Source organism: Serratia bockelmannii (assembly GCF_008011855.1).
In the GTDB taxonomy this organism is placed as follows: domain Bacteria; phylum Pseudomonadota; class Gammaproteobacteria; order Enterobacterales; family Enterobacteriaceae; genus Serratia; species Serratia bockelmannii.
In genome coordinates, this window is record NZ_VOUX01000007.1 from 57,672 (window position 1) to 113,745 (window position 56,074).

Genomic DNA, 56,074 nt, shown 5'->3' on the forward strand with positions numbered 1-56,074 from the left:
TACACTTCGGCGGAGATGATACCCACCAGAATACCAACGAACTGGTTCTCAATCTTGCCGAACGCGGCAGGCACCTGATCGAGCGGGATCTTCTGAATCATCGACACGGCGGCCGGTGAACAGAGGGTCGTCAGCACCAGGAAACCGACGAAACCGGTCAGTGCGGCAGAGCCGTCCTTATCTTTGGACATGCCGTAGGCGACACCAACGGCGAACAACACCGCCATATGATCGATAATCGCAGAGCCAGACTTAATCAATAAGGCAGCGAAAGCGTTGTCGCCGCCCCAACCAACAGGGTCAATCCAGTACCCGACGCCCATCAAGATGGCGGCGGCGGGCAGCGTGGCGACCGGCACCATCAGCGCCCGTCCCACCTTTTGCAAATAACTAAGAATGTTCACCTTTTCCCCCTATGTTGTCCGCGGACGGACCCTATTAGTAGTTTATTTGGAGCTCTCACTACCTTTTTAGAAACAATGCTTGGCACGTATCACTCATGCCGAGTGTAAAAAATTTATTTTGTATCGCAAATTAAAACCTCCTTTTTTGTGATAAATATCACCAAAAAGTAGTCTTTCCCTCCCAGATTGCTGGCCATCACACAAAACTTATTTTATCATTCAAAAAATCAACCGGACGGACGATTCACGCGAGAATCATAAAGCTGGGTTACGCTTAGGACTCCCGCAGGCCCGTACAGTATAGCTTTAGTTTACTTATCCCAAGAGGTGTTAGATGAGACTTATCCCACTGAAAGATACCGCACAAGTCGGCAAATGGGCCGCGCGTCATATCGTTCAACGCATCAACGCATTCAAGCCAACCGCAGAGCGCCCGTTTGTCCTCGGCCTGCCTACCGGCGGCACGCCGCTGGAAGCCTACAAACATCTGATTGCGATGCACAAAGCAGGTGAAGTAAGCTTTAAGCATGTTGTGACTTTCAACATGGACGAGTACGTTGGCCTGCCGCAGGAACACCCGGAAAGCTACCACACCTTCATGTACCGCAACTTCTTTGACCACGTTGATATTCCTCGTGAAAATATCAACCTGCTGAACGGCAACGCCGCGGATGTCGACGCCGAGTGCCGCCAGTACGAAGAGAAGATCAAATCTTACGGCAAAATTAACCTGTTCATGGGCGGCGTGGGTATCGACGGCCATATCGCGTTCAACGAGCCGGCTTCGTCCCTGGCTTCGCGCACCCGCATCAAAACGCTGACCGAAGACACCCGCATCGCCAACTCGCGCTTCTTCGGCGGCGACGTCAGCCTGGTGCCGAAATATGCGTTGACCGTCGGCGTGGGCACGCTGCTGGATGCCGAAGAAGTGATGATCCTGGTGACCGGCCATGCCAAGGCGCAGGCGCTGGAAGCCGCAGTGGAAGGCAACATCAACCACATGTGGACCATCAGCTGCCTGCAGCTGCACGCCAAAGCGGTGGTGGTGTGCGACGAACCGGCCACCATGGAACTGAAAGTCAAAACCGTCAAATATTTCCGCGAGTTAGAAGCGGAAAGCGTGAAAAGTCTTTAATCTTTGCAGGGGGCTACGATGTTCGCTTTAACCCACGGCCGAATCTATACCGGCCACGACGTACTTGATGACCATGCAGTCATTATCGCTGATGGGCTGATCGAGAGAGTCTGCCCGGTGGCTGAATTGCCCGCCGGCATCGAAACGCGCGACCTGGGTGGCGCCATCCTGGCCCCCGGGCTTATTGACGTGCAGCTGAACGGCTGCGGCGGCGTCCAGTTCAACGATTCGCTGGAAGCAATCTCGGAAGAAACGCTGGAGATCATGCAGCGCGCCAACGAGAAATCCGGCTGCACCAGCTATCTGCCGACGCTGATCACCAGCAGCGACGAATTCATGAAGCACAGCGTCGACGTGATGCGCGCTTATCTGAAAAAGCACCAAAACCAGGCGTTGGGCCTGCACCTGGAGGGGCCGTACCTCAGCCCGGTAAAAAAAGGCACTCACAACCCGGCGTTCATTCGCAAGCCAACGCAGGACATGATCGATTACCTGTGCGCCAACGCCGACGTGATCACCAAGGTGACGCTGGCACCGGAAATGGTTGAGCCGCACGTTATTAAACAGCTGACCGAGGCCGGCATCGTGGTCTCCGCCGGCCACTCGAATGCCACCTACGATCAGGCGCGCACCGGCTTCGCCGCCGGCATCAGCTTCGCCACCCACCTGTACAACGCCATGCCGTATATCACCGGCCGCGAACCGGGGCTGATGGGGGCGATCTTCGATACGCCAGAGGTCTATACCGGCATCATCGCCGACGGCCATCACGTAGCCTGGGCGAGTATCCGTAACGCCAAACGCCTGAAAGGTGATAAATTGGTCTTGGTCACCGACGCGACCGCACCGGCGGGTGCAGATATTGACCAATTTATTTTCGCCGGTAAAACAATATACTATCGGGATGGACTGTGCGTGGATGAGAACGGCACCCTGAGCGGTTCCGCGCTGACCATGATCGAAGCGGTGCGAAACAGCGTCGAGCATATCGGCATAGCGCTGGACGAAGCGCTGCGCATGGCGACGCTGTATCCGGCGCGCGCCATCGGCGTCGATCACCGTCTGGGCACCCTCGAAGCCGGCAAGGTGGCTAACCTGACCGCCTTCACCCGTGATTTCAAGATCACCAAAACGCTCGTTAACGGTAACGAGGTTTAATTCAATGAACAGCGAGTAAAATTATTGATGAGCACTGGCGGACAAGCACAAATAGGGAACGTTGACTTAGTCAAACAACTTAACGGCGCGGCAGTTTACCGCCTGATCGACCAGCAGGGCCCGATCTCGCGCATTCAGATTGCCGAGCTCAGCCAGCTCGCCCCCGCCAGCGTCACCAAAATTACTCGCCAGCTGCTGGAGCGCGGGCTGATCAAAGAAGTCGATCAGCAGGCCTCCACCGGCGGCCGCCGCGCGATCTCCATCGTGTCGGAAACCCGTCATTTCCATACCGTCGCGGTGCGTCTCGGCCGCCACGACGCCACCATCACCCTGTATGACATGAGCGGCAAGTCGCTCAGCGAAGAACACTATCCACTGCCGGAACGCACCCAGGAAACGCTGGAGAATGCGCTGTTCGCCGCCATCGCCCAATTCATCGAAGCGAACCAGCGCCGCCTGCGCGAGCTGATCGCCATCGCGGTGATCCTGCCCGGCCTGGTGGATCCGGCGCTGGGCGTGGTGCGCTACATGCCACACATCAGCGTCAGCAATTGGGCGCTGGTGGACAACCTGCAGCAGCGCTTCAACGTCACCAGCTTCGTCGGCCACGACATCCGCAGCCTGGCCCTGGCGGAGCACTACTTCGGCGCCACCCGCGACTGCGAAGACTCGATTCTGGTGCGCCTGCACCGCGGCACCGGCGCCGGCATCATCGTCAACGGGCAGATTTTTCTCGGCAACAACGGCAACGTCGGCGAGATCGGCCATATCCAGATCGATCCGCTGGGGGAACGCTGCCACTGCGGCAACTTCGGCTGCCTGGAAACCGTGGCCGCCAACGCCGCGATCGAACAGCGCGTGCGCCAGCTGCTGAGCCAGGGCTACCCGAGCAAACTGACGCTGGAAGACTGCGGTATCAACGCCATCTGCAAGGCCGCCAACCGCGGCGATCTGCTGGCCAGCGAAGTGATCGAACACGTCGGCCGCTATCTGGGCAAAGCGGTGGCCATCGCCATCAACCTGTTCAATCCGCAGAAGGTGGTGATCGCCGGTGAGATCACCGAAGCGGACAAGGTGCTGCTGCCGGCGATCCAGAGCTGCATCAATACCCAGGTACTGAAGGACTTCCGCAAAAATCTGCCGGTGGTGACCTCCGAACTCAATCATCGCTCGGCGATCGGCGCTTTCGCCCTGGCCAAACGCGCGATGCTCAACGGCGTGCTCTTGCAGCGATTGCTGGAAAGCTGATCCGCCGCTTCTGGCAGGTGTGTTATCGTCACCTCTTGCCTGCCGTAATCATGAGAAACAGCGACAAATGAAAATCAAAAACGTTATATGCGATATCGACGGCGTGCTGCTGCATGACAATACGCCGGTGCCCGGCGCCGATCTGTTCCTGGCGCGCATCCAGGAACAAGGCATGCCGCTGGTGGTGCTGACCAACTACCCGTCACAGACCGCGCAGGATCTGGCGAACCGCTTCGCCGCCGCCGGGCTGGAAGTGCCGGAGAGCGCGTTCTATACCTCGGCGATGGCCACCGCCGATTTCCTGCGCCGCCAGGAAGGCAAAAAGGCCTACGTGGTCGGTGAAGGCGCCCTTATCCATGAGCTGTACAAAGCCGGTTTCACCATCACCGACATCAACCCGGATTTCGTGATCGTCGGTGAAACCCGCTCTTACAACTGGGACATGATGCACAAAGCCGCCTATTTCGTGAGCAATGGGGCGCGCTTTATCGCCACCAACCCGGATAGCCACGGCCACGGCTTCTCGCCGGCCTGCGGCGCACTGTGTGCCCCCATCGAGAAGATCACCGGCCGCAAGCCGTTTTACGTCGGCAAGCCCAGCCCGTGGATCATTCGCGCCGCACTGAACAAAATGCAGGCGCACTCGGAAGAAACGGTGATCGTCGGCGACAACCTGCGTACCGACATCTTGGCGGGCTTCCAGGCCGGCCTGGAAACCGTTCTGGTGCTGTCCGGTGTCTCCACGCTGAGCGACATCGAAACCATGCCGTTCCGCCCGAGCTATGTCTACCCTTCCGTCGCCGATATCACTATCTTCTGATGCGGCCATGGCGGCCGTCCGGCCGCCATTATTTCCTTCTCCCTCAGCGTCAGTTTGAATTTAATTCGTTCATGGCAGCAAAAGGTTTCAGCCTGCCTGCATTAAAAATCCTCATTATAACTTTACGCCCCGCCAATAGCTGATATTGCCGGCGAGCGGAAAACCCTTACCCCTTATCAATGAGGCTACCATGAGCACAAATAACATTATTAATGCCGTCGCCGCCGATGACGCGGCCATTATGCCGTCTATCGCCAATAAAAAGATCCTGATGGGTTTCTGGCACAACTGGGCCGCCGGCGTCAGTGACGGCTATCAGCAAGGCCAGTTCACCAATATGAACCTGACCGACATTCCCGCCGAGTACAACGTGGTGGCCGTCGCCTTTATGAAAGGCCAGGGCATCCCGACCTTCAAACCTTACAACCTGTCCGACGCCGAGTTTCGCCGCCAGGTAGGCGTGCTGAACAGCCAGGGCCGCGCGGTGCTGATCTCCCTCGGCGGCGCAGACGCGCATATCGAGCTGAAAACCGGCGACGAGGACAAGCTGAAAGACGAGATTATTCGCCTGGTGGAAGTCTATGGCTTCGACGGCCTGGATATCGATCTGGAACAGGCGGCGATCGGCGCCGCCAATAATAAAACCGTCTTGCCTGCGGCGCTGAAAAAAGTAAAAGACCATTACGCCGCCCAGGGGAAAAACTTTATTATCAGCATGGCGCCGGAATTCCCGTATTTGCGCACCAACGGCACCTACCTGGATTATATTAACGCCCTCGAAGGCTATTACGACTTTATCGCGCCGCAATATTATAACCAGGGCGGCGACGGTATTTGGGTGGATGAACTCAATGCCTGGATCACGCAGAATAACGACGCCATGAAAGAGGACTTCCTCTACTACCTGACGGAAAGCCTGGTTACCGGCACCCGCGGCTATGCGAAGATCCCGGCGGCGAAATTCGTCATCGGCCTGCCGAGCAACAACGATGCCGCCGCCACCGGCTACGTGGTCAACAAACAGGCGGTGTATAACGCTTTCTCGCGTCTCGACGCCAAAAACCTGTCGATCAAGGGCCTGATGACCTGGTCAATCAACTGGGATAACGGCAAGAGCAAAGCCGGCGTCGCCTACAATTGGGAGTTCAAAACCCGCTATGCGCCGCTGATTCAGGGCGGCGTCACCCCGCCGCCGGGAAAGCCTAATGCGCCGACGGCGCTGACGGTCTCCGAGCTGGGCGCCACCTCGCTGAAACTGAGCTGGGCCGCCGCCACCGGCGCCTCACCGATCGCCAGCTACACCGTCTACCGCAACGGCAACCCGATCGGCCAAACCGCCGGTCTGTCGCTGGCCGACAGCGGTCTGACGCCGGCAACCCAGTACAGCTACTTCGTTACCGCGACCGACACCCTGGGCAATACCTCCCTGCCGAGCAGTGCGCTGGCGGTCAAAACCGCCAACGACGGCACGCCGCCCGATCCGGGCGCGCCCGAATGGCAGAACAACCACAGCTACAAAGCCGGCGACGTCGTGAGTTATAAAGGCAAGAAATACACCTGTATTCAGGCGCACACCTCCAATGCCGGCTGGACGCCGGATGCCGCGTTCACCCTCTGGCAGCTCATCGCCTAATCGCTAATCGATTGCCGGTCAAACTGGCCGGCAATCCCGCCATCACGCTAAAAATTGCATAATCGACAATTTTTTACGCCGATAACTGAAAATCCGTTAAAAACCTCAGCCACGCAAACAACTATTTCTCAGCGCATGGCTAAAACGCTTGCATCCTCCGCAGCTTTTGGCGCATTTTCATAACCACAGCGCAGCAAAACCGCGTTATCGCTGATAAATCGGCAATGCTGCCCATAACAGTAAAAACAACATCACAGTCATAAAAGCCCGTTAGGAGAGTTGTATGTGTTCTATTTTCGGTGTGCTCGATCTGAAGTCCGATCCCGTTGAACTGCGTAAGAAAGCGCTGGAGCTGTCACGTCTGATGCGCCACCGCGGCCCGGATTGGTCCGGCGTTTACGCCAGCGACAAAGCCATTTTGGCCCACGAACGCCTGTCGATCGTCGACGTCAACAACGGCGCTCAACCGCTGTACAACGCTGCGCACACCCACGTTTTGGCGGTCAACGGCGAAATTTACAACCACCAGGCGCTTCGCCAACAGCTGAGCGACCGCTATGCGTTCCAGACCGGCTCCGACTGTGAAGTAATCCTGGCGCTGTATCAGGAGAAAGGACCGGACTTCCTCGACGATCTGCAAGGCATGTTCGCTTTTGCCCTGTATGACACTGAAAAAGACGCCTACCTGATCGGCCGCGATCACCTGGGCATCATCCCGCTGTACATGGGCCATGACGAACACGGCAACCTGTACGTTGCCTCGGAAATGAAAGCGCTGGTGCCGGTGTGCCGCACCATCAAGGAATTCCCGGCCGGCAGCTACCTGTGGAGCCAGGACGGTGAGATCCGCGAATATTATCGCCGCGACTGGTTCGATTACGACAGCGTCAAGGACAACGTGACCGACGCCGCCGCCCTGCGCACCGCGCTGGAAGAGTCGGTGAAAAGCCACCTGATGTCCGACGTGCCTTACGGCGTGCTGCTGTCGGGCGGGCTGGATTCCTCGGTCATCTCGGCGATCACCAAGAAGTACGCTGCGCGCCGCGTGGAGGATCAGGAACGCAGCGAGGCCTGGTGGCCGCAGCTGCACTCCTTCGCCGTCGGGCTGGAAGGCTCGCCGGATCTGCGCGCCGCGCAAGAGGTGGCTAACCACCTGGGCACCGTGCACCATGAGATCCACTTCACCGTGCAGGAAGGGCTGGACGCCATCCGCGACGTGATTTATCACATCGAAACCTACGACGTCACCACCATTCGCGCCTCGACGCCGATGTACCTGATGTCGCGCAAAATCAAGGCGATGGGCATCAAGATGGTGCTTTCCGGCGAAGGCGCGGACGAAGTGTTCGGCGGCTACCTGTACTTCCATAAGGCGCCGGACGCCCGCGAATTCCACGAAGAGACCGTGCGCAAACTGCTGGCGCTGCACATGTTCGACTGCGCGCGCGCCAACAAGGCGATGTCCGCCTGGGGCGTCGAAGCCCGCGTGCCGTTCCTGGACAAGAAATTCCTCGACGTGGCGATGCGCGTCAACCCGAAAGATAAAATGTGCGGCAACGGCAAAATGGAAAAACACATCGTTCGCGAATGTTTCGAGTCCTATTTGCCCGCCAGCGTGGCCTGGCGCCAGAAAGAGCAGTTCTCCGACGGCGTCGGCTATAGCTGGATCGACACGTTAAAAGAGGTGGCTGCGCAGCAAATTAGCGATCAACAGCTCGAAACCGCGCGTTTCCGCTTCCCGTACAACACGCCAACGTCGAAAGAAGGCTACCTGTACCGCGAAATCTTCGAAGAGCTGTTCCCGCTGCCGAGCGCCGCCGAATGCGTACCGGGCGGCCCGTCCGTCGCCTGCTCGTCCGCCAAGGCCATCGAGTGGGATGAATCGTTCAAGAAGATGGACGATCCTTCCGGCCGCGCCGTTGGCGTGCACCAGGCCGCCTATAAATAATTGCGCGGCATTTCCTTCAGGGCGGGCCTTTTGGCCCGCCTTTTTGTTGCCTTTTCCCCCCGCCAACTGCCTGAATTGCCGATTTTATCGCCATAATGTTCACAACCCAGACAAACGGCGCTTCCGGGCGCTTTTTCGGGAAAAAACTTGTTGACGCAAATCGGTCATATACGCATAATGCGCCCCGCAACGCCGATGAAGGCAAAGCAAAAAAAGAGGGCTACGTAGCTCAGCTGGTTAGAGCACATCACTCATAATGATGGGGTCACAGGTTCGAATCCCGTCGTAGCCACCATCTCTTTTTTGTATTTGCGGGAGTGGCGAAATTGGTAGACGCACCAGATTTAGGTTCTGGCGCCGCAAGGTGTGCGAGTTCAAGTCTCGCCTCCCGCACCATTTCTCTTCATCGTCGGCGCAGTATGTTGATGGGGTATCGCCAAGCGGTAAGGCACCGGTTTTTGATACCGGCATTCCCTGGTTCGAATCCAGGTACCCCAGCCATATTCTTTCGGGAATGGGGTTTCAACATAAGATTTGTTTGCAGGTGGGGTATCGCCAAGCGGTAAGGCACCGGTTTTTGATACCGGCATTCCCTGGTTCGAATCCAGGTACCCCAGCCATAACAAACTGCTTGCAAATCAAAGAAGTAAAAAGTAAGATCGGCTACGTAGCTCAGCTGGTTAGAGCACATCACTCATAATGATGGGGTCACAGGTTCAAATCCCGTCGTAGCCACCATAATTGGGGTGTCGCCAAGCGGTAAGGCTCTGGTTTCTGATACCAGCATACCCAGGTTCGAATCCTGGCACCCCAGCCATATTTAGAAAAGCCCGCTTAGGCGGGCTTTTTGCTGTCTGGCGTTCGGCCAATCCTAACGGGCCCAGCCACCGCTGAGCCCTGTCGGTTACAATCCCAAGGCGTACTTCAACGCATGCTCTTTCAGCTTGCCCGCCCGCTGCGCGGCCATCAGCGCCAGATTGCGCGCCACGGTCAGCGGCGCCAGGTTATTGCTGAAGGCGGTATAGAACAGATCCATGCCGCTCTGCATCAACAGATTGTCGGTACGGCGGCGGCGTTGATAGCGCAGCAGCACCGCCTCGCCGCTCCAGTCTTCTCCCTGCTCTCGCGCCTCGCTCAGCACGTTCAGCAAGGCATCCACATCGCGATACCCCAGATTGACGCCCTGCCCGGCCAGCGGGTTGATGGTATGCGCCGCATCGCCCACCAGCGCCAGCCCCGGCAGCACGTAGCGCTGCGCATGACGCCGCGTCAGCGGGAACGATCCGGCAGCGTGCACCTTGACCGGGCCCAGTCGTGCCGGGAAAGCGGTAGCGATTTCGCGCTCCAGCTGCGCCGGCGGCATCGCCTGCAGTTGGCGAATGCGCTGCGGGCTGTCATACCACACCAGCGACGCCCAGCTGTCGTACAGCGGCAGGAAGGCGCGCGGCCCGGACGGGAAGAAGCGCTGCCAGGTCACATCCTGCTGCGGCGCGCCGGTATCGACGGTGATCAACATGCACGCCTGACGATATTGCCAGCCGTTGGTGCCGATCGCCGCCAGCTTGCGCACCTGCGAGTTGGCCCCGTCGGCACCGACAACCAGCCGCGCTTGCAGCGTCTCGCCGCTGTCCAGCGTCAGTTGCCAGGCATTGTCCGCCCGCTGCAGCGATTGCAGCCTGGCGGGGCACAGCAGCGTCAGGTTGGCGCACTGCGCGAACTGTTGCCACAGCCCCAGCTGCAGAATGCGGTTTTCCACCATAAAGCCCAGCTCGGGCAGCCCCAGGGACACCGCGTCGAACGCCACGCGCGACGACGCCCACTCCCAGGTCTCCAGCCGGCGATACGGCGCCGTACGCATCGCCGTCACGGCCTGCCAGGTGCCGAGCTGTTTCAGCAGCCCCACCGAGGTGCAGCCGATCGCGGAAATGCGCAGGTCCGGCGGGCTTTGCGCCTCGAACGCCTGCGGCGCCTGATGTTCCAGCAACGCCACCGACCAGCCCGCCTGCGCCAGCCCCAGGGCCGCCGCCGCGCCGACCATGCCGCCACCCACCACCACCGCGTCATACCGATTTTGAGATGTCTTCATATTGGCTATGTTTTCTATGTGAATGCTCGCCATCCCACCCGACATGGCGTTTTGCGCAGTGTACCGGATTTTCGCTTCGGCTTCAGGTTGCGTGCCATTTTCCCCCGCGCTGGTCACAACGGCGGCAAATGATTACAATACGCGCCCTGCATGTCGCGTAACGCAACTTTCGCTCCGCACTGAGTAATGGCAAGTCAATGACGAAAAAACTACATATCAAAACCTGGGGCTGCCAGATGAATGAGTACGATTCATCAAAAATGGCCGACCTGTTGAACAGCACGCACGGCTTCGAGTGGACCGACAACGCCGAGGAAGCGGACGTGCTGTTGCTGAACACCTGCTCGATCCGTGAAAAAGCGCAGGAGAAAGTTTTCGCCATGCTGGGGCGCTGGCGCTTGCTGAAAGAGAAGAATCCGTCTGTCATCATCGGCGTCGGCGGTTGCGTGGCCTCGCAAGAAGGCGAACTGATCCGCAGCCGCGCGCCTTGCGTCGACGTGGTATTCGGCCCGCAGACCCTGCACCGCCTGCCGGAAATGATCAATCACGTTCAGGGCACCCGCAGCCCGGTGGTCGATATCAGCTTCCCGGAGATCGAAAAATTCGACCGCCTGCCGGAGCCGCGCGCCGAAGGCCCGACCGCCTTCGTGTCGATCATGGAAGGCTGCAACAAATACTGCACTTTCTGCGTGGTGCCTTACACCCGCGGCGAGGAAGTGAGCCGCCCGAGCGACGACGTGCTGTTCGAAATCGCCCAGCTGGCGGCGCAGGGCGTGCGCGAGGTCAACCTGCTCGGCCAAAACGTCAACGCTTACCGCGGCGCGACGCATGACGGCGATATCTGCTCATTCGCCGAACTGCTGCGCCTGGTGGCGGCCATCGACGGCATCGATCGCATTCGCTTCACCACCAGCCACCCGATCGAGTTCACCGACGACATTATCGCGGTGTACGAAGACACGCCGGAGCTGGTCAGCTTCCTGCATCTGCCGGTGCAGAGCGGTTCGGACCGCATCCTGACCATGATGAAACGCGCGCATACCGCGCTGGAGTATAAGGCGATTATCCGCAAGCTGCGCAAGGCGCGGCCGGCCATCCAGCTGAGCTCCGATTTCATCGTCGGTTTCCCGGGCGAAAGCCAGGCCGACTTCGAACAGACCATGAACCTGATCGCCGACGTCAACTTCGACGTCAGCTTCAGCTTCATCTATTCGTCGCGCCCCGGTACGCCGGCGGCGGACATGGTCGACGACGTCAGCGAAGAAGAGAAAAAGCAGCGGCTGTACATTCTGCAGGATCGCATCAACCAGCAGGCGCTGCAGTTCAGCCGTCGCATGCTCGGCACCGTCCAGCGCATTCTGGTGGAGGGCACCTCGCGTAAAAGCGTGATGGAGCTGGCCGGGCGCACGGAGTGCAACCGTGTGGTAAACTTCGAAGGCACGCCCGACATGATCGGCCAATTTGTCGACGTGGAAATTACCGAGGTGCTGACCAACACCCTGCGTGGCGCAGTGGTGCGCACCGAACAGCAGATGGATCTGCGCGTACATGAATCCCCGCAGTCGGTGATCGCCCGTACCCGCAAAGAAAACGCGCTGGGCGTCGGCATTTACCAGCCCTGACGCCGCGGCGGCCGCCTTATCGCCGCCCGTTCGCGCTACTCCTTACCGTTTCTCCGCCGGGCGTCCGCGCCCGGTGATGTTCTTTTTTTATTTTTTTATTGTTGAAGAGGCGACATAACATGCAACTCCCACACTGCCCGAAGTGCAACTCCGAATACACCTACCAGGACAATGCCCTGTTCATCTGCCCTGAGTGCGCCCACGAGTGGAGCGACAGCGCCCCGGCGGAAGATCAGGACGCGCTGATCGTCAAAGACGCCAACGGCAACCTGCTGGCGGACGGCGACGCGGTCACCGTGATCAAGGATCTGAAGGTCAAAGGCAGCTCCTCGATGCTGAAGATTGGCACCAAGGTGAAAAACATTCGCCTGGTGGAAGGCGATCACAACATCGACTGCAAAATCGACGGTTTCGGCCCGATGAAGCTGAAATCCGAGTTCGTGAAAAAGAACTGATTCCCAGCGGCCTTGTTCTGTGATGACGCGGCGGGCTTTGCGCCCCGCCGCGTTTTTTCCTTATCTTCCCTTGAATTCCGCCGACGGCGCACAGATAGATCAGCGGTAAACTTGCGCCGTTGCGGCGCACCATGAATAATTCAAGAAAGAGAGTATTCAGGCTCGCCCTGAACGCGCGCGTCCCGGACGCGCTATGTGACATCAACCAGGCCCGATGTGACCTAGAGGAATAGTTTGAACGTCGCAACACAAGAAATTTTGTTAGAGCCCGCAGACAATAAGCGTTTGCTCAGCCTGTGCGGCCCGTTTGATGACAACATCAAGCAACTCGAGCGCCGATTGGGCATCGAAATCAATCGCCGCGACAACCGTTTCAAGCTGGTTGGCAAAAACCTGTGCGTGGTTGCCGCCGCCGATATCCTGCGCCATCTGTACGTGGATACCGCGCCGATTCGCGGCGTGATCCCGGATATCGATCCGGAGCAAATCCATCTGGCGATCAAAGAGAGTCGGGTGCTGGAACAGGTGGCGGACAGCGTGCCGGATTACGGCAAGGCGGTCACCATCAAAACCAAGCGCGGTATGGTGAAACCGCGCACGCCTAACCAGGCGCAGTACATCGCCAATATTCTCGATCACGACATCACCTTCGGCATCGGCCCGGCGGGCACCGGCAAAACCTACCTGGCGGTCGCCGCTGCGGTGGATGCGCTGGAACGCCAGGAAATTCGCCGCATACTGCTGACCCGCCCTGCGGTCGAAGCCGGCGAAAAGCTGGGCTTCCTGCCCGGCGATCTGAGCCAGAAGGTCGATCCTTATCTGCGCCCGTTGTACGACGCCCTGTTCGAAATGCTGGGCTTCGAGCGCGTGGAGAAGCTCATCGAACGCAATGTGATCGAAGTCGCGCCGCTGGCCTATATGCGCGGCCGCACGCTGAACGACGCCTTTATCATCCTGGATGAGAGCCAGAACACCACCATCGAGCAGATGAAGATGTTCCTGACACGCATCGGCTTCAACTCGAAGGCGGTCATCACCGGCGACGTCACCCAGATCGACCTGCCGCGCAACCAGAAATCCGGCCTGCGCCATGCGGTGGAAGTGCTGTCGGACGTGGAGGAGCTGAGCTTCAACTTCTTCCACAGCGAAGACGTGGTGCGCCACCCGGTGGTGGCCCGCGTGGTCATCGCCTATGAGGCCTGGGAAGCCGCCGAACAGAAACGCAAAGACGCGATTGCCGAGCAACGTAAGCGCGAGGCGCTCGCCGCCTCCGAGCAGGAGACACCATGAGTCAGGTGATTTTGGATCTGCAGATTGCCTGTGAAAGCAGCGACGGCCTGCCGGATGAGGCCACCTTCCAGCGCTGGCTGGAAGGCGTGCTGCCGCAATTTCAGGAAGAGGCCGAGGTGACCGTGCGTCTGGTGGACGAAGCGGAAAGCCACGAGCTGAACCTGACCTACCGCGGCAAAGACAAGCCGACCAACGTGCTCTCTTTCCCGTTCGAAGCCCCGCCGGGCATCGAGCTGCCGCTGCTCGGCGATCTGATCATCTGCCGCCAGGTGGTTGAGCAGGAAGCGATTGAGCAAGGCAAAACGCTGGAGGCCCACTGGGCGCATATGGTTGTCCACGGCAGTCTTCATCTGCTAGGGTATGACCACATCGAAGACGATGAAGCCGAAGAAATGGAGTCTTTGGAAACCGAAATCATGCACGGACTGGGTTATCCTGATCCGTACCTGGCGGAAAAAGACCCCGTCTGACGTCAGCCGTTTACCCCACAGCCCCCATGCGGGGCTGTCGCTGACGCCCCTTAACTCTGACATGAGTGACAGTAACTAAAACGCCATGAGCGACGACCATTCACAAAGCAATGACAGCCCCAGTCCCAAGAAGGGGTTCTTTACTCTTATCCTTAACCAGCTGTTCCACGGCGAGCCCAAAAACCGTGGCGATCTGGTCGAGCTGATCCGTGATTCCGAACAAAACGACCTGATCGATCCCGATACCCGCGACATGCTGGAAGGCGTGATGGATATCGCCGAACAGCGCGTGCGCGACATCATGATCCCCCGCTCCCAGATGGTGACGCTTAAGCGCAACCAGACGCTGGAAGAGTGCCTGGACGTGATTATCGACTCCGCCCACTCGCGCTTCCCGGTGATCAGCGAAGATAAAGATCACATCGAAGGCATCCTGATGGCCAAGGATCTGCTGCCGTTCATGCGCGCAGACTCCGAGCCGTTCAGCATCGACAAAGTGCTGCGTACCGCGGTGGTGGTGCCGGAAAGCAAGCGCGTCGACCGGATGCTGAAAGAGTTTCGCTCCCAGCGCTATCACATGGCGATTGTCATTGACGAATTCGGCGGCGTATCCGGCCTGGTCACCATCGAAGATATCCTGGAGCTGATCGTCGGCGAGATTGAAGACGAATACGACGACGAAGACGATCTGGATATCCGCCAGCTCAGCCGCCACATGTACACCGTGCGCGCGCTGGCGCCGATCGAAGACTTCAACGACGCCTTCGGCACCCATTTCAGCGACGACGAGGTCGATACCATCGGCGGTCTGGTGATGCAGGCCTTCGGCCACCTGCCGGCGCGCGGGGAAACCATTGAAATCGAAGGTTACCTATTTAAAGTTGCCATGGCAGACAGTCGACGTATCATCCAGGTTCATGTAAAAATTCCGGACGACTCTCCACCACCGAAACTGGAAGATTAAATCCAACATGGCTAAAGCCTCATTACTTGAACGCCAGTGGGTTCGCGCCCTGCTGGCGCTGTTGTCAGGTGCCGGCGGGACGCTGGCGTTCTCGCCCTACGATTTCTGGCCCGCGGCCATCGTCTCCCTGTTCGGCCTGCTGGCCGTTACCCTCAATCGCACCACCAAACAGTCTGCCCTGCTCGGCTTTGTCTGGGGCTTCGGGTTGTTCGGCAGCGGCATCAACTGGGTGTATGTCAGCATCGCCGATTTCGGCGGCATGCCCTTCGCCGTCAACATCTTCCTGGTGGCGCTGCTCGCCGCTTACCTGTCGCTGTATACCGGGCTGTTCGCCGGGCTGCTGACGCGCCTGTGGCCGGCCACCCGCTGGTGGCGGCTGGCCATCGCCGCGCCGGTGCTGTGGCAGGTGACCGAATTCCTGCGCGGCTGGGTGCTGACCGGCTTCCCGTGGCTGCAGTTCGGCTATAGCCAGATCAACGGCCCGCTGAAGGGCATCGCGCCGCTGCTGGGCGTCGACGCCATCACCTTTGTGCTGATGGCCATCGCCGGCCTGCTGGTGTACGCCGTCAATCAGCGCCGTCTCTCGGCAGCCGTGATTGCCGCCGCGCTGCTGCTGTTGCCGTGGCCGCTGCGCCAGCTGCAGTGGTTTACCCCGCAGCCGGAGAAAGCGGTGAACGTCGCCATGGTGCAAGGCAACATCGCTCAATCGATGAAATGGGATCCGAAAGCGCTGGTCAGCACGCTGCAAACCTATCTGGACGAAACCCGTCCCTACATGGGCAAGGCGCCGATCGTCATCTGGCCGGAATCCGCCATTCCGGATTATGAAGCCAATCAGAACGGCTTCCTGACGATGATGGACGACCTGATGCGGGCGAAGAACAGCAGCCTGATCACCGGCATCGTCGACGTGCGTGCCACGCCGCAGGGCCAGCAAATCTACAACAGTGCCATCGTGCTCGGTGAACCGACGCCGTACAGTTACCCGGCCAACGATCGCTACAACAAGCACCACCTGGTACCGTTCGGCGAGTTCGTGCCGCTCGAGACGCTGCTGCGGCCCCTGGCGCCGTTCTTCGACCTGCCGATGTCCTCCTTCAGCCGCGGCGACTACGTACAACCGCAGCTCAGCGTACGCGGCTACAACCTGACGGCGGCCATCTGCTACGAAATCGTGTTGGGCCAGCAAGTGCGCGATAACTTCCGCCCGGACACCAACTTCCTGCTGACCATCTCCAACGATGCCTGGTTCGGCCACTCCATCGGCCCGTGGCAGCACTTCCAGATGGCACGCATGCGGGCGCTGGAGCTCGGCCGACCGCTGCTGCGCAGCACCAATAACGGCGTCACCGCCGCGGTGGACGCGAATGGCGAGGTGATCGCCGAGATCCCGCAGTTCACCCGTCAGGTACTCGAAGTGAAAGTCACGCCGACCACCGGCCTCACGCCTTATGCGCACTTCGGCGCCACGCCGCTGTGGGTGATGACCCTGTTGCTGGGCGGCTGGGCGCTGATGTTGGGCCTGCGCCGCAAATAGCCCTCTTCGTCGGGGCGCACCCGCTGCGCCCCGCTTTCCCGTCAAATCTTCCCTCAGTCAGAAAACGCCGTTAAATCAACGCGGCTGGCACACTCCTTGCTTTTATCTATGGCGACATCGCGCGCCGGTTTACTTTTGCTGACGTTTTGTCGCACCTGCGCACATTTTGGGTGCATTGAACGCACCGCACGGGTGCGCAGACGTTTTGTTGCATTGATTTGGTGCGCGCGGCGTCTCAAAAAATGAAACATTTTAGTTTCAAGGTGTTCACAATCGGTTATTTTTTAACAGCGTTCAGTTCATAAGACTATCTTTATAACTTGAGCAATAAACAGTCGATTTAACCTGACGCTCTTTAGTCAGAGCCACAACAACAGTAAAGGAGTTGGACCATGCAAATGCGTAAATTGGCGTTATCGTTACTGCTGCTCGGTGCGGCAGGTAGCGTGGCGCACGCGGAAGACCTGACCGGTACGCTGAAGAAAATCAAAGACAATGGCGTGATCGTTGTCGGCCACCGCGAATCGTCAGTGCCGTTCTCCTACTACGACAACCAACAAAAAGTTGTGGGCTACTCTCAGGACTACTCCAACCAAATCGTTGAAGCCGTTAAGAAAAAGCTGAATGCACCGAATCTGCAGGTGAAAATGCTGCCGATTACCTCGCAGAACCGCATCCCGCTGCTGCAAAACGGCACCTATGATTTCGAGTGCGGCTCCACCACCAATAACCTCGAGCGCCAGAAACAGGCCTCCTTCTCCGACACCATTTTCGTGGTCGGCACCCGCTTGCTGGTGAAAAAAGGCTCCGACATCAAAGACTTTAAAGACCTGGCCGGCAAACCGGTGGTGGTCACCTCCGGCACCACCTCTGAAGTGCTGCTGAACAAGCTGAACGACAGCGGCAAGATGAACATGCGCATCATCAGCGCCAAAGACCACGGCGACTCCTTCCGCACTCTGGAAAGCGGCCGCGCGGTGGCCTTTATGATGGACGACGCCCTGCTGGCGGGCGAGCGCGCCAAGGCCAAGAAGCCGGATCAGTGGGAAATCATCGGCACACCGCAGTCGAAAGAAGCCTACGGCTGCATGCTGCGTAAAGACGATCCTGCGTTCAAGAAACTGGTCGATGACACTATCGCCCAGGCGCAAACCTCCGGCGAAGCGGCCAAGTGGTTTGATAAATGGTTCAAGCAGCCGATTCCACCGAAAAACCTCAACATGAACTTCGAACTGTCGGACGACATGAAGCAGCTGTTCAAAGAACCTAACGACAAGGCATTGAACTAAATAGAATGACAGCCGGGGCGGCCGCCAGGCCAAACCGGCCCAGTTGATGACTGGGACAGACAGGTATGAGGGGGGCCGTTCCCCTCCCTCATTTTCCCCAAGGCGCATCACCGACATCCGCACACAATAAGCCAGCCAGACTGGCCGCGCGGCGATCGGCGCTCATCAAGTCATCAATCTTCGGCGCTCTGCGCCCGTTTACCGGAGTTTGTTATGTCAATAGATTGGAACTGGGGTATCTTCCTGCAGCAGGCCCCGTTTGGGAACACCACTTACCTCGGCTGGATCTGGTCCGGCTTTCAGGTCACGGTGGCCCTCTCCGTCTGTGCATGGATTATCGCTTTCTTCGTCGGTTCGCTGTTCGGTATCTTGCGTACCGTACCCAACCGCTTTCTTTCCGCCCTCGGCACCTGTTACGTCGAACTGTTCCGCAACGTGCCGCTGATCGTGCAATTCTTTACCTGGTATCTGGTGATCCCCGAGCTGCTGCCGGCCAATATCGGCACCTGGTTTAAAAGCGAGCTGGATCCCAACGTGCAGTTCTTCGTCTCTTCCATGCTTTGCCTGGGATTGTTTACCGCCGCCCGCGTTTGCGAACAGGTGCGCGCCGCCATCCAGTCCCTGCCGCGCGGCCAGAAAGCGGCCGGGCTGGCGATGGGCCTGACGCTGCCGCAAACCTACCGCTACGTGTTGCTGCCGAACGCCTACCGGGTGATCGTGCCGCCCATGACCTCGGAGATGCTCAACCTGGTCAAAAACTCCGCCATCGCCTCTACCATCGGGCTGGTGGACATGGCCGCGCAGGCCGGCAAGCTGTTGGATTACTCCGCACACGCCTATGAATCCTTTACCGCCATCACGCTGGCTTATATCGGCATCAACGCCGTTATCATGCTGTTTATGCGTCTGGTCGAAAAGAAAGTGCAGTTGCCTGGCAACCTGGGGAGTAAATAATGTACGAATTTGACTGGGCGTCGATCGTCCCAAGCTTCCCGTTTCTGCTGCAGGGCATGGTAATCACGCTGAAGATCACCGTGACCGCCATCGTGGTCGGCATTCTGTGGGGTACCGTGCTGGCGGTGATGCGCCTGTCGCCGTTCAAACCGATCAGCTGGTTCGCCACCCTGTACGTCAACCTGTTCCGCTCGGTGCCGCTGGTGATGGTGCTGCTGTGGTTCTACCTGGTGGTTCCAAGCTTATTACAACAGGTTCTAGGCTTATCGCCGAAAACCGATATTCGCCTGATCTCGGCTATGGTAGCCTTTTCCCTGTTTGAAGCGGCCTATTACTCGGAAATCATCCGCGCCGGCATCATCAGCATCTCGCGCGGCCAATCCTCCGCCGCGCTGGCGCTGGGCATGACCCATTGGCAATCCATGCGGCTGGTGATCCTGCCGCAGGCGTTCCGCGCCATGGTGCCGCTGCTGCTGACCCAGGGCATCGTCCTGTTCCAGGATACCTCGCTGGTTTACGTACTGAGCCTGGCCGACTTCTTCCGCACCGCGTCGACCATCGGCGAACGCGACGGCACCCAGGTTGAAATGATCCTGTTCGCCGGCTTTGTCTATTTTGTTATCAGCCTCGCCGCCTCGGCGCTGGTAAGCTATTTGAAGAAAAGGACTGTTTGATGATATCCCTGAAAAATGTTTCTAAGTGGTACGGTCACTTTCAGGTGTTGACCGATTGCACCACCGAAGTGAAAAAAGGCGAAGTGGTCGTCGTCTGCGGTCCTTCAGGTTCCGGCAAGTCCACCCTGATCAAAACCGTCAACGGCCTCGAGCCGATCCAGCAGGGCAATATCCTGGTGAACGGCACGCCGGTCAACGACAAGAAAACCAACCTGGCGCAGCTGCGTGCCAAGGTAGGCATGGTGTTCCAACACTTTGAGCTGTTCCCGCACCTGTCTATCATCGACAACCTGACGCTGGCGCAGGTGAAAGTGCTCAAGCGCGACAAATCCGCCTCACGCGAGAAGGGTCTGAAGCTGCTGGAGCGCGTCGGCCTCTCCGCCCATGCCAACAAGTTCCCCGGTCAGCTGTCCGGCGGCCAGCAGCAGCGCGTCGCCATCGCCCGTGCGCTGTGCATGGATCCTATCGCCATGCTGTTCGATGAGCCGACCTCTGCGCTCGATCCGGAAATGATCAACGAAGTGCTGGACGTGATGGTCGAACTGGCGAACGAAGGCATGACCATGATGGTGGTAACCCACGAAATGGGCTTCGCCCGCAAGGTGGCGAATCGAGTGATCTTTATGGACGAAGGCAAAATCGTCGAAGACCGCAACAAAGACGATTTCTTCAACAACCCCGAGTCCGATCGCGCCAAGGATTTTCTGGCCAAGATCCTGCACTAAACGCTCTGCCTATGCGCCCCGCCAGGGGCGCATCTTTTCCCCCGGCACTAAAAGCGCTTGTTTCTCCCCGGTTTTGATCCGATGCTCGCTGGATAACAAACAGAGGAGAAAGAACATGCCCCGCCCTATTATCATCGATTGCGATCCTGGCCTCGACGACGCCATCGCGCTGGCTATGGCGCTGCGTTCGTCAGAACTGGACATCAAAGCCATCACCACCTCCGCCGGCAACCAGACGCCGGAAAAAACCCTGCATAACGCGTTGGGCCTGTTGACCCTGATGCAGCGCGAGGACATCCCGGTCGCCGCCGGCGCCAGCGGCCCGCTGATGCGCGAACTGGTGATCGCCGACTATGTCCACGGCAAAACCGGCATGGGCAACACCCACCTGCCGACGCCGACAATCAAACCCGATCCCCGCGGCGCCGTCGAGCTGATCGCCGACTTGCTGCGCGCCAGCCCGCAGCCGATAACCCTGGTGGTGACCGGCCCGATGACCAATATCGCCCTGCTGCTGGCCCAGCATGCCGAGCTGAAAAGCCATATCGAGCGCATCGTATTCATGGGCGGCGGTATGAACGCCGGCAATACTACGCCTGTCGCGGAGTTCAACATCTTCGTCGATCCCGAAGCCGCCGAAATGGTGCTGAAATCCGGGGTGCCGCTGACCATGGCCGGGCTGAACGTCACCCATCAAGCGCTGGTGTTGCCGCAGGATATCGAGCGCATTCGCCAGATAGACAATCCGGTCGCGCAGGCGGTCGCGGAGATGCTCGATTTTTACCTGCCGCTGTACCTCAGCCATCCGCGCGGCCTGCCCGGCGCTGCGATGCACGATCCCTGCACCATCGCCTGGCTGCTGGCGCCGCAGCTGTTCACCGGCGTAGAACGCTGGGTCGGTGTGGAGACCAAAGGGGAATACACCGTCGGCATGACGGTGGTGGACTATTTCCAGCAAACCGGCAACGCGGCCAACGTGGAAGTGCTGACCAGCATCAACCGCGAGGGTTTTATCGATCTGCTGGCCGAGCGCCTGGCGCGTTATTGATCTCATCGGGGCGCGCTCGCTCCCCTCCTTCAACTTTTTTGATTTAACTCAGCGAATTTTTGCGCTATCACTGTTGATGGCTTGCCTCTACCATGCGTTTACACCGACTGACATCGTCACCGATTAAACTTCGCCTGGAGATAAGCCAATGAGCCGCGTACTGGTCCTGAAATCAAGTATTCTGGGTGAATATTCCCAGTCTGGAAAATTAGTCGATTTTTTTGTTGAACAATGGCGTGAAGCTCACCCAGAAGACACGTTCACCGTGCGCGACTTGGCTAACCCAACGCTGCCGGAGCTGGATGGCGAAGTGATGGCTGGCTTTACCGCCGGCGACAACCCGCTGACGCCGCATCAGCAGAGCACCCTGGCGCTTTCCGATGAGCTGATTGCCGAGCTGAAGTCGCACGACACGCTGATCATCAGCGCCCCGATGTACAACTTCAACATCCCGACGCAGCTGAAAATCTACTTCGATCTGATCGCCCGCGCCGGTCAGACGTTCCGCTACACCTCCGCCGGTGCCGAAGGGCTGGTGACAGGCAAGAAAGCGATCGTCATCTCCAGCCGCGGCGGCATCCACGCCGACACGCCGACGGATCTGATCACGCCGTACGTGAAGCTGTTCCTGGGCTTTATCGGCATCACCGACGTTGAATTCGTGCTGGCGGAGGGCTTCGCCTACGGCCCGGAAGCGGCGGAGAAAGCCGCCCAGGACAGCCGCATCGCGGTCGCGCAGAAAATCCCGGCCGGCGTCGCCGTACCGGCCAGCGCACCGGCGCAGGCGCAAGCCGCCCCGGCAGCCGTCAGCGGCGGTTTCCTGAGCAACTTGCTAAAGAAACTGTTCCGTTAAACGCCGGCCTTAGTGTTCCCCGCCCTGGCGGGGAACGTTATCAAGGCTCAAACGGCCGACGCTGGAACTGGTCGTGACCGCATTTCGGGCAAAGTGGCAGCACCTCCGGCGTGTAGAACGCCAGATGGTAGTGACACTGCTCGCACACCAGATTGCCCAACCCCACCACTTCACCGCTGTGGTAAACGCCGTGGTGGCTGACATCCTTGAACACCTCGCGCCACTCCAGCTGGGTTTTATCGGTGATATCCGCCAGTTCCTGCCACAGGCTCTCTTTGATCACCCGCATAAACACGCTGTCGGTAAACTCGTCCCGGCTTTCCTGATAGCTGCGAGCGAACTCTTCCAGATCGCGCCGCACCGCCTGCGTCACCTGCCGCACCTCGTCGCGGGTCAGATCTTCGGCCTCGTTCAACCGCCGCTCCGCGCTGGCCACCAGTTCGTCGATATCGCGTTCACCGTTTTTCAGGCGTTCGGTCAGTGATGCCACCAATTCGCGGTAATACTGAGCAACCTTGTTCATAGACTCTCCTCGATAAACGCTGCGCCGGGCTTGGCTGTAGGGATACCCCTAAGCTACTTGTTCTTATTTTAGCCGTAAATGACTGATGTCACTTGGCAAGACGCGGGATCCGCAGGTTGTGAGCCGCGTCATGGCGGCGTTTTTTTTAAATGCGCCGAGTCAGGCGCTTGGAGTTGTTGCCGAGAGGTCTTATCAGCTATGCTATGCGGATCTACGAATACTAAATGTTCATTGCGTTGCCTCTGACCGGGGCAACGGTTTACACCTACAGGACCACCGGCCGCCATGCAAGAGCAATACCGTCCAGAAGACATAGAATCGAACGTACAGCTTCACTGGCAAGAGAAGCAGACTTTCAAAGTTACCGAAGACGACAGCAAGGAAAAGTACTACTGCCTATCCATGCTGCCTTACCCGTCCGGCCGACTGCACATGGGCCACGTTCGTAACTACACTATCGGCGACGTGATCTCGCGCTATCAGCGCATGCTGGGTAAAAACGTACTGCAGCCGATCGGCTGGGATGCGTTCGGCCTGCCGGCGGAAGGTGCGGCGGTGAAAAACAACACCGCACCGGCCCCGTGGACCTACGACAACATCGAATACATGAAGAACCAGCTGAAACTGCTGGGCTTCGGCTACGACTGGGATCGCGAAATCGCTACCTGCCAGCCGGAATACTACCGCTGGGAACAGTGGTTCTTCACCAAGCTGTATGAAAAAGGCCTGGTCTACAAGAAGACCTCGGCGGTGAACTGGTGTCCGCACGATCTGACCGTGCTGGCCAACGAACAGGTTATCGACGGCTGCTGCTGGCGCTGCGACACCAAGGTCGAGCGTAAAGAGATCCCGCAGTGGTTCATCAAAATCACCGCTTACGCCGATCAGTTGCTGAACGATCTGGACACGCTGGAAAGCTGGCCGGAGCAGGTGAAAACCATGCAGCGCAACTGGATTGGCCGCTCCGAAGGCGTGGAAATCACCTTCGACGTGGCGGACAGCGAAGAGAAGCTGACGGTTTACACCACCCGTCCCGACACCTTCATGGGCGCCACCTACGTGGCGGTCGCCGCGGGCCACCCGCTGGCGCAACAGGGCGCGCGCAACAATCCGGCGCTGACCGACTTCATCGACGAATGCCGCAACACCAAAGTGGCCGAAGCCGAAATGGCGACGATGGAGAAGAAAGGCATGCCAACCGGCCTGTTCGTTGTCCACCCGCTGAGCGGCGAGAAGCTGCCGGTGTGGGTCGCCAACTTCGTGCTGATGGAATACGGCACCGGCGCCGTGATGGCGGTACCGGCGCACGACCAGCGCGACTGGGAATTCGCCACCAAATACGATTTGCCGATCAAACCGGTGATCCTGAACCTCGACGGCAGCCAACCTGACGTGAGCGCCGAAGCGATGACCGACAAAGGCGCGCTGTTCAACTCCGGCGAGTTTGACGGTCTGGACAACGAAGCCGGCTTTAACGCCATCGCCGACAAACTGGTCGCCAAGGGCGTGGGCCAGCGCAAGGTCAACTACCGTCTGCGCGACTGGGGCGTCTCCCGTCAGCGTTACTGGGGCGCGCCAATCCCGATGGTGACGCTGGAAGACGGCACCGTGATGCCGACGCCGGAAGATCAGCTGCCGGTGATCTTGCCGGAAGACGTGGTCATGGACGGCATCACCAGCCCGATCAAGGCCGACCCTGAGTGGGCGAAGACCACCGTTGACGGCCAGCCGGCGCTGCGTGAAACCGACACCTTCGACACCTTTATGGAGTCTTCCTGGTACTACGCGCGCTATACCTGCCCGCAGTACGACCAGGGCATGCTGGATCCGGCCGCCGCCAACTACTGGCTGCCGGTCGATCAATATATCGGCGGTATCGAACACGCCATCATGCACCTGATGTACTTCCGCTTCTTCCACAAGCTGATGCGCGATGCGGGCCTGGTGGATTCCGACGAGCCGGCCAAGCGCCTGCTGTGTCAGGGCATGGTGCTGGCCGACGCCTTCTACTACACTGGCAACAGCGGCGAGCGCGTCTGGGTATCTCCGGTTGACGCCACGGTCGAGCGCGACGACAAGGGCCGCATCATCAAGGCCACCGATCCGCAAGGCCGTGAACTGGTCTATGCTGGCATGAGCAAAATGTCGAAGTCGAAGAACAACGGCATCGACCCGCAGGAAATGGTGGAAAAATACGGCGCGGACACCGTGCGTCTGTTCATGATGTTCGCTTCACCGGCAGAAATGACGCTGGAGTGGCAGGAATCCGGCGTAGAAGGGGCTAACCGCTTCCTGAAACGCGTATGGAAACTGGCCTACGATCACGTGGCAAAAGGCGCGGTACAGCCGCTGGACGTGGCGGCGCTGAACGAAGATCAGAAAGCGCTGCGCCGCGATCTGCACAAAACCATCGCCAAGGTGACCGACGATATCGGCCGCCGTCAGACCTTCAACACCGCGATCGCCGCCGTGATGGAGCTGATGAACAAGCTGGCCCGCGCGCCGCAGGAGAGCGAGCAGGATCGCGCGCTGCTGCAGGAAGCGCTGCTGGCCGTGGTTCGCATGCTGTATCCGTTCACCCCGCACGTGTGCTTCACCCTGTGGCAGTCGCTGGGCGGCGAAGGCGACGTGGACACCGCGCCATGGCCGGTTGCCGACGAACAGGCGATGGTCGAGGACTCCAAGCTGGTGGTGGTGCAGGTGAACGGCAAGGTTCGCGCTAAAATCACCGTATCTGCCGATGCGACCGAAGAGCAAGTGCGCGCGCGCGCTGCCGAAGAGCATCTGGTGGCTAAATATCTGGACGGCGTCACGATTCGCAAAGTGATCTACGTTCCGGGCAAACTGCTTAACCTGGTTGTGGGTTAACACAAGGAGGAGTTGTGCGACAACGTATTCTGACGCTGTTGCTGGGGTTGGCGGTGCTGGTCACCGCCGGCTGCGGTTTTCACCTGCGTGGCACCACGCAGGTGCCTAATGAAATGAAAACGCTGATCCTGGACAGCGCCGACCCTTATGGTCCGTTGACGCGCGCGGTGCGTGAGCAGCTGCGTCTGAACGCCGTGACCATCGTCAGCGATCCGAAGCGTAAAGACGTGCCTTCCCTGCGCATCCTCGGCGCGACGGAAAGCCAGGATACCGCCTCGATCTTCCAGGACGGTAAAACCGCCGAGTACCAGCTGGTGCTGACCGTGCAGGCGCAGGTGCTGCTCCCGGGCCACGACCTGTATCCGCTGTCGGTGAAAGTGTTCCGTTCGTTCTTCGACAACCCGCTGACCGCGCTGGCCAAAGACTCCGAGCAGGAGATCATTCGCCAGGAAATGCGTGAGCAGGCGGCGCAACAGCTGGTGCGCAAACTGCTGACCGTGCACGCGGCGGAAGAAGAAAACCGGCAGAAAGCCGCTGCCGTCGGCGAACGAGCGGCAAGCCAAACCGCACAATGATCCGCATTTATCCGGAACAACTTGCCGCGCAGCTCCGAGAGGGGCTGCGCGCTTGTTATTTATTGAGCGGCAATGAACCGCTACTGCTGCAGGAAAGCCAGGATCTGCTCCGGCAGGCTGCGCAACAGCAGCAGTTCAGCGAGCACTACAGCATTTCCCTCGACGCCCATACCGACTGGGACGCCATCTTCGGCATCTGCCAGGCGATGAGCCTGTTCGCCAGCCGCCAGACGCTGCTGCTGATCTTCCCGGAAAACGGCCCGACGGTGCCGATCGGCGAACAGCTGACCAAGCTTGCCACGCTGCTGCACGAGGATATTCTGCTGATCCTGCGCGGCCCGCGCCTCACCAAAGCGCAGGAAAACAGCGCCTGGTTCAAGGCGCTCAGCCCGCACGGCGCCCTCGTCAGTTGCCAGACGCCGGAACAGGCACAGCTGCCGCGCTGGGTCGCCACGCGCGCCAAGGCGATGAAGCTGGAATTGGACGACGTCGCCAATCAGCTGTTGTGCTACTGCTACGAAGGCAACCTGCTGGCGCTGTCGCAGGCGCTGGAGCGGCTGTCGCTGCTGCACCCGGACGGCAAACTCACGCTGCCGCGCGTCGAACAGGCGGTGAACGACGCCGCCCACTTCACGCCGTTCCACTGGCTGGATGCCCTGCTGGCCGGCAAAAGCAAGCGCGCCTGGCATATCTTGCAGCAGCTGCAGCAAGAGGACGTGGAGCCGGTGATCCTGCTGCGCACCTTACAGCGCGAACTGCTGCTGTTGCTGACGCTGCAGCGCCGCATGGCGTCCGCGCCGCTGCGCACGCTGTTCGATCAGCACAAGGTTTGGCAGAACCGCCGCCCGCTGGTGACCCAGGCGCTGCAACGCCTGTCCGGTCCCCAGCTGCAGCAAGCGGTACAGCTGCTGACGCAAATCGAGCTGACCCTCAAGCAGGACTATGGCCAGTCGGTCTGGCCGGAACTGGAAACCCTGTCGATGCTGCTGTGCGGCAAACCCCTGGCCACGAGTTTTACCGATGCCCACTAATCCGGAACACCCCACCGTTTTGCACGCGCTGTTCGGCGGCACCTTTGATCCGATCCACTATGGCCACCTGCGGCCGGTGGAGGCGTTGGCCGCCGAAGTGGGCCTGAATCGCGTCACGCTGCTGCCTAACCACGTGCCGCCGCACCGCCCGCAGCCGGAGGCCAATGCGCAGCAACGCCTGAAGATGGTCGAGCTGGCGATCGCCGGCAACCCGCTGTTTGCGGTCGACGATCGCGAACTGCACCGCACCACCCCCTCCTACACCATCGAGACGTTGGAAACGATTCGTAAAGAGCGTGGCGCCGCCCAGCCACTGGCGTTTATTATTGGCCAGGACTCGCTGCTGACATTGCATAAATGGCATCGCTGGCAGGCGCTGTTGGACGTCTGCCACCTGCTGGTGCTGGCGCGCCCGGGCTATAACGATCGCATGGACACACCGGAACTGCAGCAGTGGCTGGAACGTCATCGCACCGCCGATCCGGCGCTGCTCAGCCGCCGCCCGCACGGCCATATCTATCTGGCCGATACGCCAGAGCTGGAAATTTCCGCCACCGAGATCCGCCAGCGCCGCCATCAGGGCCTCAACTGCGACGACCTGCTGCCGCGCCCGGTGCAGCGCTATATCGAGTTGCAGGGTTTATATCGCTAGCGAAAGGTGCGTGATATACTGCGCCGCTATTTTTCAGGTATCCGCTGAAAACCCCGGAAACCTTAGCTGGCCGGGCAGTCACCAGTTAGCTGGCTTTCAGCGGCAGCCTGCCGAAACCATTATCCGGTTACGCCGCAGCGTGCGCATGTTGCCCGCTGCAGTCGACTGAACAGAACACACCCGAGGGGGAACCTTTGCAAGGTAAAGCGCTCCAAGATTTCGTCATCGATAAAATCGATGACCTGAAAGGCCAAGACATTATCGCTCTGGACGTACAGGGCAAATCCAGCATCACCGATTGCATGATCATCTGCACCGGCACGTCGACTCGCCACGTGATGTCGATCGCCAACCACGTGGTACAGGAATCCCGCGCCGTGGGCATGGAGCTGTTTGGCATGAAAGGCCAGGAAGCCTCCGACTGGATCGTGGTCGATCTGGGCGAAGTGATCGTGCACGTGATGCAGGAAGAGAGCCGTCGCCTGTACGAGCTGGAAAAACTCTGGAGCTAAGCGGTGAAACTGCAATTGGTGGCGGTCGGCACCAAAATGCCAGACTGGGTGCAAACCGGCTTTATGGATTACCTGCACCGCTTTCCCAAAGATATGCCGTTTGAGCTGACCGAGATCCCGGCGGGCAAACGCGGCAAAAACGCCGACATCAAACGCATTCTGGACAAGGAAGGCGAACAGATGCTGGCGGCGGTGGGCAAAGGCAACCGCATCGTTACGCTGGATATCCCAGGCACGCCGTGGGAAACGCCGCAGCTGGCGCAGCAGCTTGAGCGCTGGAAGCAGGATGGCCGCAACGTCAGCTTGCTGATCGGCGGCCCGGAAGGGCTGGCGCCCGCCTGCAAAGCCGCTGCCGAGCAGAGCTGGTCGCTTTCTCCGTTGACGCTGCCGCATCCTTTGGTGCGCGTCCTGGTGGCCGAAAGCCTCTACCGCGCCTGGAGTATTACAACAAATCATCCTTACCACCGGGAATAGCCGGTGGTGACCGTGACAGAGTGAAATAAAGCAGCGGGATGAAAATAGAACGTAACCCTTTTCGCGACTATACGGCTGAATCCGCCCTGTTTGTACGCCGCGCCCTGGTGGCGTTCCTGGTCATCCTGGTGCTGTCCGGCATCCTGATCGCCAACCTGTATAATCTGCAAGTGGTCCGCGTCGAGGATTACCGCACCCGCTCCAACGAAAACCGCATCAAGCTGGTGCCCATCGCGCCCAGCCGCGGCATTATCTACGATCGCAACGGCACCCCGCTGGCACTCAACCGCACCATTTATCAGCTGGAGCTGATGCCGGAGAAGGTTGACGATCTCAAAGCCACGCTGCAGGCGCTGCGCACGGTGGTCGATCTGACCGACGACGACATCACCAATTTCGAAAAAGAGCGCAAGCGTTCGCGTCGTTTCGTCTCCATTCCGGTGAAAACCGCGCTAACCGAGGTGCAGGTCGCCCGCTTTGCGGTCAATCAGTTCCGCTTCCCCGGCGTGGAAGTAAAAGGCTACCAGCGCCGCTACTACCCCTATGGTTCCGCCCTCACCCACGTCACCGGCTATGTGTCGAAGATCAACGACCGCGACGTCGAACGCCTGGATAAAGACGGCAAGCTGGCCAACTACGCCGCCACCCACGATATCGGCAAGCTGGGTATCGAACGCTATTACGAAGACACGCTGCACGGCAAAACCGGCTATGAAGAGGTCGAGGTCAACAACCGTGGCCGGGTGATCCGCCAATTGCACGAACAGCCGCCTTCCGCCGGTCAGGACGTTTACCTGACGCTCGATCTTGATTTGCAGCGCTATATCGAGCAGCTGCTGGTCGGCAGCCGCGCCGCGGTGGTGGTGAGCGATCCACGCACCGGCGCCATCCTGGCGATGGTGTCCAACCCGAGTTACGATCCAAACCTGTTCGTCGACGGCATTTCCAGCAAGGACTACCAGGGGCTGTTGAACGATCCGAATCGCCCGCTGATCAACCGCGCCACGCAAGGGGTCTATCCGCCTGCATCAACGGTGAAGCCTTACATCGCGGTGTCGGCGCTGAGCGCCGGAGTGATCACCAAAAACACCGTGGTGTTCGATCCCGGTTGGTGGCAACTGCCCGGCTCGGAAAAACGCTTCCGCGACTGGAAAAAATGGGGCCACGGCCGCCTGAACGTCACCAAGGCGCTGGAAGAGTCCGCAGATACCTATTTCTATCAGGTCGCCTATGACATGGGGATCGATCGGCTGTCGACCTGGCTGACCAAATTCGGTTACGGCCAGTACACCGGCATCGATCTGTCCGAAGAACGATCCGGCCTAATGCCGACGCGCGAGTGGAAGCTGAAACGCTATAAAAAGCCGTGGTATCAGGGCGACACCATTCCGGTGGGTATCGGCCAGGGTTACTGGACCGCCACGCCGATCCAGATGGCCAAAGCGCTGAACACCCTGATCAACGACGGCACCGTCAAAACGCCGCACCTGCTGCAGAGTACCCGCGTCAACGGCGCGCTGGTGCCGTTCAAACAGGAAGAGAGCACGCAGATCGGCGATATTCACTCCGGCTTCTGGGAAATCGCCAAAGACGGCATGTATGGTGTGGCCAACCGTCCGAACGGGACGGCGCGCAAATACTTTGCGGACGCACCTTATAAAGCCGCGGCGAAATCGGGTACCGCACAGGTATTCGGCTATGAAACCTACAACGCCCACAAACTGGCGGAGCACCTGCGCGATCACAAACTGATGACCGCCTTCGCACCGTTCAACAATCCGACGGTGTCGGTCGCCATCATTCTGGAAAACGGCGGCTCCGGTCCGGCGGTGGGAACCATCACCCGCCAGATCCTCGACCACATTCTGCTGGGCGACAACAATACGCAATTGCCAAGCGAGGCCCCGCTGCCGCCTGGCGTAGAAGGTGACTAAGGTAGAACATGACTGAAAGCCAACAAAAAGGCTCGATCTGGACCAAAATCCACATCGACCCGACGTTCCTGCTGCTGATCCTGGCCCTGTTGGTCTACAGCGCCTTCGTGATGTGGAGCGCCAGCGGCCAGGACATCGGCATGATGGAGCGCAAGATCGGGCAGATCGTCATGGGGCTGATCGTGATGGCCGTCATGGCGCAAATCCCGCCGCGCGTGTACGAAAGCTGGGCGCCCTATCTGTATATTTTCTGCGTAATTTTGCTGATCCTGGTGGACGCCTTCGGCCAGATAAGTAAAGGCGCGCAGCGCTGGCTGGATCTCGGCGTAGTGCGCTTCCAGCCGTCGGAAATCGCCAAGATCGCCGTGCCGCTGATGGTGGCGCGCTTTATGAACCGCGATGTCTGCCCGCCTTCGCTGAAAAACACCGCCATCGCGCTGGTGCTGATCTTCCTGCCAACGCTGCTGGTGGCCGCGCAGCCAGATCTGGGCACCTCGATCCTGATCGCCGCCTCCGGCCTGTTCGTGCTGTTCCTGTCGGGCATGAGCTGGAAATTGATCGCCGTCGCCGCCGTCGCACTGGCGGCCTTTATCCCGGTGCTGTGGTTCTTCCTGATGCACGGCTATCAGCGCGACCGCGTCATGATGCTGCTCGATCCGGAGAGCGACCCACTCGGCGCCGGCTATCACATCATTCAATCCAAGATAGCCATCGGCTCCGGCGGCCTGTCCGGCAAGGGCTGGCTGCACGGCACCCAGTCGCAGCTGGAGTTTCTGCCGGAGCGCCATACCGACTTTATCTTCGCCGTGTTGGCCGAAGAGCTGGGGCTGATCGGGGTATTGGTGCTGCTGGCACTCTACCTGCTGGTGATCATTCGCGGGCTGATGATCGCCGCCAAGGCGCAAACCACCTTTGGCCGCGTGATGGTCGGCGGCTTGATGCTGATTTTGTTCGTTTATGTCTTTGTTAACATCGGTATGGTCAGTGGCATTTTGCCGGTAGTTGGCGTACCTTTGCCTCTGGTCAGTTACGGGGGTTCGGCGCTGATAGTATTGATGGCCGGTTTCGGCATCATCATGTCGATCCACACGCATCGGAAAATGCTGTCTAAAAGTTTATAAGAGGTGAGTAATGCGTAAGGAATGGCTTTGGATCGGCGTCGCGGCGGTGTTGCTCTCCGCCTGTACCGCCCCGACCACGGAACAGCAGGCACCACAGCAGCCGTACAACGGCCCGGTGGTGGAGATCGGTGGCGTCGAGCCTCAATATGAACCCTATAACCCTAATAACATGCAGGATTATAAGGTTAATGGCGATACTTACCGCATCGTAAAAGATCCGCAGAACTTCTCGCAGACCGGCCTGGCGGCCTGGTATGGCGAAGAAGCCAACGGCAACACCACGGCGCTGGGCGAGCAGTTCGACCCCAACGGTCTGACTGCGGCGCACCCGACCTTACCGATCCCAAGCTATGTGCGCGTCACTAACCTGGCCAACGGCCGTCAGCTGGTGGTGCGCGTCAACGATCGCGGGCCTTACACCAAGGGCCGTATTATCGATCTGTCGAAAGCCGCCGCCGATCGCCTCAACCTGTCGAACAACACCAAGGTCAAAGTCGATTTCATCAACGTGGCGCCGGACGGCACGCTGAGCGGCCCAGGCACCATCGGTACCATCGTGGCGAAGCAGAGCTATGCCCTGCCGTCGCGCCCGGATCTCGGCGCCAGCGGCATGGGCACCCCCATCCAACAGGACGTGCCGGTCGCCAGCGGCGCGGCGGTACGCCCGATCGATAACAGCACCCTGCGCACCGACGACGACAACGCCCCAGCAACCGGCGGCAACGCCGGTAGCGGCCGCAGCGGTTTCCTCGGCGCGCCAAGCGCATTGCCGGCCGGCGTGCTGGAAGGTTCGGAGCCTGAAGCCGCCGCGGTGGCTGCACCGGTCGCGGCCGGCGCCGCAGCTGCCGGCATGGCTGCCGCTTCGTCCTCCGGCGGTTACGTGGTGCAGGTCGGTGCGCTGAGCAGCGCCGAGCGTGCCCAGAGCTGGCAGCAAAGCCTGAGCCAACAGTTTGGCGTCCCGGGCAAAGTGGCGGCCAACGGCAACGTTTATCGCGTCCAGCTCGGCCCGTTCAGCAGCCGTCAGCAGGCGGCCCAGCTGCAGCAACGCCTGGCGAGCGAAGCGCAACAACAGTCTTTCGTTACTGCTGCACCCTGAGCATTAAGCCCGGTGGGCATTCACGGCCGATAAGCGGTTATTTAGCTGAAACATTTTCTTGCAGCTAAAAGGGCACTAACCGCAATTAGTCAGATGAATGGGTAATGCCTGCCGGGATCGCATCTGCTATAGTGTGGCTCGTTTTTTAACTTTACTTTCACGGATGTTGTAGTCCCGATCATGAAACAAGTAACTTCTTTTCGCTTAATCAAAAGCATCGCCCTCGGCACCGTTATCGCAATGAGCGCAGCCTCCGTTGCGCACGCCGATGACGTTAACATCAAAACCATGATCCCAGGTGTCCCGCAGATCGATGCGGAAGCGTACATCCTGATTGATTACAACTCCGGCAAGGTGCTGGCCGAGATGAACGCCGATGCGCGTCGCGATCCGGCCAGCCTGACCAAAATGATGACCAGCTACGTCATCGGCCAGGCGCTGAAAGCGGGTAAAATCGGCCAGGACGATCTGGTGACCGTCGGCCAGGACGCCTGGGCGACCGGCAACCCGGTGTTCAAAGGCTCCTCGCTGATGTTCCTGAAGCCGGGCGATCGCGTGCCGGTCTCCAAACTGACCCGCGGCATCAACCTGCAGTCCGGTAACGACGCCTGCGTGGCGATGGCCGACTACGTCGCCGGCAGCCAGGACGCGTTCGTTAACCTGATGAACACCTACGTCAGCAAGCTGGGCCTGCAGAACACTCACTTCCAGACGGTACACGGCCTGGATGCCCAGGGCCAGTACAGTTCGGCGCGCGACATGGCGCTGATCGGCCAGGCGCTGATCCGCGACGTGCCGGAAGAGTACGCGATCTACAAAGAAAAAGAGTTCACCTTCAACAATATCCGCCAGATGAACCGCAACGGTCTGCTGTGGGATAACAGCCTGAACGTCGACGGCATCAAAACCGGCCATACCGACGCGGCGGGTTACAACCTGGTGGCTTCGGCGACCGAAGGCCAAATGCGCCTGATCTCCGCCGTGATGGGCGGCCGCACCTACAAAGGCCGTGAAGCCGAAAGCAAGAAACTGCTGACCTGGGGCTTCCGCTTCTTCGAAACCGTGGCGCCGTTGAAAGTCGGTAAAGAGTTCGCCTCCGAGCCTGTCTGGTTCGGCGATGCCGACCGCGTTGAGCTCGGCGTGGACAAAGACGTCTACCTGACCATTCCGCGCGGCCGCATGAAAGATCTGAAGGCCAGCTACGTGCTGAACACGCCGGAAATTCACGCGCCGCTGGCGAAAAACCAGGTGGTGGGCAGCATCAACTTCCAGCTGGACGGCAAAACCATCGATCAGCGCCCGCTGGTGGTGATGAACGAAGTGAAAGAAGGCGGCTTCTTCAGCCGCATCGTGGACTACATCAAACTGATGTTCCACCACTGGTTCGGTTAATGGTTGAAACGGGCGAAATTGCCCCCATATACTGAATAACATTAACTCCCGCCCCGGCGGGAGTTATAATTTATAGATTAGCTAGCACTCTGGAGCGCACGCACATGCAAAAAACTAAACTGAACGAACTGCTCGAATTCCCTTGCTCGTTTACCTACAAGGTGATGGGCCTGGCGCAGCCTGAGCTGGTTGACCAGGTAGTTGAAGTGGTGCAGCGCCATGCGCCGGGCGATTACAACCCGCAGGTCAAGCCAAGCAGCAAAGGCAACTACCACTCCGTCTCCATCACCATCAATGCCACTCACATCGAGCAGGTCGAAACCCTGTACGAAGAGTTAGGCAACATTGAAATTGTTCGCATGGTGCTGTAATTCCAGCATAAACCCCTGCTTATCAACCCGGGATGGCGCAGCGTCTTCCCGGGTTGCGCATTTTTGGTCAGCGAAAGGCTGGCCGCAAGCCGGAGCGCCCGGTATAATGGCTTTACCACTTCTGTAACCTGACGATGACTCTTTTGCAACCAGACAAGATCATTTTGCGTCAGCTGGGGTTGCAGCCCTACGCGCCTGTATCCCAAGCCATGCATAACTTCACCGACAGTCGTACCGAGACTACGCCGGACGAACTGTGGCTGGTACAGCATCACCCGGTGTTCACCCAAGGCCAGGCCGGCAAGGCAGAACACGTGCTGATGCCCGGCGACATCCCGGTTGTCCAGAGCGATCGCGGCGGCCAGGTGACCTACCACGGCCCGGGTCAGCAGGTGATGTACGTGATGGTCGATCTGAAACGCAACAAGGTCGGCGTGCGTCAATTGGTCACGGCGATAGAAGATACGGTTATCAACACCCTCGCCCACTTTCGCCTCGCATCGCGCGCCCGTCCGGATGCGCCTGGCGTGTATGTGGGGGAGCAGAAAATCTGTTCGTTGGGTTTGCGGATCCGCAAAGGCAGCTCATTCCACGGCCTGGCCCTGAATGTGGCGATGGATCTCAGCCCCTTCCAACGCATCAACCCTTGCGGTTACGCCGGCATGCAGATGACGCAGGTCAGCGCGCTGGCGCCCGGCGTTGGCATTGAAGACATACACCCAATCCTGGTACAGGAATTTGTTCATTTACTCGGCTACCAGACGGTCGAGCTTCGTAACTGGAACCTGCACGATTATGAGTAAACCAATTCAGATGGAACGCGGCGTCAAATACCGCGATGCTGACAAAATGGCGCTGATCCCGGTCAAAACGGTGGTCACCGAACGGCAGGAGCTGTTGCGTAAACCCGAGTGGATGAAGATCAAACTGCCTGCCGACTCAACGCGCATTCAGGGCATCAAAGCCGCGATGCGTAAAAACGGCCTGCACTCCGTCTGTGAGGAAGCTTCGTGCCCTAACCTGTCCGAGTGTTTCAACCACGGTACCGCCACCTTTATGATCCTCGGCGCTATCTGCACCCGTCGCTGCCCGTTCTGCGACGTGGCCCACGGCCGCCCGATCGCGCCAGACGCTAACGAGCCGGAAAAGCTGGCGCAAACCATCGCCGACATGGCGCTGCGTTACGTGGTGATCACCTCGGTTGACCGCGACGACCTGCGCGACGGCGGTGCTCAGCACTTTGCCGACTGCATCTCGGCCATCCGCGCCAAGAGTCCGAACATCAAAATTGAAACGCTGGTGCCGGACTTCCGCGGCCGTATGGATCGCGCGCTGGAGATCCTCACCGCCACGCCGCCGGACGTGTTTAACCACAACCTGGAAAACGTGCCGCGCGTCTACCGCCAGGTGCGCCCGGGCGCCAACTATGAGTGGTCGCTGAAGCTGCTGGAGCGCTTTAAAGAAGCTCACCCGGATATCCCGACCAAATCCGGCCTGATGGTCGGCCTGGGCGAAACCAACGCGGAAATCGTTGAAGTGATGCGCGATCTGCGTCGCCACGGCGTGACCATGCTGACGCTGGGCCAGTACCTGCAGCCGAGCCGTCACCACCTGCCGGTGCAGCGCTACGTCAGCCCGGCCGAGTTTGACGAGATGAAAGAAGAAGCGATGGCGATGGGCTTCACCCACGCCGCCTGCGGCCCGTTCGTGCGTTCGTCTTACCACGCCGATCTGCAGGCCAAAGGGATGGAAGTGAAATAACGCGTAATAGTTTGTTACGCTAAAGACGGCGGAAACGCCAAAAAACGGATGTCCGCAAGGCATCCGTTTTTTATTGCGAGCAGTCAGACGGAATTAAACGTCTTTCTTTTCGACGCTCTGCTGAGCGGACTGGCTCTCGGCGGTGCTGTTGCCGGCGGCCGGCGGCGTGCTGTCGTCGCCCACCGCTTTTTTAAAGCCTTTCAGCGCCGCGCCAAGATCGGCGCCGAGCGTGCGCAGTTTGCTGGTGCCGAACAGTAAAATCACCAACACCGCAATCACCAGAAGTTTGGTAATGCTGATACCTTCCATACTCACCTTCTTATCATAGAGCGCTGTGTGAACAGCGAGAAAAACTGACCTTGCCAGCGAATATTTAGCGACTTTCCTTCGGCTCACACAACCGCAACATGTAACAGAGTGAGATCCGTTGCAGGAATGTCACGCAACCTCGCGGCGTGAATCCCAGACTATTCTTAGTTTATCACCCGCATGATACGCTGCCGTGATACTCATCAGGGAGATGCCGGATGTATATTGCCCCATCCATTTTCGATGCCCGAAAATCCGGCCTCAGCTTCGCCAAACGCACCTATCTGCCCCGCGTCGCCGGTCTGGGGCTCGGATTTATCTGCGTTTGCGCCGCGCTCTATCCCTTGGCTCCGCCCGCGGCGGTCTGGCTATTGCTGGCCTTTCACGGCTTTCTCTGGCCGCATCTGGCCTATCGCCTGGCCTACCGCGCCAAAGATCCGTTCAAAGCCGAGATCCGCAACCTCTTGATCGACTCCGCCTTCGGCGGCTTCTGGGCAGCGATGATGGCATTCAATGCCCTGCCGGCGATCGTCATCCTGTCGATGATGAGCATGAACAACATCGCTTCGGCCGGCAAAGCGCTGTTTGTCAAAGGATTGGCGATTCAATTGGCCACGGCGATGCTCACCGGCGCGCTGCTCGGCTTCCCGTTTCATCCATACAGCACGCCGCTGCAAGTCTATCTGTGCCTGCCGATGATCTACCTTTATCCGACGTTGCTGGGGCTGGTGACCTACCGCACCGCCAAACGGCTGGCGGAAAAAAAACAGGAGCTGCAACGCATCAGCACCCGCGATGGGCTGACCGGCTTATATAACCGTCGCCACTGGGAACATCTTCTGCATCGCCAGTTCGATAGCTGCCGCCGCTACCAGGACAACGCCACGCTGATCCTGATGGACATCGACCGCTTCAAAACCATCAACGACACCTTCGGCCATGCGCTGGGGGATGAAGCCCTGGCGGTATTGGCGGAAGAGCTGCTGATCGGCTTGCGCAACGTGGATATCGTCGGGCGCTACGGCGGCGACGAGTTTGGCGCGGTGCTGCCGAACACTAACGCCGAACAGGCGGAAATCGTCCTGCACCGCATCCAGCAGCGGCTGGACGCGGTCAGTTTCAAGGAGGCGCCGCAGCTGCGGCTGCAGATCAGCGCAGGCATCGCTAACTACCACCCCGCGCTGGGCGGCTATCTTGACTGGCTGAAAGCGGCCGACGGTGCGCTCTATCGGGCGAAGCATAATGGCCGCAACCGGTTGGAAACGGCAGTGCCGCCAGGGGAGTAACTTACTGACTTAATAACTTGGCAAAATACTTTGGCGCTTCGACAAAACCTTCGCGCCGATAAAACGCATGGGCCCGCTCGCGGCGGCTGTGGCAATGAACTTCCAACCGATCGCAGCCGCGACGGTGCGCCAGCGCCTCGCCCTCCGCCAACAGCAACCGCCCTACGCCCGCGCCGCGCGCCCGATCGTCGACGCAAAAATAGCTGATGCGGGCAATATCGCCGGCCAACGCCAGCTGAGGCAGAAAATGCAGCGACAACACGCCCAGCACTTGCTCCTCCTCAATCGCCACCAGCAGCGCCTCATCCGGATGCGCCAACAATTGCTGCATTCGCTGCGTCAGAAACGCCTCGGTGCCGGGATAATCCAGCGCCGTCATTAATTCGGCGATAGCGTGCCGGTCGCTCAGACGCGCCGTTCTGATTTCCATCCGTTTTACCTCGCAGAGTGTCGATACTACAAAATAGGCGGCGTTAGGTGTAACATCCATCGGGTACGGCAAAAAAGGCCGTGCGGCACGCTGGAGATGACATTCCTCCCTAACCGCCTTCACAGGCTGATGATGTCTACGTAACCTCTCGGAGAGAGGCGCGTAGCGTTACGTCTGTCCCTTTCCGAGTCCCGTGAATTTCTCTGATTGAAAGGTAGTTGCCCCATGTTGAGTTCTTTACTGGCCGTATTTATCGGCGGCGGCGTCGGCAGCGTTTTACGCTGGGCGGTAAGCATGAAAATGAATCCGCTGAACGCCCACATCCCGCTCGGTACGCTGATGGTCAATCTGATCGGCGGTTTTATCATCGGTCTGGCGATGGCGATTTTCACCCGCATGACGCATCTGGATCCCACCTGGAAATTACTGATCACCACCGGATTCTGCGGCGGCCTGACTACCTTCTCCACCTTTTCGCTGGAGGTGGTGTACCTGATGCAGGATGGCCGCTTCGGTTGGGCACTGGCCAACATGCTGCTCAACCTGGCCGGTTCGCTGGCCATGACGCTGCTGGCCTTTATGCTGGTGATGTGGGTCAACGGACGCTAAGCCCTTAATGTTTCCTTAATCTTGCATGCGCATAATCTCATCCAGTACTCCTGACTGGATGAGAAACCGCTATGTTTAGCCTGCCGAAAACCGCCGCCGAAGCGATTGCCGTTGCGCTGTGCGTGCTGATCGTCGCCGCCTTTATCAAATCCTACCTGTTCGCATAAGCGCCTTTTTCCCCGCAGCACGCATTCATCTTGCGCCTTTCCGGCCGATTACACTACAATTGAGAATGAACGTTCACACCCAAAATGTGAACCCGGCTCACGCGTAGCAAAGGATCGGGCAGATGCTCTCCCCCAACGACAGTAAACAGGCTAAGGTGCAGGCCCGCCGCGATCAGATCGTCGAAGCGGCGAAAATCAGCTTCCGCCGCCACGGCTTCCACGCCGCCAGCATGGCGGAAATCGCCCAGGGCTCACAGCTCAGCGTCGGCCAAATCTATCGCTATTTCGCCAATAAAGACGCGATTATCGAGGAGATCGTCAACCGCATCATCGCCAGCAAGATGCAGCGGCTGGAAAACCTTGGCGATCACATCAATCTGATCGCCGGCGTGCTGGCGGAGCGCACGCTGTTCCAGCAGCCGGGCGAGAGCGAAACCGACCATATGCTGATGCTGGAAGTGACCGCCGAGGCCACGCGCAATCCGGTGGTGGCCAAACTGCTCAGCGACGCGGAAGCGCGGCTGTTTCGCCACGTGTGCCACAACCTGCAGCGGCTGTATCCCCATTTCAGCGCGGAGGAGATCGCCGCCCGGGTGGAATTTATCGCCGTCATGAGCGAAGGCACCGGTTACCGTATCCTTACCACGCAAAAAGCCGATGCGTCCCTGCTGCGCGATCTGTATCAGCAGGCCATTTCTCACCTGTTCAGGAAACTCTAATCTCCCATGACCAAACACTTAGCCAGACAGCGTCTGGTGTACGCCGTCGTGCTTGGCCTGCTGGCCGCGCTGGGGCCGCTGTGCACCGATCTCTACCTGCCCGCCCTGCCGGAAATGGCGGGTGAGCTGAATACCTCCACCGCCGCCGCGCAGCTCAGCCTGACCACCGGGCTGCTCGGTCTGGGCGTCGGCCAGCTGATTTTCGGCCCTTACAGCGACAAATTGGGCCGTATGCGCCCGCTGCTGCTGTCGCTGATCCTGCTGCTGGGCGCTTCGCTGTGGTGTGCGCTGGCGCCCACCATCGACCAACTGCTGATCGCCCGCCTGCTGCAAGGCATCGCCGGTGCCGGCGGCGCGGTGATTTCCCGCGCCATTGCTCGCGATCTGTACGCCGGCCATGAGCTGACCCGTTTCTTCGCCTTGCTGATGCTGGTTAACGGCCTGGCGCCGATCGTCGCACCGGTGCTGGGCGGCGTGATGCTGCAGGTAATGAATTGGCGCGGTATCTTCGGCGTGCTGGCGGCCATCGCCGTGCTGCTGTTCAGCCTGTCGGCGCTGAAGCTGCGCGAATCCCTGCCGGTCGAGCGCCGCAGCCAGGGCGGTATCCTGGCGATGCTGATGTCGCTCGGCGGGTTGCTGACCCAGCGCTATTTCATGGGCCTGTGCCTGACACAGGGCTTCGTGATGGCCGGCATGTTCGCCTATATCGGCGCCTCGCCTTTCGTCTTGCAGCAGATCTACGGCCTCAGCCCGCAGATGTTCAGCCTATGCTTCGCCATTAACGGCGTCGGCTTGATCATTGCGGCACAGCTGGCCAGCCGTCTCAGTTCGCGTTGGGGGGAACGCCGGGTATTGAGGGGCGGGTTAACGCTGGCGGCCGTCGCGTCGCTGTTGCTGCTGTTGGCCGCCGCGCTGCATGCGCCGCTGGTCGTGTTGCTGGTGCCGCTGTTCTTCTCGGTAGCGGTGATCGGCATCGTCGGCCCGACCGCCTCTTCGCTGGCGATGCAAAGCCAGGGAGACAAAGCGGGCAGCGCCTCGGCCTTGATCGGCGTGTGCATGTTCGCCCTCGGCGCCTGCGCCGTGCCGCTCACCGGGCTGGGCGGCACCTCGGGCCTGTCGATGGCGCTGACCATCGTCGGCTGTTACGCCATCGCCATCCTGGTGTTCGGCCTGTTGGCCCGCCGCAACGACGCATAACGCGCCCAATAAAAAACCCGCTCAATGAGCGGGTTTTAAGAAATTCAGCTACGCAGCTTAGATAGCAGTAACGTTAGCGGCAGATGGGCCCTTGGCACCGTTCGTGATTTCAAATTCTACACGCTGGCCTTCAGCAAGCGTTTTGAAACCGTTGCTAACGATGGCAGAGAAGTGGACGAAAACGTCCTTGCTACCATCTTCCGGAGTAATGAAACCGAAGCCTTTGGATTCATTAAACCACTTAACGCTACCTTTAATCTTAGACATCAAACTTACCTTTAACGTGAATGAAAGACACAAAACCTGTGTCGATTACAGTACAGCAAGCAGGCAGGATTTTGTCCACCACCGCGATCACAGAAATCCGATAAAGAGTGAAAAAATCCGTGTTGTCCGGTGTAAATGGATTGCACCGGTTGCGATACGTTACCGTTCCAGGCCAAACCTCTCCCTGCGCCGGTGAACAACGAGCGAACGCCCAAACTCGCCCGCTTCCCCCAGCGTTGACGCCCCCATGCAGACGCAATCGCTATGAAATATAACCAGATGGTCTTTTTGCTTCGGCGGTCCCTGCACTAGGGTTAGGGTTTATTTCCCACTGTGAGCCAAGCCTATGACCAGCCAATTGGCAGACAAAATCATCGCCTATCGGCGTGAGCTGCACCAAAACCCGGAACTTTCCAATCACGAATTCGCCACCACCGCCCGGCTGACCCGCTGGCTGGAAGAGGCAGGCATCCGTCTGCTGCCGCTGGCGCTGAAAACCGGCGTCGTGGCGGAGATCGGCAGCGGCAAGGGGCCGATTATCGCGCTGCGCGGCGACATTGATGCCCTGCCGATCGACGAAATCGCCGACGTGCCCTTCAGCTCGCAAAACAGCGGCGTAATGCACGCCTGCGGCCACGACTTTCACACCTCGGTGATGCTCGGCGCCGCGCACCTGCTCAAAGCGCGTGAGGCCGAGCTGCCCGGCACGGTGCGCATCTTCTTCCAGCCGGCGGAAGAGACCTTCAACGGCGCCCGGCACCTGATCGACGCCGGCGCGCTGGATAACGTTGCGGCGGTATTTGGCCTGCATAACGCGCCGGAGCTGCCCACCGGCACCTTCGCCACCCGCGCCGGGCCGTTCTACGCCAACGTCGATCGTTTCCAGATCCTCATCACCGGCAAAGGCGCCCACGCCGCCAAACCGGAACAGGGCGTCGATACCATCGTCACCGCCAGCCAGATCGTCGGCGCGCTGCAGACGCTGCCCAGCCGCAGCTTCAGCTCGCTGGAATCGCTGGTGGTGAGCGTGACGCGCATCGAAGGCGGCAATACCTGGAACGTGCTGCCGCAAACCGTGGAGCTGGAAGGCACGGTGCGCACCCACAGCGACGCGGTGCGCCGCCAGGTGCCTGATAAAATTCGCCAGGTGATCGACGGCGTTGCCGCCGCGCTCGGCGCGCAGGCCGAACTGCGCTGGCAGCCGGGGCCGCCGGCGGTGATCAACGACGCCCATTGGGCAGCGTTCAGCAAAACCGTCGCCGCCGAGGCCGGCTACCGGGTCGAAGAGGCGGAGCTGCAAATGGGGGGTGAAGATTTCGCGCTGTATCTGCATCACGTGCCGGGCGTCTTCGTCAGTATCGGCTCCGCCAGCGAGTTCGGCCTGCATCATCCGCGTTTCAATCCCGATGAACGCGCCCTGTTCCCCGCGGCACAATATTTTACGCTGCTGGCGGAACGCACGCTGCAACAGCTCACTACCGCGCCAGAAAAAGCCCTCAGCAACGCCTGAATAACGTGAAATAGTATTTCCCCGACGCCGCAGATACCGCGCCGGGGATTATTATTTTCGCTCGCCGTGATATTTGCAGTTTTCAACATTTGAATATGCTGTTTTGTTGTTTTACATCCCGTTGCCGCTCATCAATAGTGGACACATCAGACACCGCGCGCCTTTGCGGCGCATGACAGGATAATCACGATGAGCGACAACGCGAATAATCAACGGCAATTACGGCTGGGCGCCATTCTGCACGGCGCATCGGGAAATATGTCCGCCTGGCGCCACCCGGATGCCACCGCCGACGCCAGCATCAACCTCGAATTTAATATCGCCTCGGCGAAAAAAGCCGAACAGGGGAAATTCGATTTCGTGTTTGTCGCCGATGGGTTATATATCAACGAAAAATCCATTCCGCATTTTCTTAATCGTTTCGAACCGCTCACCCTGCTGGCCGCGCTGGCCGCCGCCACCGATAAAATCGGCCTGGTAGGCACCCTTTCCACCTCTTACAGCGATCCGTTCACCGTCGCCCGCCAGTTCGCCAGCCTCGACCACCTGAGCAACGGCCGCGCCGGCTGGAACGTGGTGACGTCGCCGCTGGAAGGCTCGGCCAAAAACTTCTCGCGCGCCGAACACCCGGAACACAGCCTGCGTTACCGCATCGCCGGCGAATTTCTCGACGTCGCCAAAGGGCTGTGGGATTCCTGGGAAGACGATGCCTTTGTGCGCAACAAGGCTAGCGGCGAATTCTTCCGCACCGGCAAGCTACACACCCTCAATCACCAGGGAGAGTTCTTCTCGGTGCAGGGGCCGCTGAACATCGGCCGCACGCCGCAGGGGCGCCCGATCCTGTTCCAGGCCGGCGCCTCCGAAGACGGCAAACGGCTGGCGGCTCAACACGCCGATGCGATCTTCACCCATCACGACACGCTGGAACAAGCGCAGAATTTTTATCAGGACGTGAAGCGGCAGCTGGTGGAACAGGGGCGCGAGCCGGACGACCTGCGCATCTTCCAGGGCGTCAGCGTGATCGTCGGCGACGACGACGCGGACGTCGAGCGCCAGTACCAGGAGACCGCCCGCCTGGTCAGCATTGAGAACGCCCTCAACTATCTTGGCCGCTACTTCGAGCATTACGACTTTTCCCGCCATCCGCTGGACGCCCCCTTCCCGGACATCGGCGATCTGGGGCAAAACAGCTTCCGCAGCACTACCGACGCCATCAAGCTCAGCGCCCGCGAACGTAACCTCACGCTGCGCCAGGTGGCGCTGGAAGCCGCCTCGCCGCGCCCGGTGTTCAGCGGCACGCCGAAAGCGGTGGCGGACGGTCTGCAACGCTGGTTCGACGGTGAAGCCGCCGACGGTTTCATCATCAGCGGCGGTACGCCCAGCGCCTTCGGCCACTTCGTCGATCGGGTGGTACCCATCCTGCAACAGCGTGGCCTGTTCCGTCAGGCGTACCACGGCGATACGCTGCGCGAGCACCTGGGCCTGAAGCGCCCGTTGAACAGATTCACCCAATAATAAGATCGTTTTCAGGGATATCCGCTATGCAGAAAACCGTTACCGCCGCCCTCGTGGCGGCCTTGCTGAGCCTGACCGGCGCCGCGCAGGCGGGCACCGGCATCGATTTACAGGCCAATGAAATCCCGATCCACGCGCCGAAAAACCCGCAGGCGATCGCCAAACTGCCGGCCGATTTCCACTTCGTGAAGCCGGGCCAATTCACCGTTGCAATCGCCGCGCTCAACACGCCGCCGCTGGCGCTGTTTGCCGCCGATAACCGGCGGCTGATCGGCAGCGAAGTGGATATCGCGCAGCTGGTGGCCGACAGCCTGGGGCTTGAATTAAACGTGGTGCAAACCTCGTGGGAAGACTGGCCGCTGGGGGTGGTTTCCGGCAAATATGACGCAGCCATCACCAACGTCACCGTCACCAAAGAGCGCAAAACCCGCTTCGACTTTGCTACCTACCGCATCGATTCGCTCGGCTTTTACGTCAAAACCGGCGGCAAGATCGCGACGATCAAACAGCCTGCCGATATCGCCGGATTAAAGATCATCGTTGGCTCCGGCACCAATCAGGAAGCAATTTTGCTGGCGTGGGACAAACAGAACCGGCAGCAGGGGCTCAAACCCTTCCAGCCGATCTACGTGACCGACGATGCGGCCGCCACGCTGGCGATCCAGTCCGGCCGCGCCGACGCCTACTTCGGGCCGAACGTGCTGGGCGCCTATAAAGCGGCGCTGAACGGCCGCACCCGGCTGGCGGGCACGGTGGAAGGCGGTTGGCCCAAGGCGGCACACATCGCCGTCACCACCCGTAAAGGCAACGGCCTGGTGCAGGCGGTGAACGAAGCGCTGAACGGCGCGATCCGCGGCGGGCAGTACGATCGGGTGCTCAACCGCTGGGGCGAGAGCGTCGAACGCCTTGCGCAGTCGGAAATCAACCCGCCCGGCCTGGGCGATTAGGAGCGCGCGATGACGCAAGACACTTTCATTCAGACGCTGCCGACCGACCCGCTGATCGCCCCGGTGATCGAGGGGCTGTTCGGCGAATATCGCCAGCGTTACGGCGACTATTTTGGTGACCAGGAACCGGAAGCGCTGGATCTGTACGCGCCGCCGCAAGGGGCCTTCATCGTGCTGCTGCGCGCCGGTGCGCCGATCGCCATGGGCGCCTTCAAACGCTATGACGCACAGACCGCCGAGCTGAAGCGCATCTGGACGCGAGGCGATCTGCGCCGCCAGGGCCTGGCACAGCGGGTGTTGCAGCAGTTGGAAACGCTGGCGTTGGCGCAAGGATATCGCCGGCTCTATCTGACCACCGGCTTTCGCCAGCCCGAAGCGGTGGGCCTGTATCTGAACAACGGGTATCAGCCGCAGTTCGATCCCACCGTCGACAGCGAGGTTTACAGCCGCCCGCCCTACGATGGCCGCCTGCCGTTCCGCAAAAGCCTGATTGCAGAGGATGCGTGTTGTTGCGCGTCGGAAAGGAAAATCGCCTAAGGCCCCTTTATCTGTATCAGGAGACATGACATGTCCAAACAAGAAGTCTTGAAAGTGGTGCCCGCCCGCTATCCGCTGCGGCTGATCGGCGCGCTGTTTTCGCTGTTTATTCTGGCCGCCATCGTACAATCGGTGGCGGGTAACGCGCGCTGGGAATGGGGCGTGTTCGCCGAGTGGTTCTTCGCGCCGGCGGTACTGGCGGGGCTGGGGCAAACCCTGCTGCTGACGCTGCTCGGTACGCTGTTCAGCATCCTGTTCGGCACCCTGTTGGCGCTGGCGCGCCTGTCGCGCTCCTACCTGCTGGCGTCGCTGGCCTGGGGCTATATCTGGCTGTTTCGCTCTCTGCCGCTGATCCTGGTGCTGATCATTCTGTACAACTTCTCCTATCTGTATGACGCCATCTCGCTGGGCATTCCCTTCACCTCCGTGGTGTTCGCCAGCTTTCCCACCATCGACATTCTCGGCCAGTTCGCCGTGGCGGTGCTGGGCCTGACGCTGGTGCAGTCCGCCTACACCGCCGAGATCATCCGCGGCGGCATCCTGGGCGTGGATTACGGCCAGCACGAGGCGGCGGCGGCGCTGGGCCTGCCGGGCTATCGTCGCACCTTCCGTATCATTCTGCCGCAGGCACTGCGCTCCATTATTCCGACCGGCTTCAACGAGATCATCAGCCTGGCGAAAGGCACCTCTATCGTTTACGTGCTGGCGCTGCCGGAGCTGTTTTACACCATTCAGGTTATCTATAACCGCACCCAGCAGGTGATACCGCTGCTGATGGTCGCCACCGTCTGGTATCTGTTCATCACCACCGCGCTGTCGGTGATCCAATACTACATCGAGCGCTATTTTGCCCGGGGCGCGGTGCGCGAACTGCCGCCGACGCCCTGGCAGAAACTGGCCGGCTGGCTAAAACGTTAGGAGACCCGCATGTCTGAAGCCATTGATTATTACGCCTTGCCCGAGCAGCCGGTACGCAATCTCACCCCGGTGCCGGCACGCGGTCTGATCGAAATCAGCAACGTCAGCAAATTCTTCGGCAAACACAAGGCGCTGGACGACGTCAGCCTGACGCTGCAGCCGGGCACCGTGACCGTGATCCTCGGCCCTTCCGGCTCCGGCAAATCGACGCTGCTGCGGGCGATCAACCACCTGGAGCGCGTCGACGAGGGCTTTATCCGCATCGACGGCGACTACGTCGGCTACCGCCGCAAGGGCAACCGGCTGTACGAGCTGAAGGAAAAGGCCATCCTCCGGCAGCGCATCAACGTCGGCTATGTGTTCCAGAATTTCAATCTGTTCCCGCACCTGACGGTGCTGGAAAACATCATCGAAGCGCCGGTGGTGCACAAAATTCACTCCCGTGAGCGGGCTAAGGCGGTCGCCTATGAGCTGCTGGATACCGTCGGACTGCGCCACAAGGCGGATGCCTACCCGCGCCACCTCTCCGGCGGCCAACAGCAGCGCATCGCCATCGCGCGCGCGCTGGCGCTGAACCCGAAGGTAATCCTGTTCGATGAGCCGACCTCCGCGCTCGATCCCGAGCTGGTCGGCGAAGTGCTGGACGTGATTAAAGGGTTGGCGGATCTGGGTGTCACGCTGGTGGTGGTCACGCATGAAATCGGCTTTGCGCGCGAAGCGGCGGATCGGGTGGTGTTTATGGTCGACGGGCAGATCGTCGAACAGGGCGACGCCAGGCAGGTGCTGTCCCAACCGCAGCATCCGCGCACCGTTAACTTCCTCAACAAAGTGCTGTGATCGTCGGGGCGCCGCGGCGCCCCGCACCTGAGCCGCTTATAGGCCGGCGAAACGCCGCTTCTCGGCGGCGAAATCCAGTGGGCGGATCCCCTGCTGGTTTTTATCCTCGTCGGTCAGCAACGCCGGCGGAATAAACCAGGTCACCTCGAACAGCAGCCCGTCCGGATCGTGACCATAAATGCTTTTGTGCACGCCATGATCCTCTTCCAGCCCGAGAATACCGCGTTCGGCCAACTGGTGACGAATGCGCTCCAGCTCTTCCAGACTGTCCACTTCCCAGGCCAGATGGTACAGCCCGGCCGGTGGCTCATGCTCCGCCGGCGGCTCGTTGTTGGCGCGAAACACCCCGGCGCGCTGCTGGCCCAGATTCTTGCTGAACAGCGCCAAATCGTGATCGTTTTCCGAATCGGCGGCCTGGGTAAATACCGCGCGATCGGGGCTGTCGGACGGCTTCAGCTTGAAGCCCAAGACCTGATGATAAAAGTCGGCGCTCTGCCGCACATCGCTGACATACAGCACGGCGTGATTGAGACGTTTGATGCCCATCGATATTCCTTTTTCGCATTGAATGAAGTCAGCATGAACATAGCATGTGGCCAGGAAGCCGCTAAATGCCGTTATCGCATGACTAAATGCCGCCCGCGCAATCTGTCGCTGCAAGGCATTCCGCGCTATCATAAGCGCTGTATTGAACCCTTTTGTGAGAATAGCGATGAACGGCAAGATAACGACTTTTTTTGAAGACAAAGGCTTCGGCTTTATTACCGACGAGAACGGAGAAAATCGTTATTTTCACGTGATTAAAGTGCAGAACCCGGAGCTGATTAAGAAAAACGCGGCGGTCACCTTCGAGCCAACCAACAACACCAAAGGCCCGTCGGCTTATGCGGTAAAAGTGTTGGCGCCCAGCAAATACATCATCATCGCCAATGAAAGAATCAAGATCACCAGCATCAAGTCTTTTAATACCTTCACCAAGGAAGTGCCGGTCAAAGCCGACGTGGATAAAGAGAACACCGTGCTGTCGGTCGGCCTGCTGATGAACCGCATTCGCCCACAGTCCGAAGATCAGGCGCAGACCATGCAAACGCTGCGCATGCTGACCATTACCACCTTCCAGAACACCACCCATACCTTCTCCGAGCACGAGATCGATATGGATGAAACCATCAAGGCGCTGAAAAGCCTGTAAGTATCTGCGTACGGAAAATAACCAACGAAATTTGTCGTTGCCTGTGTTAGCGTGAGTTTTCACCTGACACAGGCCATTGATATGTCCGATTCCAGCAGCGTCAAAGGTTTTATCAACCGCTCCACCCAAATCGTCTGCCCTAAATGCGGCTATGTTACCCGGCAAAAATGCGCAGCAATGCTGCAAGATGTGATACTGATTTGCCCTAATTGCGAAACCCGCTTCGAGCCCAGGCAAGGCTGAAAACGGTTAACGGAACAGGATATGCTCGACGCTGTTGCCGTTGATCACGTTGAACGACTCCACCCGATTACGCCCCTGCGATTTGGCGCGATACAGCGCGATATCCGCCATATTCATCAGCTGTTCCAACGATTTCACCTCATTCATCGCCAGGCTGGCGACGCCGACGCTGATGGTGATTTTCAACGTCTGCTTGCCTTCCGCCTGCAGCTCCGTCTGCTCCACCAGCCGGCGCAAATGTTCCCCCAGCGCCACGCCCTGCGCCGCCAGCGCGCGCGGCAGCATGATAGCAAACTCTTCCCCGCCCAAGCGGCCGAACAGCTGATCGTGACGCAGCTCGCGCCGCACGATGTGCGCGAACGACGCCAAAACCTGATCGCCGGCGCTGTGGCCGTGCGTATCGTTGATCTGCTTGAAATGATCGATGTCGATCAGCAGCAGCGACACCGCCTCTTTGGAACGGTGTTTATGCTCCAGCAACTCGCCCGCTTTGCGGGTCATCGCGCTGCGCGCCAGCACCCCGGTCAGAAAATCGTGGTTGGCACTGTGCTCCAGACGCCGCATCAGCTTGCGGTTGGCGGCGATGGAGCTGGCGAGGATCAGCGGCCCCATCACCAGCATGGCGATGCCCAATCGGGCGGACATCAGGGTATCGAGGAAGGCGTTGTGGTTGTTCGGCGTTTCATAAAGCACCAGGTTGGCAGAAATGCTGCTGATCTCGGTCATGCCGGTCAACAGCGTCAGCAACGTCACGGGGAACAGCGGGTAGCGTACCGCGCACCACAGCAGCGCCGGGATCGGGAAGGCGATGGCGCCCGGCCCGCCGATATAGACGCTGAACGCCAGCGACAGCAGCAACGCCAGCAGCGGCAGGCAGCCTTTCAGGCGCCAACGCACCTGCATGCGCAGCAGTTGCTTCAGCCGCGGCGCCGCCATCAGCACCGGCAACAGCAGCAAGGTCGTCGAGAATTGCTCACTGAACCAAGCCAGCCAGGCGATCACCACCGTGTTGTTATAGAGGCTATCATTACGCAGCACCGACAGCGTCGACGCCACCGCCGCGCCGGCCAAACTGGCGCTGAACATATAGAGTATCGCCTGGGGCTTGCCCATGCGCCGTTGAGATTGTGGCAGCATCAGCATGATGCCGTAACCGACGGCGATCAGCGACATGTTGCAGGCGTTCAGCCACAGCGCCAGAGACCAACCTTCGCCGGTGCTGAGATCGGCGGCGACCATGCCCAGATAGGTGGTAAGCCAGCCGAGCGGCGTGCCGTAAATGGGTTTGCGCAGCAGCAAACCGAGCAGAATCGCATTCACTGGCCAAAATAAGGAAAGCGAGCCAATCGGCCGGCTAAGAATACCCACCAGGGAAAGCAAAAAAGCCAGCATGAAAAGATTGATCAGCTGAACCGTCAGAGGCAGGCCATGCCTGGCGTTTATTCTGACGTTCATCGCCTCGCCCATATTTCGCTAATAACCAGAATAATAATGTGCATACTCTCTCGCCCGGCCAGTGAGGGATAGTCAACTCGAATTTCAACCAAAAAAGCCAGACAAATCAATAATAAAAAACGTTAACATTTAATTAACAGACTTTTCTTAGCCTGATGCGACCGCGGCGGGCTCACCCGCATAGCGTCAGCAAATAATGCCGACTCTGCTGTCAGCATAGCGCATAGCGTAATAGGCCGCCGACGGCGTTAATTACATTAATAAGCTTGTGGTTATTGGTCGTTGAATGATGTTTGAATAACTACGCGATTATTTTCCTGCAACTGGGCCGCCCGTGCAATAACAACCCAAAAAAAGCCCGCATAGCGCGGGCTTGCTTGAACAACAGCAAATCGACAGTTACGACACAGCCATACGTTGCATGCCTGTGCTGCCACGCAGTATAGCGGTGAAAGCTTAAGCAGACCTTAGCAACAAAAAACCCGGCCTAGGAACCGGGAATATTTGTACGAAATGCAGTGTTAGCCCAAGCAGGCTAATAACATTTCGCAGCCTACACGCCAATTGTGCAGAGAAAATGAACGCGGCATCCGTTCAACCGCACCGCCACCCCATCTACACGGTAAGGCCTTACGCCAGTTTGGCGGCAAAGCCCGCTACGCGCTGGCCATAGAGCTTGGCGGTCGCCAGATCGCCCGACAACATCTCATCCACGCCGGCATCCGCCGGGGTCTGCACCAGCAGCCCCACCGAACCGCCCAGGTTATTGACGTCGGTACGCTGCGCCGATTTGGTGTTGGCCGGCAGCAGCCCCAGACTGACCCACAGGCCGCCATGTTGCGAAGCCAGCGTCTGCAGTGCGATCAACGTGACCTGCTTATCGCCGTTCAGGCTGGCGCTGTTGGTAAAGCCGCCGAACACTTTGTCCTGCCACTTGCGGCCGAACCAGGCTTTGGAGCTCGCGTCGGCGAATTTCTTGAACTGCCAGGATGGGCCGCCCATATAGGTCGGCGAGCCAAAGATGATGGCGTCCGCCTCATCCAACGTCTGCCAGGCTTCGTCGCTGATGTCACCGTTCTGATCGATGGCGATCAGTTCCGCCCCCGCACCTTCCGCCACGACTTTCGCCAAACGCTCGGTATGGCCGTAGCCGGAATGAAACACCACTACTGTCTTCGCCATAGAAATTCTCCACTCATTGCACAAAGGCACCGACGGCGCCCCCTCTCGCGTTCAATCTAATCAAGCGCGCAGCGGCTGAATACCGAATAAAACTGACGGTGATATTCAAAAAAATCGCGTTACGCACCGCCGGGTATGCGCAGATAAAAAAAATCCCGCACAAGGCGGGATAAACTTAACAGGGATGGGGTAATACACTACAGGGAATGGATAACACACAACATCATCGGGTAGAGCTACAGTACCAATCCCAATGTATAGAACTGTCATCCCCGCGTAAGTTTGCTCGGCCAGATGTAACGCCGAATGGGAAATATGACATTTTGCTCAACGCACCACGAACAGGCGCGACTCAAAGCCGCCGCTCTTGAAGGTGCCGGTATTGACCCACCCGGGCGGCGAACGGCCGAAGTCCTGATTGAAATCGCCGCCGCTGACCAGCCAGACCCGGCGATGGCCTTTCGCTAACGCGCTGAGATTATCGACGTAAGTCTGCGCCGCCCGATCGTGGAAAAAGGTGCCGAAACCATAGGCATTGGGCTTGCCCGAAATGCCGTTGGGCCTGGCCGGGGTATACAACAGGGCGCGATAGCCCTGCTTGTTGTAATACACATAGCTCAGGTAGTTGAACATGTTGCTGACCACCACTGCATCGTTAGGCTGATAGAGACTGTTGATGTAGTGCACCATCACTTTGAACTCATCTTTCTCGACCGGGTAATCGTTACGCACGCCGCAGCCGAACAGCAAACTGAAGAACAGCAGCAAAGAAATCCCGCGCACCCGGCTTTTCGTGCCGGCGATCAGCACGCCCAACACCAGCGGAATGCCCAGCGCGGCCGAATAGAGGTAGCGATCGACAAACAGCGGCGAGCGCCAGGAAATGGCGAATACCAACGTCACCGGGATCAGAATGCCGCCGAGCAGCAGCAGCGAGAATGTTCTCGGCGTCTCCCGCCGCCACAGTAGCAATGAACATAAGGCGATAAACATCGCCGGCAGCAGCCAGAGAATGACCGTCGGATAATTGCTGCCATCATGCCCAGTGAGAAAACGCCAATACATCGCCGGCAGATCGCCCCAGGAAACCTGAGGGATCCAACCGACGTCGCCGCCGACCCGCAGCTCGGCGATATGCGCCAGCAGATTGAACAGCACCAGCAGCCAGGGAATGTAGGCCACCCCGATCGCCACATTGGCCAGCCACCACGCCGGCTGCTTGATGTAACGTACGCCTTCGCGGCGGCACGACAGCGCCAGCAGCACCAGCCAGTGAGCGATCAGCGTAAAAATCGTGAAGTAGTGGGTATAAAAGCTCAGCGTCATCAATAACGCATACAGCGCCAGGTAACGGTGGTTATCCGGCGTTTTCAGCCACTTCGCCAACGCCATGGCGGCGGCGATCGCCAGCATCCCCATCAGCGCGTACATGCGCGCCTCCTGGCTGTAACGCACCGCCATCGGCATGATTGCCATCAGCCACCCCGCTATCAGCGCCGCCCGCTCATTGGTCAACCAACGGGTAAAACGCATCGCCAACGCCACCGTCATCACGCCGAACACCAGGCTCAGCGAGCGGGCCGCCATGATGCCGTCGCCAAACAGCGCCATCCAGCCATGCAGCAACAGGTAATAAAGCGGCGGGTGAACATCGAAAGAAGCGTGGTACAGCAAAGCGCCCACGTCATAGCGGCTGGTCAGTACGCTGGAGGCTTCATCGCACCAAAAATACCGATCTGATAAGGAAATAAATCGCACGATCGCCGAAAACGCCACGATCGCCAACGCGTAATGTTTGTAACCGATGCCCTTTAAGCCGTTGTTGCTCAAAGAAACATTCGATACCTGCTGCAGTGACATAACGGCATTCCGCCCAAGAGAACCACACCGTGTGGAGACGCAGCGTCATCATTGCCGACGGCGGGTAAATGGCGGGTAAATCAGTGCGAAAAAGTCGACGCAATCACCGCGGCGCCGCGTGGCTCTCAGCGGATTTCAACGGTGATATCCGGGTAGGCTTTCTCGCCATCGCTGAGGTAATGCCCCAGCGCCCGGTAAGCCATGACGTACAGCACGGCGGCGGCGCACAGGCACAGCAAGGTCACGAGCAGGAATCTGGATTTGCGCACGATAGGCTCCATGGGGAAATTTTCGCCTATTGTAGCGCGGCAAAATAAACGAAAGTTCAATTGCCGGCGGGTCAAGCGCCTCGCACTCACTCGGCGAGGCGGCTTCATCTCATTTCTTCAACATGTAGATAAACGAATCGACGGTTTCGCCGCCGGCGGTGGAGACGCTGACCGCCACCCGTTCATACCCCTCACCTTCGAACGCATCGAGAGTCGGCCAGTGGTTGACGAGATTAGCTGAACGGAACAGAAAACCGTTCACCCGATTGCCGCTGTTATCCAACACGATGCCTGGGTAGCCCATCTCGGCGCCCCAGCCTTCGTTAAGCAGCGATCCGCCGACGCTGCCTTCTTCCCAGCTGCCGCCGATGGCTTCCATAATGTGCGCGTTGGGTCTGCCCGGCCCCAGGGTGCCGTAAACGAATAAGCTTTGCATGTTGCTCTCTGCCACTGACTAAAAGTTAGCGAACGAACATAGCATGGCGCTCAATGGCGAGCCAACGAGAGTATGGATTACGCAGTCGAATTTTTGAGGGAACAAGTCGGGAGGAAGAAAATCAAGGAAGTAATGGCACGCCCTATAGGATTCGAACCTATGACCTACGGCTTAGAAGGCCGTTGCTCTATCCAACTGAGCTAAGGGCGCATTGAGATGCGGCAACCTGTGGTTGCGGGTTGCGATTATACGGTCAGAGGTTAGCGAGTCAATGCCTTTTCATGACGTTACGGCGGCGACGGCGCTTTATGGCGTTTTTTCCGCCAGCGCCCGCGCTATGTTACGGTGCGCCAGGCCGACCGCGGTATCGCCTGGTGTGCGCTCAGCCTCTTGCCGCCCACCGCCCCGCCGCCGACAAAGGCGCGTAGACTGTACCACTGCGGCAATATCCCCCCAATCGGCATGCTCAACCACCTGCATATTGCAGGTCGCTTCCCCCCTTTCCCCCAATGCGGAGTCAGGGCGTGCGCTGTTTAAGGATGCCTGGCTCCACGGCGCCCAAGCCAGCAATAGCGCGCAACCTCCCCATGCGCTGCCGTTCATGCGCACAGCTTCCGCCACAGCGCGCTCAGGCGCGCCCGCCACGACGGCGCTGCCTGGTGCTGGCCGAGCTGATGCAGCGCGGTGAGTTGCGCACTGCCCGCCGGATGCCGTGAAGAATCGAACACCGTCTCCCCTACGTGTTTAGGCTCCGCCGGTTGCTGATCAGGTTGATGATGCAACGGGTAAAGCCGGGTTATCGCTCTCATGATCCTGCCCTCTTTCGCCCAGTGAACAGCCCCAGCGTATGCAAATGCAGGTAAAAATGACGTAGAGGATCCTGAGGCCGGCATAAAAAAAGCGTAAATCGGCGTCGGCAACGGCCGCGAGGGTGATTCTGCGCCTGACAGCGCGCTCAGCTTCTGCCAGAATAGCGGCATCCCCGCTTTTCTTAATTGATGGATTTCCACACTGATGTCAGCAAAGATTATTGATGGTAAAACGATTGCGCAGCAGGTTAGAAACGAAGTGGCTGAGCAAGTGAAACAACGTCTGGCGGCCGGCAAGCGCGCCCCAGGGCTGGCGGTTGTGTTGGTCGGCGAGAATCCGGCTTCGCAAATTTACGTCGCCAGCAAGCGCCGCGCCTGCGATGAAGTCGGCTTCCTTTCCCGCTCCTACGACCTGCCCGCTGCCACCAGTGAAGCCGAGCTGCTGGCGTTGATCGACCAGCTGAACGCCGACGCAGAAATCGACGGCATTCTGGTGCAGCTGCCGCTGCCGGCCGGCATCGATAACGTCAAGGTGCTGGAACGCATCCACCCGGACAAAGACGTCGACGGCTTCCACCCGTACAACGTCGGCCGCCTGTGCCAGCGCGCGCCTAAGCTGCGCCCGTGCACGCCGCGCGGCATCGTTACCCTACTGGAGCGTTATAACATCGATACCTACGGCCTGAATGCCGTGGTGGTCGGCGCGTCCAACATCGTCGGTCGCCCGATGAGCATGGAGCTGCTGCTGGCCGGCTGC

57 protein-coding genes, 7 tRNA genes and 1 riboswitch (2 of these 65 only partly in view) are annotated in these 56,074 nt (G+C 59.3%); of the genes, 50 read left to right on the forward strand and 14 right to left on the reverse strand.

Features of this window, described 5'->3' with window-relative positions:
• A protein-coding gene (gene nagE, locus FOT55_RS11140; RefSeq protein ID WP_060432592.1) for an N-acetylglucosamine-specific PTS transporter subunit IIBC crosses the window boundary here: on the reverse strand, nt 1-404 show its 5' portion. Its footprint begins 1,633 nt before the window's first position; the window shows 404 of its 2,037 coding nt (coding positions 1-404); its start codon is at nt 402-404; its stop codon lies beyond the left edge, outside the window.
• A gap of 334 nt (nt 405-738) precedes the next feature.
• Between nagE and nagB the strand changes: the two genes are divergently transcribed.
• From nagB to FOT55_RS11200, 12 genes are all read left to right on the forward strand, one after another.
• Nucleotides 739-1,539 (forward strand): glucosamine-6-phosphate deaminase, encoded by an 801-nt coding sequence (nagB, locus tag FOT55_RS11145; protein WP_004939952.1) that lies wholly within the window; start codon nt 739-741, stop codon nt 1,537-1,539.
• A gap of 18 nt (nt 1,540-1,557) precedes the next feature.
• The gene (gene nagA / locus FOT55_RS11150; protein ID WP_049205765.1) at nt 1,558-2,697 is read left to right on the forward strand and encodes an N-acetylglucosamine-6-phosphate deacetylase; all 1,140 of its coding nucleotides are present in this window, start codon (nt 1,558-1,560) and stop codon (nt 2,695-2,697) included.
• A gap of 27 nt (nt 2,698-2,724) precedes the next feature.
• Nucleotides 2,725-3,945: a DNA-binding transcriptional regulator NagC gene (gene nagC / locus FOT55_RS11155; protein WP_004939956.1), complete on the forward strand. Its 1,221-nt coding sequence runs from the start codon at nt 2,725-2,727 to the stop codon at nt 3,943-3,945.
• Between the two features lie 67 nt (nt 3,946-4,012).
• Nucleotides 4,013-4,765 (forward strand): HAD-IIA family hydrolase, encoded by a 753-nt coding sequence (locus FOT55_RS11160; protein WP_004939957.1) that lies wholly within the window; start codon nt 4,013-4,015, stop codon nt 4,763-4,765.
• Between the two features lie 190 nt (nt 4,766-4,955).
• Nucleotides 4,956-6,398 (forward strand): chitinase ChiC, encoded by a 1,443-nt coding sequence (gene chiC, locus FOT55_RS11165; RefSeq protein ID WP_060447626.1) that lies wholly within the window; start codon nt 4,956-4,958, stop codon nt 6,396-6,398.
• 283 nt (nt 6,399-6,681) lie between these two features.
• Nucleotides 6,682-8,346, forward strand: a complete 1,665-nt coding sequence (asnB, locus tag FOT55_RS11170) for an asparagine synthase B (protein ID WP_147823474.1) — start codon at nt 6,682-6,684, stop codon at nt 8,344-8,346.
• A gap of 218 nt (nt 8,347-8,564) precedes the next feature.
• A tRNA-Met gene (locus tag FOT55_RS11175) sits at nt 8,565-8,641 on the forward strand.
• A 16-nt stretch (nt 8,642-8,657) separates the two neighbouring features.
• A tRNA-Leu gene (locus tag FOT55_RS11180) sits at nt 8,658-8,742 on the forward strand.
• Between the two features lie 30 nt (nt 8,743-8,772).
• A tRNA-Gln gene (locus FOT55_RS11185) sits at nt 8,773-8,847 on the forward strand.
• 44 nt (nt 8,848-8,891) lie between these two features.
• Nucleotides 8,892-8,966 (forward strand) — tRNA-Gln (locus tag FOT55_RS11190).
• 41 nt (nt 8,967-9,007) lie between these two features.
• Nucleotides 9,008-9,084: transfer RNA gene (locus FOT55_RS11195), tRNA-Met, on the forward strand.
• Between the two features lie 4 nt (nt 9,085-9,088).
• Nucleotides 9,089-9,163 (forward strand) — tRNA-Gln (locus FOT55_RS11200).
• Nucleotides 9,164-9,250: 87 nt separating this feature from the next.
• On the opposite strand, the gene ubiF is transcribed toward FOT55_RS11200, so the two are convergent.
• Nucleotides 9,251-10,432 (reverse strand): 3-demethoxyubiquinol 3-hydroxylase, encoded by a 1,182-nt coding sequence (gene ubiF / locus FOT55_RS11205; protein ID WP_147823475.1) that lies wholly within the window; start codon nt 10,430-10,432, stop codon nt 9,251-9,253.
• Between the two features lie 197 nt (nt 10,433-10,629).
• On the opposite strand from ubiF, the gene miaB reads away from it, so the two are divergent.
• The 12 genes from miaB (at nt 10,630) to FOT55_RS11265 (ending at nt 22,313) form a co-directional block, all read left to right on the forward strand.
• Nucleotides 10,630-12,054, forward strand: coding sequence for a tRNA (N6-isopentenyl adenosine(37)-C2)-methylthiotransferase MiaB (gene miaB, locus FOT55_RS11210; protein ID WP_025301853.1), 1,425 nt, complete (start codon nt 10,630-10,632; stop codon nt 12,052-12,054).
• 119 nt (nt 12,055-12,173) lie between these two features.
• Nucleotides 12,174-12,509, forward strand: a complete 336-nt coding sequence (locus tag FOT55_RS11215; protein WP_004939967.1) for a zinc ribbon domain-containing protein YjdM — start codon at nt 12,174-12,176, stop codon at nt 12,507-12,509.
• A gap of 234 nt (nt 12,510-12,743) precedes the next feature.
• On the forward strand, nt 12,744-13,799 hold the full coding sequence (locus tag FOT55_RS11220; RefSeq protein WP_025301852.1) for a PhoH family protein: 1,056 nt from the start codon (nt 12,744-12,746) through the stop codon (nt 13,797-13,799).
• Nucleotides 13,796-14,269, forward strand: coding sequence for an rRNA maturation RNase YbeY (gene ybeY / locus FOT55_RS11225; RefSeq protein ID WP_016928766.1), 474 nt, complete (start codon nt 13,796-13,798; stop codon nt 14,267-14,269). The genes FOT55_RS11220 and ybeY overlap by 4 nt, the downstream gene beginning before the upstream one ends.
• An 85-nt stretch (nt 14,270-14,354) precedes the next feature.
• Nucleotides 14,355-15,233: a CNNM family magnesium/cobalt transport protein CorC gene (gene corC, locus FOT55_RS11230; protein WP_025301851.1), complete on the forward strand. Its 879-nt coding sequence runs from the start codon at nt 14,355-14,357 to the stop codon at nt 15,231-15,233.
• Between the two features lie 7 nt (nt 15,234-15,240).
• Nucleotides 15,241-16,770: an apolipoprotein N-acyltransferase gene (gene lnt, locus FOT55_RS11235; protein ID WP_147823476.1), complete on the forward strand. Its 1,530-nt coding sequence runs from the start codon at nt 15,241-15,243 to the stop codon at nt 16,768-16,770.
• Nucleotides 16,771-17,162: 392 nt separating this feature from the next.
• On the forward strand, nt 17,163-18,059 hold the full coding sequence (locus FOT55_RS11240) for an amino acid ABC transporter substrate-binding protein (protein ID WP_147823477.1): 897 nt from the start codon (nt 17,163-17,165) through the stop codon (nt 18,057-18,059).
• Between the two features lie 213 nt (nt 18,060-18,272).
• Nucleotides 18,273-19,013 (forward strand): amino acid ABC transporter permease, encoded by a 741-nt coding sequence (locus tag FOT55_RS11245; protein WP_019454074.1) that lies wholly within the window; start codon nt 18,273-18,275, stop codon nt 19,011-19,013.
• Nucleotides 19,013-19,687, forward strand: coding sequence for a glutamate/aspartate ABC transporter permease GltK (gltK, locus tag FOT55_RS11250; protein WP_025301848.1), 675 nt, complete (start codon nt 19,013-19,015; stop codon nt 19,685-19,687). The genes FOT55_RS11245 and gltK overlap by 1 nt, the downstream gene beginning before the upstream one ends.
• Nucleotides 19,687-20,412, forward strand: a complete 726-nt coding sequence (locus FOT55_RS11255; protein ID WP_025301847.1) for an amino acid ABC transporter ATP-binding protein — start codon at nt 19,687-19,689, stop codon at nt 20,410-20,412. Before gltK ends, FOT55_RS11255 begins: the two co-directional genes overlap by 1 nt.
• Before the next feature lie 115 nt (nt 20,413-20,527).
• Nucleotides 20,528-21,460: a pyrimidine-specific ribonucleoside hydrolase RihA gene (gene rihA / locus FOT55_RS11260; protein ID WP_043135761.1), complete on the forward strand. Its 933-nt coding sequence runs from the start codon at nt 20,528-20,530 to the stop codon at nt 21,458-21,460.
• A 148-nt stretch (nt 21,461-21,608) separates the two neighbouring features.
• Nucleotides 21,609-22,313, forward strand: coding sequence for an FMN-dependent NADH-azoreductase (locus FOT55_RS11265; RefSeq protein ID WP_089180619.1), 705 nt, complete (start codon nt 21,609-21,611; stop codon nt 22,311-22,313).
• Between the two features lie 40 nt (nt 22,314-22,353).
• On the opposite strand, the gene FOT55_RS11270 is transcribed toward FOT55_RS11265, so the two are convergent.
• Nucleotides 22,354-22,836: a zinc ribbon-containing protein gene (locus FOT55_RS11270; RefSeq protein ID WP_025301844.1), complete on the reverse strand. Its 483-nt coding sequence runs from the start codon at nt 22,834-22,836 to the stop codon at nt 22,354-22,356.
• A 285-nt stretch (nt 22,837-23,121) separates the two neighbouring features.
• On the opposite strand from FOT55_RS11270, the gene leuS reads away from it, so the two are divergent.
• The 13 genes from leuS to lipA all read left to right on the forward strand — a co-directional run bounded on the left by leuS (nt 23,122) and on the right by lipA (nt 36,623).
• Complete coding sequence (gene leuS, locus FOT55_RS11275) at nt 23,122-25,704, forward strand: leucine--tRNA ligase (protein WP_060447627.1); 2,583 nt, start codon at nt 23,122-23,124, stop codon at nt 25,702-25,704.
• Between the two features lie 14 nt (nt 25,705-25,718).
• Entirely contained in the window at nt 25,719-26,279 is a 561-nt protein-coding gene (gene lptE, locus FOT55_RS11280; RefSeq protein WP_025301842.1) for an LPS assembly lipoprotein LptE, read from the forward strand.
• On the forward strand, nt 26,276-27,310 hold the full coding sequence (gene holA / locus FOT55_RS11285; protein WP_060432587.1) for a DNA polymerase III subunit delta: 1,035 nt from the start codon (nt 26,276-26,278) through the stop codon (nt 27,308-27,310). The genes lptE and holA overlap by 4 nt, the downstream gene beginning before the upstream one ends.
• On the forward strand, nt 27,300-27,962 hold the full coding sequence (gene nadD, locus FOT55_RS11290) for a nicotinate-nucleotide adenylyltransferase (RefSeq protein WP_015376938.1): 663 nt from the start codon (nt 27,300-27,302) through the stop codon (nt 27,960-27,962). Before holA ends, nadD begins: the two co-directional genes overlap by 11 nt.
• Before the next feature lie 194 nt (nt 27,963-28,156).
• Entirely contained in the window at nt 28,157-28,474 is a 318-nt protein-coding gene (rsfS, locus tag FOT55_RS11295; RefSeq protein WP_025301839.1) for a ribosome silencing factor, read from the forward strand.
• 3 nt (nt 28,475-28,477) lie between these two features.
• Nucleotides 28,478-28,948 carry a 23S rRNA (pseudouridine(1915)-N(3))-methyltransferase RlmH gene (gene rlmH / locus FOT55_RS11300; protein WP_004940002.1) on the forward strand — a complete coding sequence of 157 codons (471 nt, stop codon included), beginning with the start codon at nt 28,478-28,480 and terminating at the stop codon, nt 28,946-28,948.
• A gap of 38 nt (nt 28,949-28,986) precedes the next feature.
• The gene (mrdA, locus tag FOT55_RS11305; RefSeq protein ID WP_025301838.1) at nt 28,987-30,882 is read left to right on the forward strand and encodes a peptidoglycan DD-transpeptidase MrdA; all 1,896 of its coding nucleotides are present in this window, start codon (nt 28,987-28,989) and stop codon (nt 30,880-30,882) included.
• Between the two features lie 8 nt (nt 30,883-30,890).
• Complete coding sequence (mrdB, locus tag FOT55_RS11310; protein ID WP_004940006.1) at nt 30,891-32,003, forward strand: peptidoglycan glycosyltransferase MrdB; 1,113 nt, start codon at nt 30,891-30,893, stop codon at nt 32,001-32,003.
• Between the two features lie 10 nt (nt 32,004-32,013).
• A complete protein-coding gene (rlpA, locus tag FOT55_RS11315; RefSeq protein WP_025301837.1) occupies nt 32,014-33,099 on the forward strand; it encodes an endolytic peptidoglycan transglycosylase RlpA in 1,086 nt (361 codons plus the stop codon).
• A 180-nt stretch (nt 33,100-33,279) separates the two neighbouring features.
• A complete protein-coding gene (dacA, locus tag FOT55_RS11320; protein ID WP_004940010.1) occupies nt 33,280-34,491 on the forward strand; it encodes a D-alanyl-D-alanine carboxypeptidase DacA in 1,212 nt (403 codons plus the stop codon).
• 104 nt (nt 34,492-34,595) lie between these two features.
• Nucleotides 34,596-34,862, forward strand: a complete 267-nt coding sequence (gene ybeD, locus FOT55_RS11325) for a DUF493 family protein YbeD (protein WP_004940012.1) — start codon at nt 34,596-34,598, stop codon at nt 34,860-34,862.
• A 134-nt stretch (nt 34,863-34,996) separates the two neighbouring features.
• Nucleotides 34,997-35,665 (forward strand): lipoyl(octanoyl) transferase LipB, encoded by a 669-nt coding sequence (gene lipB, locus FOT55_RS11330; RefSeq protein WP_015376934.1) that lies wholly within the window; start codon nt 34,997-34,999, stop codon nt 35,663-35,665.
• Nucleotides 35,658-36,623, forward strand: coding sequence for a lipoyl synthase (lipA, locus tag FOT55_RS11335; RefSeq protein ID WP_025301835.1), 966 nt, complete (start codon nt 35,658-35,660; stop codon nt 36,621-36,623). The genes lipB and lipA overlap by 8 nt, the downstream gene beginning before the upstream one ends.
• A gap of 93 nt (nt 36,624-36,716) precedes the next feature.
• On the opposite strand, the gene tatA is transcribed toward lipA, so the two are convergent.
• Nucleotides 36,717-36,932, reverse strand: a complete 216-nt coding sequence (tatA, locus tag FOT55_RS11340; protein WP_025301834.1) for a Sec-independent protein translocase subunit TatA — start codon at nt 36,930-36,932, stop codon at nt 36,717-36,719.
• Nucleotides 36,933-37,150: 218 nt separating this feature from the next.
• Here tatA and FOT55_RS11345 point away from each other — a divergent pair, with 218 nt between their 5' ends.
• Nucleotides 37,151-38,218, forward strand: coding sequence for a diguanylate cyclase (locus FOT55_RS11345; RefSeq protein ID WP_049206181.1), 1,068 nt, complete (start codon nt 37,151-37,153; stop codon nt 38,216-38,218).
• Nucleotide 38,219: 1 nt separating this feature from the next.
• Here the strand turns inward: FOT55_RS11345 and FOT55_RS11350 are convergent, their stop codons facing one another.
• Entirely contained in the window at nt 38,220-38,648 is a 429-nt protein-coding gene (locus FOT55_RS11350; protein ID WP_147823478.1) for a GNAT family N-acetyltransferase, read from the reverse strand.
• 83 nt (nt 38,649-38,731) lie between these two features.
• Nucleotides 38,732-38,794, forward strand: a riboswitch (Fluoride riboswitch).
• Nucleotides 38,795-38,873: 79 nt separating this feature from the next.
• Here FOT55_RS11350 and crcB point away from each other — a divergent pair.
• The 3 genes from crcB (at nt 38,874) to FOT55_RS11365 (ending at nt 41,340) form a co-directional block, all read left to right on the forward strand.
• Nucleotides 38,874-39,257 (forward strand): fluoride efflux transporter CrcB, encoded by a 384-nt coding sequence (gene crcB / locus FOT55_RS11355; protein WP_004940022.1) that lies wholly within the window; start codon nt 38,874-38,876, stop codon nt 39,255-39,257.
• A 289-nt stretch (nt 39,258-39,546) separates the two neighbouring features.
• Complete coding sequence (locus tag FOT55_RS11360; protein WP_147823479.1) at nt 39,547-40,143, forward strand: TetR/AcrR family transcriptional regulator; 597 nt, start codon at nt 39,547-39,549, stop codon at nt 40,141-40,143.
• Between the two features lie 6 nt (nt 40,144-40,149).
• Nucleotides 40,150-41,340, forward strand: a complete 1,191-nt coding sequence (locus FOT55_RS11365; protein ID WP_147823480.1) for a multidrug effflux MFS transporter — start codon at nt 40,150-40,152, stop codon at nt 41,338-41,340.
• 57 nt (nt 41,341-41,397) lie between these two features.
• Here FOT55_RS11365 and cspE read toward each other — a convergent pair whose 3' ends face one another.
• Nucleotides 41,398-41,607, reverse strand: a complete 210-nt coding sequence (gene cspE / locus FOT55_RS11370) for a transcription antiterminator/RNA stability regulator CspE (RefSeq protein ID WP_004940030.1) — start codon at nt 41,605-41,607, stop codon at nt 41,398-41,400.
• A gap of 346 nt (nt 41,608-41,953) precedes the next feature.
• On the opposite strand from cspE, the gene FOT55_RS11375 reads away from it, so the two are divergent.
• The 6 genes from FOT55_RS11375 to FOT55_RS11400 all read left to right on the forward strand — a co-directional run bounded on the left by FOT55_RS11375 (nt 41,954) and on the right by FOT55_RS11400 (nt 47,871).
• Nucleotides 41,954-43,117, forward strand: a complete 1,164-nt coding sequence (locus FOT55_RS11375; protein WP_060432581.1) for a M20 peptidase aminoacylase family protein — start codon at nt 41,954-41,956, stop codon at nt 43,115-43,117.
• 189 nt (nt 43,118-43,306) lie between these two features.
• Nucleotides 43,307-44,632 carry an LLM class flavin-dependent oxidoreductase gene (locus FOT55_RS11380; RefSeq protein WP_147823481.1) on the forward strand — a complete coding sequence of 442 codons (1,326 nt, stop codon included), beginning with the start codon at nt 43,307-43,309 and terminating at the stop codon, nt 44,630-44,632.
• Between the two features lie 26 nt (nt 44,633-44,658).
• On the forward strand, nt 44,659-45,579 hold the full coding sequence (locus FOT55_RS11385) for an ABC transporter substrate-binding protein (protein ID WP_049206184.1): 921 nt from the start codon (nt 44,659-44,661) through the stop codon (nt 45,577-45,579).
• 9 nt (nt 45,580-45,588) lie between these two features.
• Nucleotides 45,589-46,116: a GNAT family N-acetyltransferase gene (locus tag FOT55_RS11390; protein WP_043135734.1), complete on the forward strand. Its 528-nt coding sequence runs from the start codon at nt 45,589-45,591 to the stop codon at nt 46,114-46,116.
• A gap of 30 nt (nt 46,117-46,146) precedes the next feature.
• Complete coding sequence (locus tag FOT55_RS11395; RefSeq protein ID WP_019454099.1) at nt 46,147-47,034, forward strand: amino acid ABC transporter permease; 888 nt, start codon at nt 46,147-46,149, stop codon at nt 47,032-47,034.
• Nucleotides 47,035-47,043: 9 nt separating this feature from the next.
• Complete coding sequence (locus FOT55_RS11400) at nt 47,044-47,871, forward strand: amino acid ABC transporter ATP-binding protein (protein WP_025301825.1); 828 nt, start codon at nt 47,044-47,046, stop codon at nt 47,869-47,871.
• A 36-nt stretch (nt 47,872-47,907) separates the two neighbouring features.
• Here FOT55_RS11400 and FOT55_RS11405 read toward each other — a convergent pair whose 3' ends face one another.
• Entirely contained in the window at nt 47,908-48,417 is a 510-nt protein-coding gene (locus FOT55_RS11405; RefSeq protein ID WP_043135732.1) for a VOC family protein, read from the reverse strand.
• A gap of 166 nt (nt 48,418-48,583) precedes the next feature.
• On the opposite strand from FOT55_RS11405, the gene FOT55_RS11410 reads away from it, so the two are divergent.
• Both FOT55_RS11410 and FOT55_RS25530 read left to right on the forward strand, forming a co-directional pair.
• Complete coding sequence (locus FOT55_RS11410) at nt 48,584-49,063, forward strand: cold-shock protein (RefSeq protein ID WP_025301823.1); 480 nt, start codon at nt 48,584-48,586, stop codon at nt 49,061-49,063.
• Nucleotides 49,064-49,144: 81 nt separating this feature from the next.
• Nucleotides 49,145-49,306 carry a YnfU family zinc-binding protein gene (locus FOT55_RS25530; protein WP_015376921.1) on the forward strand — a complete coding sequence of 54 codons (162 nt, stop codon included), beginning with the start codon at nt 49,145-49,147 and terminating at the stop codon, nt 49,304-49,306.
• 6 nt (nt 49,307-49,312) lie between these two features.
• Here FOT55_RS25530 and FOT55_RS11415 read toward each other — a convergent pair whose 3' ends face one another.
• From FOT55_RS11415 to FOT55_RS11440, 7 genes are all read right to left on the reverse strand, one after another.
• A complete protein-coding gene (locus tag FOT55_RS11415; protein WP_238476105.1) occupies nt 49,313-50,761 on the reverse strand; it encodes a GGDEF domain-containing protein in 1,449 nt (482 codons plus the stop codon).
• A gap of 630 nt (nt 50,762-51,391) precedes the next feature.
• Nucleotides 51,392-51,943: a flavodoxin family protein gene (locus tag FOT55_RS11420; RefSeq protein ID WP_004940045.1), complete on the reverse strand. Its 552-nt coding sequence runs from the start codon at nt 51,941-51,943 to the stop codon at nt 51,392-51,394.
• 327 nt (nt 51,944-52,270) lie between these two features.
• Nucleotides 52,271-53,803: a glycosyltransferase family 39 protein gene (locus FOT55_RS11425; RefSeq protein WP_043135729.1), complete on the reverse strand. Its 1,533-nt coding sequence runs from the start codon at nt 53,801-53,803 to the stop codon at nt 52,271-52,273.
• A gap of 125 nt (nt 53,804-53,928) precedes the next feature.
• Nucleotides 53,929-54,072, reverse strand: coding sequence for a hypothetical protein (locus tag FOT55_RS25425; protein WP_162846218.1), 144 nt, complete (start codon nt 54,070-54,072; stop codon nt 53,929-53,931).
• 109 nt (nt 54,073-54,181) lie between these two features.
• Nucleotides 54,182-54,508, reverse strand: coding sequence for a gamma-glutamylcyclotransferase family protein (locus FOT55_RS11430; protein ID WP_049206185.1), 327 nt, complete (start codon nt 54,506-54,508; stop codon nt 54,182-54,184).
• A 133-nt stretch (nt 54,509-54,641) separates the two neighbouring features.
• Nucleotides 54,642-54,718 (reverse strand) — tRNA-Arg (locus FOT55_RS11435).
• A 389-nt stretch (nt 54,719-55,107) separates the two neighbouring features.
• Nucleotides 55,108-55,317, reverse strand: a complete 210-nt coding sequence (locus FOT55_RS11440; RefSeq protein WP_025301819.1) for a hypothetical protein — start codon at nt 55,315-55,317, stop codon at nt 55,108-55,110.
• 205 nt (nt 55,318-55,522) lie between these two features.
• Here FOT55_RS11440 and folD point away from each other — a divergent pair, with 205 nt between their 5' ends.
• On the forward strand, nt 55,523-56,074 hold the 5' portion of the coding sequence (gene folD, locus FOT55_RS11445) for a bifunctional methylenetetrahydrofolate dehydrogenase/methenyltetrahydrofolate cyclohydrolase FolD (protein WP_016928798.1). The gene runs 315 nt beyond the window's last position; only the first 552 of its 867 coding nucleotides appear in the window; its start codon is at nt 55,523-55,525; its stop codon lies beyond the right edge, outside the window.

Bases quoted from the DNA above. Each gene is read 5' to 3' on its own strand.
- FOT55_RS11410 (WP_025301823.1), top strand. From the start codon at position 48,584: ATGAACGGCAAGATAACGACTTTTTTTGAAGACAAAGGCTTCGGCTTT.
- ybeD (WP_004940012.1), top strand. From the start codon at position 34,596: ATGCAAAAAACTAAACTGAACGAACTGCTCGAATTCCCTTGCTCGTTT.
- nagB (WP_004939952.1), top strand. From the start codon at position 739: ATGAGACTTATCCCACTGAAAGATACCGCACAAGTCGGCAAATGGGCC.
- corC (WP_025301851.1), top strand. From the start codon at position 14,355: ATGAGCGACGACCATTCACAAAGCAATGACAGCCCCAGTCCCAAGAAG.
- FOT55_RS11425 (WP_043135729.1), bottom strand. From the start codon at position 53,803: ATGTCACTGCAGCAGGTATCGAATGTTTCTTTGAGCAACAACGGCTTA.
- FOT55_RS11345 (WP_049206181.1), top strand. From the start codon at position 37,151: ATGTATATTGCCCCATCCATTTTCGATGCCCGAAAATCCGGCCTCAGC.
- dacA (WP_004940010.1), top strand. From the start codon at position 33,280: ATGAAACAAGTAACTTCTTTTCGCTTAATCAAAAGCATCGCCCTCGGC.
- ybeY (WP_016928766.1), top strand. From the start codon at position 13,796: ATGAGTCAGGTGATTTTGGATCTGCAGATTGCCTGTGAAAGCAGCGAC.
- nagC (WP_004939956.1), top strand. From the start codon at position 2,725: ATGAGCACTGGCGGACAAGCACAAATAGGGAACGTTGACTTAGTCAAA.
- FOT55_RS11160 (WP_004939957.1), top strand. From the start codon at position 4,013: ATGAAAATCAAAAACGTTATATGCGATATCGACGGCGTGCTGCTGCAT.
- FOT55_RS11415 (WP_238476105.1), bottom strand. From the start codon at position 50,761: ATGAACGTCAGAATAAACGCCAGGCATGGCCTGCCTCTGACGGTTCAG.
- nadD (WP_015376938.1), top strand. From the start codon at position 27,300: ATGCCCACTAATCCGGAACACCCCACCGTTTTGCACGCGCTGTTCGGC.
- ubiF (WP_147823475.1), bottom strand. From the start codon at position 10,432: ATGAAGACATCTCAAAATCGGTATGACGCGGTGGTGGTGGGTGGCGGC.
- FOT55_RS11375 (WP_060432581.1), top strand. From the start codon at position 41,954: ATGACCAGCCAATTGGCAGACAAAATCATCGCCTATCGGCGTGAGCTG.
- lipB (WP_015376934.1), top strand. From the start codon at position 34,997: ATGACTCTTTTGCAACCAGACAAGATCATTTTGCGTCAGCTGGGGTTG.
- asnB (WP_147823474.1), top strand. From the start codon at position 6,682: ATGTGTTCTATTTTCGGTGTGCTCGATCTGAAGTCCGATCCCGTTGAA.
- FOT55_RS11360 (WP_147823479.1), top strand. From the start codon at position 39,547: ATGCTCTCCCCCAACGACAGTAAACAGGCTAAGGTGCAGGCCCGCCGC.
- nagA (WP_049205765.1), top strand. From the start codon at position 1,558: ATGTTCGCTTTAACCCACGGCCGAATCTATACCGGCCACGACGTACTT.
- lnt (WP_147823476.1), top strand. From the start codon at position 15,241: ATGGCTAAAGCCTCATTACTTGAACGCCAGTGGGTTCGCGCCCTGCTG.
- crcB (WP_004940022.1), top strand. From the start codon at position 38,874: ATGTTGAGTTCTTTACTGGCCGTATTTATCGGCGGCGGCGTCGGCAGC.
- FOT55_RS11400 (WP_025301825.1), top strand. From the start codon at position 47,044: ATGTCTGAAGCCATTGATTATTACGCCTTGCCCGAGCAGCCGGTACGC.
- gltK (WP_025301848.1), top strand. From the start codon at position 19,013: ATGTACGAATTTGACTGGGCGTCGATCGTCCCAAGCTTCCCGTTTCTG.
- FOT55_RS11270 (WP_025301844.1), bottom strand. From the start codon at position 22,836: ATGAACAAGGTTGCTCAGTATTACCGCGAATTGGTGGCATCACTGACC.
- chiC (WP_060447626.1), top strand. From the start codon at position 4,956: ATGAGCACAAATAACATTATTAATGCCGTCGCCGCCGATGACGCGGCC.
- rihA (WP_043135761.1), top strand. From the start codon at position 20,528: ATGCCCCGCCCTATTATCATCGATTGCGATCCTGGCCTCGACGACGCC.
- FOT55_RS11420 (WP_004940045.1), bottom strand. From the start codon at position 51,943: ATGGCGAAGACAGTAGTGGTGTTTCATTCCGGCTACGGCCATACCGAG.
- cspE (WP_004940030.1), bottom strand. From the start codon at position 41,607: ATGTCTAAGATTAAAGGTAGCGTTAAGTGGTTTAATGAATCCAAAGGC.
- FOT55_RS11265 (WP_089180619.1), top strand. From the start codon at position 21,609: ATGAGCCGCGTACTGGTCCTGAAATCAAGTATTCTGGGTGAATATTCC.
- FOT55_RS11385 (WP_049206184.1), top strand. From the start codon at position 44,659: ATGCAGAAAACCGTTACCGCCGCCCTCGTGGCGGCCTTGCTGAGCCTG.
- FOT55_RS11405 (WP_043135732.1), bottom strand. From the start codon at position 48,417: ATGGGCATCAAACGTCTCAATCACGCCGTGCTGTATGTCAGCGATGTG.
- FOT55_RS11350 (WP_147823478.1), bottom strand. From the start codon at position 38,648: ATGGAAATCAGAACGGCGCGTCTGAGCGACCGGCACGCTATCGCCGAA.
- FOT55_RS11430 (WP_049206185.1), bottom strand. From the start codon at position 54,508: ATGCAAAGCTTATTCGTTTACGGCACCCTGGGGCCGGGCAGACCCAAC.
- FOT55_RS11440 (WP_025301819.1), bottom strand. From the start codon at position 55,317: ATGAGAGCGATAACCCGGCTTTACCCGTTGCATCATCAACCTGATCAG.
- tatA (WP_025301834.1), bottom strand. From the start codon at position 36,932: ATGGAAGGTATCAGCATTACCAAACTTCTGGTGATTGCGGTGTTGGTG.
- lipA (WP_025301835.1), top strand. From the start codon at position 35,658: ATGAGTAAACCAATTCAGATGGAACGCGGCGTCAAATACCGCGATGCT.
- holA (WP_060432587.1), top strand. From the start codon at position 26,276: ATGATCCGCATTTATCCGGAACAACTTGCCGCGCAGCTCCGAGAGGGG.
- FOT55_RS11395 (WP_019454099.1), top strand. From the start codon at position 46,147: ATGTCCAAACAAGAAGTCTTGAAAGTGGTGCCCGCCCGCTATCCGCTG.
- miaB (WP_025301853.1), top strand. From the start codon at position 10,630: ATGACGAAAAAACTACATATCAAAACCTGGGGCTGCCAGATGAATGAG.
- FOT55_RS11240 (WP_147823477.1), top strand. From the start codon at position 17,163: ATGCAAATGCGTAAATTGGCGTTATCGTTACTGCTGCTCGGTGCGGCA.
- FOT55_RS11390 (WP_043135734.1), top strand. From the start codon at position 45,589: ATGACGCAAGACACTTTCATTCAGACGCTGCCGACCGACCCGCTGATC.
- leuS (WP_060447627.1), top strand. From the start codon at position 23,122: ATGCAAGAGCAATACCGTCCAGAAGACATAGAATCGAACGTACAGCTT.
- FOT55_RS11380 (WP_147823481.1), top strand. From the start codon at position 43,307: ATGAGCGACAACGCGAATAATCAACGGCAATTACGGCTGGGCGCCATT.
- mrdA (WP_025301838.1), top strand. From the start codon at position 28,987: ATGAAAATAGAACGTAACCCTTTTCGCGACTATACGGCTGAATCCGCC.
- mrdB (WP_004940006.1), top strand. From the start codon at position 30,891: ATGACTGAAAGCCAACAAAAAGGCTCGATCTGGACCAAAATCCACATC.
- FOT55_RS11365 (WP_147823480.1), top strand. From the start codon at position 40,150: ATGACCAAACACTTAGCCAGACAGCGTCTGGTGTACGCCGTCGTGCTT.
- FOT55_RS11215 (WP_004939967.1), top strand. From the start codon at position 12,174: ATGCAACTCCCACACTGCCCGAAGTGCAACTCCGAATACACCTACCAG.
- FOT55_RS11245 (WP_019454074.1), top strand. From the start codon at position 18,273: ATGTCAATAGATTGGAACTGGGGTATCTTCCTGCAGCAGGCCCCGTTT.
- FOT55_RS11255 (WP_025301847.1), top strand. From the start codon at position 19,687: ATGATATCCCTGAAAAATGTTTCTAAGTGGTACGGTCACTTTCAGGTG.
- rlpA (WP_025301837.1), top strand. From the start codon at position 32,014: ATGCGTAAGGAATGGCTTTGGATCGGCGTCGCGGCGGTGTTGCTCTCC.
- FOT55_RS25530 (WP_015376921.1), top strand. From the start codon at position 49,145: ATGTCCGATTCCAGCAGCGTCAAAGGTTTTATCAACCGCTCCACCCAA.